The sequence below is a fragment of the Oceanobacillus senegalensis genome, from assembly GCF_900176885.1.
Classification (GTDB): Bacteria; Bacillota; Bacilli; order Bacillales; family Amphibacillaceae; genus Oceanobacillus; species Oceanobacillus senegalensis.
Map to the genome: position 1 here is coordinate 3,874,154 of NZ_LT839648.1, position 57,671 is coordinate 3,931,824.

38 protein-coding genes, 48 tRNA genes and 10 rRNA genes (1 of these 96 cut by a window edge) are annotated in these 57,671 nt (G+C 43.0%); 93 read left to right on the forward strand and 3 right to left on the reverse strand.

The annotated features are described in order from the left end of the window. Nucleotides 1-667 precede the first annotated feature (667 nt). The 15 genes from CAO17_RS18580 (at nt 668) to CAO17_RS18645 (ending at nt 13,511) form a co-directional block, all read left to right on the forward strand. Nucleotides 668-1,084: an ATP synthase subunit I gene (locus CAO17_RS18580; protein ID WP_342744220.1), complete on the forward strand. Its 417-nt coding sequence runs from the start codon at nt 668-670 to the stop codon at nt 1,082-1,084. Nucleotides 1,085-1,136: 52 nt separating this feature from the next. Beyond that, the gene (atpB, locus tag CAO17_RS18585) at nt 1,137-1,859 is read left to right on the forward strand and encodes a F0F1 ATP synthase subunit A (RefSeq protein ID WP_085994044.1); all 723 of its coding nucleotides are present in this window, start codon (nt 1,137-1,139) and stop codon (nt 1,857-1,859) included. A gap of 86 nt (nt 1,860-1,945) precedes the next feature. Further along, nucleotides 1,946-2,152: a F0F1 ATP synthase subunit C gene (atpE, locus tag CAO17_RS18590; protein ID WP_085994045.1), complete on the forward strand. Its 207-nt coding sequence runs from the start codon at nt 1,946-1,948 to the stop codon at nt 2,150-2,152. Nucleotides 2,153-2,345: 193 nt separating this feature from the next. Continuing rightward, nucleotides 2,346-2,834 (forward strand): F0F1 ATP synthase subunit B, encoded by a 489-nt coding sequence (gene atpF / locus CAO17_RS18595; RefSeq protein WP_085994575.1) that lies wholly within the window; start codon nt 2,346-2,348, stop codon nt 2,832-2,834. Further along, a complete protein-coding gene (locus tag CAO17_RS18600) occupies nt 2,831-3,376 on the forward strand; it encodes a F0F1 ATP synthase subunit delta (protein WP_085994046.1) in 546 nt (181 codons plus the stop codon). The genes atpF and CAO17_RS18600 overlap by 4 nt, the downstream gene beginning before the upstream one ends. A gap of 18 nt (nt 3,377-3,394) precedes the next feature. Beyond that, nucleotides 3,395-4,909 carry a F0F1 ATP synthase subunit alpha gene (gene atpA / locus CAO17_RS18605; RefSeq protein WP_085994047.1) on the forward strand — a complete coding sequence of 505 codons (1,515 nt, stop codon included), beginning with the start codon at nt 3,395-3,397 and terminating at the stop codon, nt 4,907-4,909. Between the two features lie 37 nt (nt 4,910-4,946). Further along, a complete protein-coding gene (locus CAO17_RS21980; RefSeq protein WP_281252950.1) occupies nt 4,947-5,072 on the forward strand; it encodes a hypothetical protein in 126 nt (41 codons plus the stop codon). Nucleotide 5,073: 1 nt separating this feature from the next. Then, entirely contained in the window at nt 5,074-5,934 is an 861-nt protein-coding gene (gene atpG / locus CAO17_RS18610) for an ATP synthase F1 subunit gamma (RefSeq protein ID WP_085994048.1), read from the forward strand. 35 nt (nt 5,935-5,969) lie between these two features. After that, a complete protein-coding gene (gene atpD, locus CAO17_RS18615; RefSeq protein ID WP_085994049.1) occupies nt 5,970-7,397 on the forward strand; it encodes a F0F1 ATP synthase subunit beta in 1,428 nt (475 codons plus the stop codon). Nucleotides 7,398-7,790: 393 nt separating this feature from the next. After that, on the forward strand, nt 7,791-8,189 hold the full coding sequence (locus tag CAO17_RS18620; RefSeq protein ID WP_085994050.1) for a F0F1 ATP synthase subunit epsilon: 399 nt from the start codon (nt 7,791-7,793) through the stop codon (nt 8,187-8,189). 817 nt (nt 8,190-9,006) lie between these two features. Continuing rightward, nucleotides 9,007-9,237 carry a DUF1146 family protein gene (locus tag CAO17_RS18625; RefSeq protein WP_085994051.1) on the forward strand — a complete coding sequence of 77 codons (231 nt, stop codon included), beginning with the start codon at nt 9,007-9,009 and terminating at the stop codon, nt 9,235-9,237. A 132-nt stretch (nt 9,238-9,369) separates the two neighbouring features. Continuing rightward, complete coding sequence (locus CAO17_RS18630) at nt 9,370-10,080, forward strand: YwmB family TATA-box binding protein (protein WP_179151986.1); 711 nt, start codon at nt 9,370-9,372, stop codon at nt 10,078-10,080. 34 nt (nt 10,081-10,114) lie between these two features. After that, nucleotides 10,115-11,446, forward strand: a complete 1,332-nt coding sequence (murA, locus tag CAO17_RS18635; RefSeq protein WP_085994053.1) for a UDP-N-acetylglucosamine 1-carboxyvinyltransferase — start codon at nt 10,115-10,117, stop codon at nt 11,444-11,446. 247 nt (nt 11,447-11,693) lie between these two features. After that, nucleotides 11,694-12,266, forward strand: a complete 573-nt coding sequence (locus tag CAO17_RS18640) for an NADPH-dependent FMN reductase (RefSeq protein ID WP_085994054.1) — start codon at nt 11,694-11,696, stop codon at nt 12,264-12,266. A 294-nt stretch (nt 12,267-12,560) separates the two neighbouring features. Then, nucleotides 12,561-13,511 carry a dipeptidase gene (locus tag CAO17_RS18645; RefSeq protein WP_085994055.1) on the forward strand — a complete coding sequence of 317 codons (951 nt, stop codon included), beginning with the start codon at nt 12,561-12,563 and terminating at the stop codon, nt 13,509-13,511. 3 nt (nt 13,512-13,514) lie between these two features. On the opposite strand, the gene CAO17_RS18650 is transcribed toward CAO17_RS18645, so the two are convergent. After that, nucleotides 13,515-13,877, reverse strand: a complete 363-nt coding sequence (locus tag CAO17_RS18650) for a DUF3899 domain-containing protein (protein ID WP_179151987.1) — start codon at nt 13,875-13,877, stop codon at nt 13,515-13,517. A 128-nt stretch (nt 13,878-14,005) separates the two neighbouring features. Here CAO17_RS18650 and CAO17_RS18655 point away from each other — a divergent pair, with 128 nt between their 5' ends. From CAO17_RS18655 to CAO17_RS18765, 24 genes are all read left to right on the forward strand, one after another. Further along, a complete protein-coding gene (locus CAO17_RS18655; protein ID WP_085994057.1) occupies nt 14,006-15,670 on the forward strand; it encodes a peptide ABC transporter substrate-binding protein in 1,665 nt (554 codons plus the stop codon). Nucleotides 15,671-15,913: 243 nt separating this feature from the next. Then, entirely contained in the window at nt 15,914-16,852 is a 939-nt protein-coding gene (gene opp3b / locus CAO17_RS18660; protein ID WP_085994058.1) for an oligopeptide ABC transporter permease, read from the forward strand. Next, complete coding sequence (gene opp3C, locus CAO17_RS18665; RefSeq protein ID WP_085994059.1) at nt 16,842-17,849, forward strand: oligopeptide ABC transporter permease; 1,008 nt, start codon at nt 16,842-16,844, stop codon at nt 17,847-17,849. Before opp3b ends, opp3C begins: the two co-directional genes overlap by 11 nt. A 24-nt stretch (nt 17,850-17,873) precedes the next feature. Next, a complete protein-coding gene (locus tag CAO17_RS18670) occupies nt 17,874-18,908 on the forward strand; it encodes an ABC transporter ATP-binding protein (protein WP_085994060.1) in 1,035 nt (344 codons plus the stop codon). Then, a complete protein-coding gene (locus tag CAO17_RS18675) occupies nt 18,889-19,845 on the forward strand; it encodes an ABC transporter ATP-binding protein (RefSeq protein WP_085994061.1) in 957 nt (318 codons plus the stop codon). The genes CAO17_RS18670 and CAO17_RS18675 overlap by 20 nt, the downstream gene beginning before the upstream one ends. 688 nt (nt 19,846-20,533) lie before the next feature. Beyond that, the gene (locus tag CAO17_RS18680) at nt 20,534-21,472 is read left to right on the forward strand and encodes a C40 family peptidase (protein ID WP_085994062.1); all 939 of its coding nucleotides are present in this window, start codon (nt 20,534-20,536) and stop codon (nt 21,470-21,472) included. Nucleotides 21,473-21,752: 280 nt separating this feature from the next. After that, the gene (gene spoIID / locus CAO17_RS18685; protein WP_245831871.1) at nt 21,753-22,946 is read left to right on the forward strand and encodes a stage II sporulation protein D; all 1,194 of its coding nucleotides are present in this window, start codon (nt 21,753-21,755) and stop codon (nt 22,944-22,946) included. Nucleotides 22,947-23,235: 289 nt separating this feature from the next. Further along, nucleotides 23,236-24,180: a stage II sporulation protein SpoIIQ gene (gene spoIIQ, locus CAO17_RS18690; protein ID WP_085994063.1), complete on the forward strand. Its 945-nt coding sequence runs from the start codon at nt 23,236-23,238 to the stop codon at nt 24,178-24,180. A 390-nt stretch (nt 24,181-24,570) separates the two neighbouring features. Then, nucleotides 24,571-25,584 carry an AimR family lysis-lysogeny pheromone receptor gene (locus CAO17_RS18695; RefSeq protein ID WP_085994064.1) on the forward strand — a complete coding sequence of 338 codons (1,014 nt, stop codon included), beginning with the start codon at nt 24,571-24,573 and terminating at the stop codon, nt 25,582-25,584. A 615-nt stretch (nt 25,585-26,199) separates the two neighbouring features. Continuing rightward, nucleotides 26,200-27,144 carry a stage II sporulation protein SpoIIQ gene (spoIIQ, locus tag CAO17_RS18700; RefSeq protein WP_085994063.1) on the forward strand — a complete coding sequence of 315 codons (945 nt, stop codon included), beginning with the start codon at nt 26,200-26,202 and terminating at the stop codon, nt 27,142-27,144. Nucleotides 27,145-27,534: 390 nt separating this feature from the next. Beyond that, nucleotides 27,535-28,548 carry an AimR family lysis-lysogeny pheromone receptor gene (locus CAO17_RS18705; RefSeq protein ID WP_085994064.1) on the forward strand — a complete coding sequence of 338 codons (1,014 nt, stop codon included), beginning with the start codon at nt 27,535-27,537 and terminating at the stop codon, nt 28,546-28,548. A 552-nt stretch (nt 28,549-29,100) separates the two neighbouring features. Beyond that, the gene (spoIIID, locus tag CAO17_RS18710) at nt 29,101-29,394 is read left to right on the forward strand and encodes a sporulation transcriptional regulator SpoIIID (RefSeq protein WP_085994065.1); all 294 of its coding nucleotides are present in this window, start codon (nt 29,101-29,103) and stop codon (nt 29,392-29,394) included. A gap of 608 nt (nt 29,395-30,002) precedes the next feature. Then, nucleotides 30,003-31,004, forward strand: a complete 1,002-nt coding sequence (gene mreB, locus CAO17_RS18715; protein ID WP_085994066.1) for a rod shape-determining protein — start codon at nt 30,003-30,005, stop codon at nt 31,002-31,004. Nucleotides 31,005-31,253: 249 nt separating this feature from the next. Next, nucleotides 31,254-32,057: a flagellar hook-basal body protein gene (locus tag CAO17_RS18720; protein WP_085994067.1), complete on the forward strand. Its 804-nt coding sequence runs from the start codon at nt 31,254-31,256 to the stop codon at nt 32,055-32,057. A 46-nt stretch (nt 32,058-32,103) separates the two neighbouring features. Next, nucleotides 32,104-32,319 (forward strand): flagellar basal body protein, encoded by a 216-nt coding sequence (locus CAO17_RS21715; RefSeq protein ID WP_245831872.1) that lies wholly within the window; start codon nt 32,104-32,106, stop codon nt 32,317-32,319. Between the two features lie 335 nt (nt 32,320-32,654). After that, nucleotides 32,655-32,951 (forward strand): flagellar basal body rod C-terminal domain-containing protein, encoded by a 297-nt coding sequence (locus tag CAO17_RS21720; protein ID WP_245831873.1) that lies wholly within the window; start codon nt 32,655-32,657, stop codon nt 32,949-32,951. 209 nt (nt 32,952-33,160) lie between these two features. Beyond that, a complete protein-coding gene (locus CAO17_RS18730; protein ID WP_085994068.1) occupies nt 33,161-33,496 on the forward strand; it encodes a DNA-directed RNA polymerase subunit beta in 336 nt (111 codons plus the stop codon). Nucleotides 33,497-34,374: 878 nt separating this feature from the next. Next, nucleotides 34,375-35,939: ribosomal RNA gene (locus tag CAO17_RS18735) — 16S ribosomal RNA — on the forward strand. Between the two features lie 269 nt (nt 35,940-36,208). Continuing rightward, nucleotides 36,209-39,129 (forward strand): 23S ribosomal RNA (locus CAO17_RS18740). Between the two features lie 130 nt (nt 39,130-39,259). Continuing rightward, a 5S ribosomal RNA gene (gene rrf / locus CAO17_RS18745) occupies nt 39,260-39,374 on the forward strand. A gap of 27 nt (nt 39,375-39,401) precedes the next feature. After that, nucleotides 39,402-39,476, forward strand: a tRNA-Asn gene (locus CAO17_RS18750). Between the two features lie 2 nt (nt 39,477-39,478). Continuing rightward, nucleotides 39,479-39,571 (forward strand) — tRNA-Ser (locus CAO17_RS18755). 5 nt (nt 39,572-39,576) lie between these two features. After that, nucleotides 39,577-39,648 (forward strand) — tRNA-Glu (locus tag CAO17_RS18760). Nucleotides 39,649-39,659: 11 nt separating this feature from the next. Then, nucleotides 39,660-39,735: transfer RNA gene (locus CAO17_RS18765), tRNA-Val, on the forward strand. Between the two features lie 44 nt (nt 39,736-39,779). Here the strand turns inward: CAO17_RS18765 and CAO17_RS21985 are convergent. Then, nucleotides 39,780-39,902 (reverse strand): hypothetical protein, encoded by a 123-nt coding sequence (locus tag CAO17_RS21985; protein WP_281252936.1) that lies wholly within the window; start codon nt 39,900-39,902, stop codon nt 39,780-39,782. A gap of 2 nt (nt 39,903-39,904) precedes the next feature. On the opposite strand from CAO17_RS21985, the gene CAO17_RS18770 reads away from it, so the two are divergent. The 7 genes from CAO17_RS18770 (at nt 39,905) to CAO17_RS18800 (ending at nt 40,958) form a co-directional block, all read left to right on the forward strand. Then, nucleotides 39,905-39,981: transfer RNA gene (locus CAO17_RS18770), tRNA-Met, on the forward strand. Between the two features lie 42 nt (nt 39,982-40,023). Next, a tRNA-Asp gene (locus tag CAO17_RS18775) sits at nt 40,024-40,100 on the forward strand. 184 nt (nt 40,101-40,284) lie between these two features. After that, nucleotides 40,285-40,360 (forward strand) — tRNA-Thr (locus CAO17_RS18780). 167 nt (nt 40,361-40,527) lie between these two features. Beyond that, nucleotides 40,528-40,603, forward strand: a tRNA-Lys gene (locus tag CAO17_RS18785). Between the two features lie 65 nt (nt 40,604-40,668). Further along, nucleotides 40,669-40,783: ribosomal RNA gene (gene rrf, locus CAO17_RS18790) — 5S ribosomal RNA — on the forward strand. A 17-nt stretch (nt 40,784-40,800) separates the two neighbouring features. After that, nucleotides 40,801-40,875 (forward strand) — tRNA-Glu (locus CAO17_RS18795). A 7-nt stretch (nt 40,876-40,882) separates the two neighbouring features. Then, nucleotides 40,883-40,958: transfer RNA gene (locus tag CAO17_RS18800), tRNA-Val, on the forward strand. 45 nt (nt 40,959-41,003) lie between these two features. Here CAO17_RS18800 and CAO17_RS21990 read toward each other — a convergent pair. After that, entirely contained in the window at nt 41,004-41,126 is a 123-nt protein-coding gene (locus CAO17_RS21990) for a hypothetical protein (protein ID WP_281252936.1), read from the reverse strand. Nucleotides 41,127-41,128: 2 nt separating this feature from the next. Between CAO17_RS21990 and CAO17_RS18805 the strand changes: the two genes are divergently transcribed. The 47 genes from CAO17_RS18805 to CAO17_RS19035 all read left to right on the forward strand — a co-directional run. Continuing rightward, nucleotides 41,129-41,205, forward strand: a tRNA-Met gene (locus tag CAO17_RS18805). A 42-nt stretch (nt 41,206-41,247) separates the two neighbouring features. Then, a tRNA-Asp gene (locus CAO17_RS18810) sits at nt 41,248-41,324 on the forward strand. A 184-nt stretch (nt 41,325-41,508) separates the two neighbouring features. Continuing rightward, a tRNA-Thr gene (locus CAO17_RS18815) sits at nt 41,509-41,584 on the forward strand. Between the two features lie 167 nt (nt 41,585-41,751). Continuing rightward, a tRNA-Lys gene (locus CAO17_RS18820) sits at nt 41,752-41,827 on the forward strand. 5 nt (nt 41,828-41,832) lie between these two features. Then, a tRNA-Leu gene (locus CAO17_RS18825) sits at nt 41,833-41,917 on the forward strand. Nucleotides 41,918-41,944: 27 nt separating this feature from the next. Beyond that, nucleotides 41,945-42,019 (forward strand) — tRNA-Gly (locus tag CAO17_RS18830). An 8-nt stretch (nt 42,020-42,027) separates the two neighbouring features. Continuing rightward, nucleotides 42,028-42,116: transfer RNA gene (locus CAO17_RS18835), tRNA-Leu, on the forward strand. 3 nt (nt 42,117-42,119) lie between these two features. After that, nucleotides 42,120-42,196 (forward strand) — tRNA-Arg (locus CAO17_RS18840). A gap of 4 nt (nt 42,197-42,200) precedes the next feature. Further along, nucleotides 42,201-42,277: transfer RNA gene (locus tag CAO17_RS18845), tRNA-Pro, on the forward strand. 15 nt (nt 42,278-42,292) lie between these two features. Further along, nucleotides 42,293-42,368 (forward strand) — tRNA-Ala (locus CAO17_RS18850). A 184-nt stretch (nt 42,369-42,552) separates the two neighbouring features. Then, nucleotides 42,553-44,117: ribosomal RNA gene (locus tag CAO17_RS18855) — 16S ribosomal RNA — on the forward strand. A 221-nt stretch (nt 44,118-44,338) separates the two neighbouring features. Further along, a 23S ribosomal RNA gene (locus CAO17_RS18860) occupies nt 44,339-47,259 on the forward strand. A gap of 113 nt (nt 47,260-47,372) precedes the next feature. Then, a 5S ribosomal RNA gene (gene rrf / locus CAO17_RS18865) occupies nt 47,373-47,487 on the forward strand. A 7-nt stretch (nt 47,488-47,494) separates the two neighbouring features. Beyond that, a tRNA-Val gene (locus tag CAO17_RS18870) sits at nt 47,495-47,570 on the forward strand. 163 nt (nt 47,571-47,733) lie between these two features. Further along, nucleotides 47,734-47,809, forward strand: a tRNA-Thr gene (locus CAO17_RS18875). A gap of 16 nt (nt 47,810-47,825) precedes the next feature. Continuing rightward, nucleotides 47,826-47,901: transfer RNA gene (locus tag CAO17_RS18880), tRNA-Lys, on the forward strand. Nucleotides 47,902-47,906: 5 nt separating this feature from the next. After that, nucleotides 47,907-47,991: transfer RNA gene (locus CAO17_RS18885), tRNA-Leu, on the forward strand. Nucleotides 47,992-48,019: 28 nt separating this feature from the next. Next, nucleotides 48,020-48,094 (forward strand) — tRNA-Gly (locus tag CAO17_RS18890). An 8-nt stretch (nt 48,095-48,102) separates the two neighbouring features. Further along, nucleotides 48,103-48,191: transfer RNA gene (locus CAO17_RS18895), tRNA-Leu, on the forward strand. 3 nt (nt 48,192-48,194) lie between these two features. Next, nucleotides 48,195-48,271 (forward strand) — tRNA-Arg (locus CAO17_RS18900). A gap of 4 nt (nt 48,272-48,275) precedes the next feature. Next, nucleotides 48,276-48,352: transfer RNA gene (locus tag CAO17_RS18905), tRNA-Pro, on the forward strand. Between the two features lie 15 nt (nt 48,353-48,367). Beyond that, nucleotides 48,368-48,443, forward strand: a tRNA-Ala gene (locus CAO17_RS18910). 184 nt (nt 48,444-48,627) lie between these two features. Then, nucleotides 48,628-50,192, forward strand: a 16S ribosomal RNA gene (locus tag CAO17_RS18915). A gap of 269 nt (nt 50,193-50,461) precedes the next feature. Further along, a 23S ribosomal RNA gene (locus CAO17_RS18920) occupies nt 50,462-53,383 on the forward strand. 113 nt (nt 53,384-53,496) lie between these two features. After that, a 5S ribosomal RNA gene (rrf, locus tag CAO17_RS18925) occupies nt 53,497-53,611 on the forward strand. The 16S, 23S and 5S rRNA genes sit together here with 48 tRNA genes alongside, the layout of an rRNA operon. 7 nt (nt 53,612-53,618) lie before the next feature. Next, a tRNA-Val gene (locus tag CAO17_RS18930) sits at nt 53,619-53,694 on the forward strand. Between the two features lie 163 nt (nt 53,695-53,857). Continuing rightward, nucleotides 53,858-53,933: transfer RNA gene (locus CAO17_RS18935), tRNA-Thr, on the forward strand. A 16-nt stretch (nt 53,934-53,949) separates the two neighbouring features. Next, nucleotides 53,950-54,025 (forward strand) — tRNA-Lys (locus CAO17_RS18940). A gap of 5 nt (nt 54,026-54,030) precedes the next feature. Then, a tRNA-Leu gene (locus CAO17_RS18945) sits at nt 54,031-54,115 on the forward strand. A 28-nt stretch (nt 54,116-54,143) separates the two neighbouring features. Next, nucleotides 54,144-54,218 (forward strand) — tRNA-Gly (locus CAO17_RS18950). An 8-nt stretch (nt 54,219-54,226) separates the two neighbouring features. Further along, nucleotides 54,227-54,315 (forward strand) — tRNA-Leu (locus tag CAO17_RS18955). A gap of 3 nt (nt 54,316-54,318) precedes the next feature. Continuing rightward, nucleotides 54,319-54,395: transfer RNA gene (locus CAO17_RS18960), tRNA-Arg, on the forward strand. Nucleotides 54,396-54,399: 4 nt separating this feature from the next. Then, nucleotides 54,400-54,476, forward strand: a tRNA-Pro gene (locus CAO17_RS18965). A 15-nt stretch (nt 54,477-54,491) separates the two neighbouring features. Beyond that, a tRNA-Ala gene (locus CAO17_RS18970) sits at nt 54,492-54,564 on the forward strand. Nucleotides 54,565-54,575: 11 nt separating this feature from the next. After that, nucleotides 54,576-54,649: transfer RNA gene (locus tag CAO17_RS18975), tRNA-Met, on the forward strand. A gap of 16 nt (nt 54,650-54,665) precedes the next feature. After that, nucleotides 54,666-54,758 (forward strand) — tRNA-Ser (locus tag CAO17_RS18980). Nucleotides 54,759-55,093: 335 nt separating this feature from the next. Next, nucleotides 55,094-55,169 (forward strand) — tRNA-Phe (locus CAO17_RS18985). 18 nt (nt 55,170-55,187) lie between these two features. Further along, nucleotides 55,188-55,273 (forward strand) — tRNA-Tyr (locus CAO17_RS18990). A gap of 15 nt (nt 55,274-55,288) precedes the next feature. Beyond that, nucleotides 55,289-55,362: transfer RNA gene (locus CAO17_RS18995), tRNA-Gly, on the forward strand. A gap of 8 nt (nt 55,363-55,370) precedes the next feature. After that, nucleotides 55,371-55,444: transfer RNA gene (locus CAO17_RS19000), tRNA-Ile, on the forward strand. A gap of 63 nt (nt 55,445-55,507) precedes the next feature. Then, nucleotides 55,508-55,581: transfer RNA gene (locus CAO17_RS19005), tRNA-Arg, on the forward strand. A gap of 15 nt (nt 55,582-55,596) precedes the next feature. Then, nucleotides 55,597-55,671 (forward strand) — tRNA-Asn (locus tag CAO17_RS19010). A 5-nt stretch (nt 55,672-55,676) separates the two neighbouring features. After that, nucleotides 55,677-55,751, forward strand: a tRNA-Gln gene (locus tag CAO17_RS19015). 6 nt (nt 55,752-55,757) lie between these two features. Further along, nucleotides 55,758-55,830 (forward strand) — tRNA-Ala (locus tag CAO17_RS19020). Nucleotides 55,831-56,042: 212 nt separating this feature from the next. Continuing rightward, nucleotides 56,043-56,465 carry a 3-hydroxyacyl-ACP dehydratase FabZ gene (gene fabZ, locus CAO17_RS19025; RefSeq protein ID WP_085994069.1) on the forward strand — a complete coding sequence of 141 codons (423 nt, stop codon included), beginning with the start codon at nt 56,043-56,045 and terminating at the stop codon, nt 56,463-56,465. A gap of 125 nt (nt 56,466-56,590) precedes the next feature. Further along, nucleotides 56,591-56,962 carry a hypothetical protein gene (locus CAO17_RS19030; RefSeq protein WP_085994070.1) on the forward strand — a complete coding sequence of 124 codons (372 nt, stop codon included), beginning with the start codon at nt 56,591-56,593 and terminating at the stop codon, nt 56,960-56,962. A gap of 318 nt (nt 56,963-57,280) precedes the next feature. After that, nucleotides 57,281-57,671: the 5' portion of a competence protein ComK gene (locus CAO17_RS19035; protein ID WP_085994071.1), read on the forward strand. The gene runs 98 nt beyond the window's last position; the window shows 391 of its 489 coding nt (coding positions 1-391); its start codon is at nt 57,281-57,283; its stop codon lies off the right edge, out of view.

Below are 57,671 nucleotides of genomic sequence, written 5' to 3' on the forward strand. Positions count from 1 at the left end.
CGAGGAGTGCTGATAAACTAGTGGGAAAGCCGATAAAACGCGAGGAGTGCCGATAAACCATGAGGAAAGCCGATAAACCATGAGGAGTGCCGATAAACTAGTGTGAAAGCCGATAAACCATGAGGATCGCCGATAACCCAAGAGGAACACTAAAAACCAAGTAGGAACAATCATACCCAAACAGCGAAACAAGCCTCAAAATTCGCCATAAATATATCATGAATAAAACGACAATTTTAAAGTGCAATATCTTCAAAATCCTGTTCACAAAATTGTCATTAATACTCCAAAAAAAGTGGGTATTTAACGACGTTATGAGTAGGAACCGTGATACAATAAAGGAGACGGAATAGTCCGGAAAGTTAACATAATTTAAGGGGATGATTAATGCATTAAATTAAAGTAATTTATCTTACTAAAAGCGATTGACAATGATGGTCAGGCTAATGTAAACTTACTTTGTGTGAGATGATAAGGTTTTCAATCATCACGATTATCAAACAATATGAACATAGTGAAAACCTATATATACATAGTTTTAAGGGTCATCTAATCATCTCGATACTTTCCTCTTAACGAAATGGGAATTTGCTAGTATAGTATTATGTTGAAGAAGCGGTTATGATGTCAAATGAGCTAGTCATTTTTTAAGCTTTTTTGGAGGGCTTTGCAGAAGAAACGGAGAGTAATCATGCAAGAATATGAAAATATGGTAAATCGACAACGTAAGTGGATGCTCTACCTTCTAGCATTATTAGTGCTAGGAGCAGGTTTTACGCCGTATACCCGTATCTTTTATGGCCTGATTTTAGGGACGGTCATAAGCTTCTACAATTTATGGCTATTACAGCAAAAGACCAATACTTTCGGCAAATCCGTAGCTGAGCAGGGGACAGCGCGTGGAGGCTTAGGTGTGATTTCAAGACTGGCCGCCGCGGCAATAGGGATTTTGCTTGCACTCCGATTCCAAGAAATCTTCCATATCATGGCTGTTGCCATCGGAATTCTATCTTCTTATTTAATTATTCTATTTGACATACTTATAGTTATTATCCAGCATAAGAAGAATCCAAATAATTCGTAGGTAGTCTATGGAATGGAAGATTTTCTAAAAAGAATGAAAAGAGGTGATAGATTTGGATCATACAGCTCCAATAGTTGAAGATGTATTTGGGATTTCTTGGTTAGATTTTAACTTGGCCAATGTCTTCATGATAGCTGTAACATCTTTAATCGTTTTTGTAATTAGTGTACTTGGTGCTAGAAGGTTACAAATGAAACCAACTGGCGCACAAAATGTCATGGAATGGGTTCTCGATTTTATTAAGGGGATAGTTAATGACACCATGGATTGGAAGACAGGTAAGCTATTTCTCCCACTAGCAATCACATTGTTTTCTTATATTTTAGTAGGAAATATGCTAGGCGTTATAACCAATGGGGTTGTCGGTACTAACCTATGGTGGAAATCACCAACAGCAGACCCTGGTATAACATTGACACTATCCATGATGGTTATTTTGCTAAGTCACTTTTATGGGATTAAATTACGTGGTACAAAAGCATATGTGAAGGATTATTTCACCCCGATGTGGCCATTATTCCCAATTAAACTGGTAGAGGAATTTTCCAACACGTTAACACTTGGTTTACGTCTTTTCGGTAATATCTATGCCGGGGAAGTACTACTTACGCTATTGGTAGGATTAACTACTTCTAGTGTTCTTGGATTCTTAGGAGGAGCAATACCTTTCCTAGCATGGCAAGGATTTAGTGTGTTTATAGGTGGTATCCAGGCATTTATCTTTACAATGCTTGCTATGGTTTATATTTCACATAAGGTTAGTGAGGAACATTAAGATGTTGACTCAACCAGTTTTAATAGTAAACTGTTAAAATTGGAATTATAAAAATTTTTATAAATTAATGAGGAGGATTTTATATTATGGGAGCTTTAGCAGCAGCAATTGCAGTAGGTTTAGCGGCACTAGGTGCTGGTGTAGGTAATGGTTTAATCGTTAGTCGTACAGTAGAAGGGATTGCTCGTCAACCTGAACTTAGAGGTCAATTACAAACTACCATGTTTATTGGGGTAGGTCTAGTAGAGGCAATGCCTATTATCGCGGTAGTTATTGCGTTAATGGTAATGTAACTGAATAGATGACTGTAACTAATTAAATGGCGAAGATAATTCTTTCGTAAAGGACCTTCGCCGTTGTTTTCATATCCATGTAATGAGGGAAAATTACATAGATACACGTTAAAAATTGATAGATTCTCGTTAATATTCACTGTTAGAAGTGAAAGGAGTGAATTCTGTGCACAATACGTTTGTTTATGCAGCAATGGGTGGTCTGCATGTTGGAGATATGTTAATGCAATTATTCTTCTTTATTGTATTACTCTTACTCCTCAGGAAATTTGCTTGGGGTCCAGTAATGAACATGATGCAAAAGCGTGAAGAATACGTTGCAAATGAAATAGAAGAAGCTGAGAAAAGCCGTAAAGAAGCGGAAGAAGCAGCGAAAAAAGCTCAAGCTGAATTGAGTCAAGTGAAGCAAGAAGCACAGAAAATGTTCGAAGATGCTAAAAATGCTGGAGAGAAGCAAGAAAAGGATATTATCGAAACAGCTCGAAAAGAAGCGGATCGTATCAAAGAACAAGCGCAAAAAGATATCCAAAACGAAAAAGAACAAGCATTGCAAGCACTACAAGAACAAGTTGCTTCCTTATCTGTTATGATTGCTTCGAAGGTAATTGAAAAAGAAATTAATGAACAAGATCAAGAGAAATTGATTGATGATTATCTTAAAGAGGTAGGAGAAGAGCGATGAGTGAAGCGGTAGTAGCTAAACGTTATGCAGAGGCTCTTTTCGAACTCGGACAAGAAAAACTTACCTTAGATAAATTTGTTGAAGAATTTAATGTGGTACAACATATTTTTCAAACAAATGAACCGCTAATCAAATTCCTAACGCATCCTGCGATTAATAATGCAAAGAAGAAGGAACTGATTGATAAGGCCTTCAAAGGATTTCAGAAAGATGTTGTTAACACAGTAAAATTGTTGGTTGAACGTCATCATACTGTAAATATTCCGTCCATTATTGATCAACTTAACCAATTGGTACATGATGCGAAGGGAATAGCAGAAGCAACTGTCTATTCTGTACGCGAATTATCAGACGACGAAAAACTAAAAATAAAAGAGTCTTTCGTAAAACGTTTAAACAAAGAAGAAATTCGGATTCGAAATATCGTTGACCCAACCCTAGTTGGTGGGATTAAAATCCGCGTAGGTAATACCATTTATGATGGTTCTATTAGTGGCAAGTTAAGACGTTTCGAACGGAATATTGGAACTGCGAACATATGATGATAGGGGTGAAATGGTATGAGCATTAAAGCTGAAGAAATCAGCTCACTAATTAAACAGCAAATTGCTAACTATGATGCTGACATCGAAGTTAGTGACGTTGGAACAGTTATTGAAGTTGGGGACGGTATCGCACGTGCGCATGGCCTTGACAATGCAATGGCTGGTGAGCTACTTGAGTTTTCCAACGGTGTCATGGGATTGGCACAAAACCTTGAAGAAAGTAACATTGGTATCGTTATTTTAGGTCCATATACAGAAATCAAAGAGGGCGATGAAGTTCGCCGCACAGGTCGAATCATGCAAGTACCAGTAGGAGACAATTTATTAGGACGAGTGGTGAACCCACTTGGACAACCAATCGATGGAAAGGGTCCAATTGAAACTTCAAAAACACGTCCAATTGAATCTCCTGCACCAGGGGTTATGGATCGTAAATCGGTTGATGAACCTCTTCAAACTGGTATTAAAGCAATTGACGCGCTTGTACCAATCGGACGTGGTCAGCGTGAGTTGATCATCGGAGACCGTCAAACTGGTAAAACAACGCTAGCTGTCGATACAATCATTAACCAAAAAGATCAGGATATGGTTTGTATTTATGTTGCTATCGGGCAAAAGGAATCAACAGTACGTGGTACGGTTGAAACATTCCGTCGTTACGGTGCATTAGATTATACCATCGTTGTTAGTGCGGGTGCATCTGATCCTGCTCCATTACAATACCTTGCTCCATATGCTGGGGTTGCAATGGGTGAGGAATTCATGCACAACGGAAAACACGTTTTAGTTGTTTATGATGACTTATCGAAACAAGCGGTTGCATATCGTGAACTTTCCTTGCTACTTCGTCGTCCACCAGGTCGTGAAGCATTCCCAGGGGATGTATTCTACTTGCACTCACGCTTACTAGAGCGTGCTGCGAAGCTTAGTGACGCAAAAGGTGGCGGTTCACTAACGGCATTACCATTTGTTGAAACACAAGCAGGGGATATTTCAGCCTATATCCCAACAAACGTTATTTCCATCACAGACGGACAAATTTTCTTACAATCTGATTTATTCTTCTCAGGTGTACGTCCAGCTATTAACGCTGGTTTATCCGTATCTCGTGTTGGTGGTTCCGCACAAATTAAAGCCATGAAGAAAGTTGCTGGTACATTGCGTCTAGACCTTGCATCATACCGTGAGCTAGAGGCATTCAGTCAGTTCGGTTCTGACCTGGATAAAGCAACACAAGCTAAGCTAAATCGTGGGGAACGTACAGTAGAAGTACTAAAACAAGGATTGCATAAACCATTAGCTGTTGAAAAACAAGTAATGATTATTTATGCCCTAACGAAAGGCTTCCTTGACGATATTCCAGTAGAGGATATTACACGCTTTGAAGCAGAAATGAATTCTTGGTTAGATTCCAATCGTGCGGAGTTATTAGCTTCTATTCGCGAAACTGGACAACTTCCAGAAGCAGAAGATATGAACGAAGCAATCGAATCATTCAAGAAAACATTCTTAACTTCTGATAATAAATAATGAAAAGTGAAAGCCCCTGTTTATAGGGGCTCAGAGCTTGATAAATGTAAGACGTGAATCTTTGAAAATAGACGAACTTCTAATAGAGAATGAAGATGCTGAACGTTATATCGTTAATCGATTTCAGACATCTATCCTCTGGTATGAAAGCGTGGTGAAATGAATTGGCATCACTAAGAGACATTAAAAAACGAATTGACTCAACGAAGAAAACAAAGCAAATTACTGGTGCAATGGAGCTTGTATCGGCTTCTAAAATGAGCAAAGCAGAGCAAAATGCAAAAGGCTATGTTCCTTATAGTGAGAAAATGCAAGCGGTCGTTGCTAACATTGCAAACGGTAGTACAGATGCATCTCATCCTATGCTAGAGACGCGAGAGGTAAAGAAAACAGGGTATCTTGTTATTACTTCAGACCGTGGGTTAGTAGGTGGATACAATAGTCACGTGTTGAAGTTATTACAAAACACAATCCAAGAACGTCATCAATCTCCTGATGAATATACAGTGGTTGTCCTTGGACGTAAAGGATATGATTATTGTAGGAAACGTAATATCCCTGTTTCAAACAGTATTATCGGAGTTGCAGACCATCCACAATTTGCTGATATTAAAGATATAGCTAAATCAACGGTACAAATGTTTACAGATGAAGAAATTGATGAGTTATACATCGTATATAACCACTATGTAAGTGCCATATCACAAGTACCAACATTGAATAAATTGTTGCCAATTGAGGATATGCATGAACATGGTAGTGTAACCGGTCAATATGAATATGAACCAAGTCAAGAAGATATTTTGAAGGTACTTTTACCATTATATGCGGAAAGCTTAATTTTCGGTGCATTACTAGATGGTAAGGCGAGTGAGCACGCTGCAAGTATGACGGCAATGCGTAATGCGACGGATAATGCTAATGATCTAATTGGTGACTTAACGTTGTCTTATAACCGTGCACGTCAAGCCCAAATCACACAAGAAATTTCAGAAATTGTCGGTGGGGCAGCAGCGCTTGAGTAGAATGTGAAGCCATCTAAAGCTAGGAGGGAATTCTTTTGAGCAAAGGACATGTGACACAGGTAATGGGTCCGGTTGTTGACGTAAAATTTGATGACGGCCAACTTCCAGAAATTTATGATGCCCTTACTGTAAACATTGGTGTAGATGATAATACAAAAAATACGGATAGTAATTCAGATACGGTACTCACATTAGAAGTTGCTCTTCAATTGGGTGACAATGTTGTTCGTACCATCGCTATGTCATCAACAGACGGTTTAAAACGTGGAGCAGAAGTAACTAGTAAAGGACAGCCTATCTCTGTTCCAGTTGGTGAAGCAACATTAGGACGCGTTTTTAACGTACTAGGTGACAAGATTGACTTAGATGACGAAATATCTTCTGATGTACGCAGAGATCCAATTCACCGTGAACCACCAAAATTTGAAAACCTATCAACAGAAACAGAAATTTTGGAAACAGGTATTAAGGTAGTAGACTTATTGGCTCCATATATTAAAGGTGGTAAGATTGGTCTATTCGGTGGTGCGGGTGTTGGTAAAACCGTACTTATCCAGGAATTAATCAACAACATCGCACAAGAACACGGTGGTATTTCCGTTTTCGCAGGTGTTGGTGAACGTACACGTGAAGGTAATGACCTTTATTATGAAATGAAAGATTCTGGCGTTATTGCAAAAACGGCCATGGTATTTGGACAAATGAACGAGCCACCTGGAGCACGTATGCGTGTTGCATTAACTGGTTTGACAATGGCTGAACATTTCCGTGATGAACAAGGGCAAGACGTGCTTCTATTCATCGATAACATTTTCCGTTTTACACAGGCTGGTTCAGAGGTATCCGCCCTACTTGGACGTATGCCATCTGCGGTTGGTTACCAACCAACACTAGCAACAGAAATGGGTGCCCTACAGGAGCGAATTACATCTACGGATAAAGGGTCCGTTACTTCCATCCAGGCTATCTATGTACCTGCCGATGACTACACTGACCCAGCACCAGCGACAACATTCGCGCACTTGGATGCAACAACTAACTTAGATCGTAAACTATCAGAGCAAGGTATCTACCCTGCGGTGGATCCACTTGAATCAACATCACGTGCACTTGACCCAGAAATCGTAGGGGAAGAGCACTATCAAGTAGCAACGGAAGTACAACAAACACTTCAACGCTATAAAGAATTACAAGATATTATTGCTATCTTAGGTATGGATGAATTAGGTGACGAAGACAAGCTAGTCGTTGCTCGTGCACGTCGTATCCAATTCTTCTTATCTCAAAACTTCCACGTAGCAGAACAGTTCACTGGACAACCAGGTTCCTATGTACCAGTAGCTGAAACTGTGAAAGGATTTAGAGAAATCCTAGATGGTAAATACGATGACCTACCGGAAGATGCATTCCGTCTCGTAGGCCGTATCGAAGAAGTAGTAGAAAAAGCCGAACAACTGCAATAAGAAAAGCGAAAGCATCCGTTTAGCGACGTACGTGCTGCGCCTGGCCATAGGTGGTTCGGTGTTGCCACGCAAGGTGGCGAATCTAACCGAACATTCCTTACCATGGATAAAGGAAACATGCCCCTTCATAGGGGTATGCCGACGTTGGGCGCAAAGCCCGAACTTAGTCGGCCTTCCTTAAGTCAGAGAGTCGATGTTGACTTATCGTACGGAGGTGAGGGAAGCCTCGCTAGTCGCTGGATGCTGTAGCTAGACAATAAGAAAAGCGAAAGCATCCGTTTAGCGTACATATGACGTGAAGGCTGCTAAAGCTAGATAGAATTTTAAGGGGAACTTGTGGGATAATGGTTTATCTTTATCCTTTCCCTTTCTCATATTTTAGGAGGGGTTACATTGAAAACACTAACTGTGAGTGTTGTTACTCCTAATGGTCCCGTTTTGGAAGACGAGGTCGAAATGGTTATTGCCCGAGCAGAAAGTGGAGAAATTGGTATCATGCCAAACCACATCCCACTCGTTGCTCCATTATCCATTGCTGCTGTTCGATTGAAAAAAGGCAGTGATGAGCAGCAATTAGCTGTAAATGGAGGTATTATGGAAGTTAGCTCGAACAAAGTTTCTATTCTTGCACAATCAGCTGAAAAGCCTGAAGATATTGATGAACAACGTGCAAGAGAAGCAAAAGAACGAGCAGAACGCCGCCTTCAATCAAAACAGGATAATGTCGACCGCGTACGGGCTGAATTAGCACTCCAACGAGCAATAAATCGTTTAGATGTTGTAAATCATTAATATTTCGATAAAAGATCTCTTATGACAATATGTTATAGGAGGTCTTTTTTTGTTAGGAAAAGACGATGAATGTAGAAAAACTGATAAGTGGGAAGGGCCGCTGATAAACTAGGATTAGCGCCGATAAATTGTATTGAATGCTGATAAATTAGGATTAGCGCCGATAAATTGTATGGAACGCTGATAAATTAGGATTACCGCCGATAAATCGTAAGGAAAGCTGATAAGCTAGGATTAGCGCCGATAAATTGTATTGAGAGCTGATAAATTAGGATTGGCGCCGATAAACTGTATGGAGAGCTGATAAAAGAGAATACCCGCCGATAAATCGTAAGGAAAGCTGATAAGCTAGGATAATCGCCGATAAATCGTATTGAATGCTGATAAATTAGGATAATCGCCGATAAATCGTAAGGAAGGCTGATAAACTAGGATTAGCGCCGATAAACTGGAGGGACCACCAATAAACCAGAATCAACCCCCGATATTTCCAATCTATAAGCTTATAACTCATTCTCTTCATAAAAAGAGAAACCCTCATACAATGGTCTATTAAGAAACCTTCCTCAACCCCCGATAACTGCCCAATTCCTCATTCATTCATCTATTTTCGATATTTCCCGGGAAATTCGGTGATATTCAGACATTATGGTATAAATTTACACAAAATACAGTTATCACTCTATCATTTTTTCCTATGTGTCGACATGTTATCATGTATAATTGATACTTTGACATTTCTTATGGTTCGTGGCAAAGTAGCATATAGACATGGAAGGGTTACGAAATATATACAGAAGAAGATAAGGTGGTTTTAATGATATCAATTGGCCAATGGGCATTAATTAGTATGTTCTCGCATTTTTTATTTATCTATATTACTTGGAAGGTATTAATTTCAATTAATATTGATCCAATTATTAGAAAAGGGAAGATAACGGAGGCAAGAATTTTATTATTCTTTATTTCCATAGTCATCGGTGCAGGAGTAAGTAGATTTTTCTTAGATATTATACAGTGGTCAAATGATATAATATACCTTTTCTAAGAAGGAATAACGTGGATGGTCAACTGTAACTCTATCATCCAATTATGAAATCTATAAATCTATGATTATATAAGTATAATGATGACTCCCCTTGTTCATACTGTGACTAGTATAGGACAGGGGGATATTATTATGTTACGAATCATCTTTATTTCACTATTATTACTATTCACGATTAATGGAACCGTACAAGGGATAGAGAACGATGAACTAGAAGAAATGGCTACATTTGTGGTAGAGCAAGATTTGGTGTTAGAAGAGTGGAAAGTTTTAGTAAAAGAAAAGAAGACTCCTTCGGCAATAAATGATATTTTGAACGAGCTTAAAAATGGTTATAAAGTCACTAGGACAGAAGATGAAAATATTATAAAATATCAATTTAGAGACACTCAGAAAAATGATGGCATAAACGTATTATATAATGTGAATTTACCTAAGAAAAATATTGGGTACCCTGAGTTAACAGTTGTAATGGAGGGACAAGACTGGAATAGGTCGATACATAGAAATTATGTAGAAAAGATGAACTCTATTACAGACAATTTATTTACAAATAGTAAACGGGTATTCTCATGGATTAATACAGAGCCGAGTGGTATAATAATTGAAGGTGAGTTTGAACGAGATTTGAGAGATTTTTTGAATATACAACAAACGGATAAACAGGTAGATACCGCTTCGAATTCTGTGCGTAATACGTATATTTATGGGTATACACCAAGGTGGAAGGAAAAAATCACGATTGAAAACAAACAAATTAACGTTCAAGTCGCAATAACCCAGATAGATAACGAACTACCAGAGTTGACGTTAGGAACACCTATCCTTATACATGAATATTAATATAGTGAAAATGGATCTGAAGGAGATTTGTAACATGGAAAAAATCATCGTAAGAGGCGGACACCAACTGAATGGCACCGTAAGGGTAGAGGGTGCCAAGAATGCGGTACTTCCGGTTATTGCTGCAAGCTTGATTGCGAGTGAAGGCAAGAGTACAATTACTGAAGTTCCTGTCCTAGCTGATGTATATACAATTAATGAAGTATTAAGAAATATGAATGTAGATGTCGAATTTGATTCTGAAAATAATACAGTAGTAATCGATGCTTCCAATGATTTGAAGACAGAGGCACCATTTGAGTATGTTCGAAAAATGCGTGCTTCTGTATTAGTGTTGGGACCATTGTTGGCCCGCTATGGTCATGCGAAAGTTGCCATGCCTGGTGGTTGTGCGATTGGTTCTCGCCCTATTGATTTACATTTAAAGGGATTTGAAGCAATGGGGGCGGATATACACGTTGGTAACGGTTTTGTTGAAGCGAAAGTAGATGGACGCCTTAAAGGGGCGAAAATTTATTTAGATATGCCAAGTGTTGGTGCAACGGAAAATATCATGATGGCTGCAGCCTTAGCTGAAGGGAAAACAGTCATTGAAAATTGTGCCAAAGAACCAGAAATAGTTGATTTGGCAAATTACCTAAATAAAATGGGCGCAAAAATTGTCGGTGCAGGAACGGAAACCATTCGTATTAAAGGTGTGAATAAATTACGCGGTGCCGATCACCCAATTATCCCGGATCGAATTGAAGCAGGTACATTTATGGTTGCTGCTGCTATTACAGGTGGTAATATTCTCATTGAAAATGCAGAAGTAGACCATTTACGATCCGTGATTGCCAAGCTGGAAGAAATGAATGTAAAAGTCTTGGAGGAATCCCGAGGAGGTATACGCGTAATTGGTCCGAAGCCGAATGAATTAAAAGCGACAGATGTAAAAACATTACCATACCCAGGATTTCCGACAGATATGCAATCACAAATCATGGCATTAATGCTTCAAGCACAGGGCACAAGCGTTATCACAGAAACTGTCTTTGAAAACCGCTTTATGCACGTGGAAGAATTTAGACGTATGGGTGCGAAAATGAAGATAGAAGGACGCAGTGTTATTATTGAAGGGCCTACTAAGTTACAGGGTGCAGAAGTTGCGGCAACCGATTTACGAGCAGCAGCAGCACTTATTTTGGCTGGTTTAACGGCAAAAGGATACACAAGAGTTACAGAACTGAAGCATCTCGATCGAGGATATGTAGACCTAACTAGTAAATTGGCTTCATTAGGTGCAGATATTGAACGTGTATCGGATAAAGATGTAATGGTTGAAATTGATCATGAGAAAAAACGAATTGTAGCTAGATTATCCTAGAATGAATATACGAAAAAAAACGCATGGATTTTTTAAGAAAAGTCCATGTGTTTTTTTTGTATTCGATGAATGGAGTATCTATGGTAGTAGCTTGGTAGATAAAATGGGCAATCGTCTATTACCAAAAAAGTAAGCTAGTTATTAAAAAATACCAAGCATATTAATTGTAATTATTTTTGGATATAGTAATATATCTACTAGGTTAATATTATTAACCAAAATTACATAAAAAAGAGAGGTTATTGATATGGCAATTAAAGTAAAAGCAATTATCGGAAGCACAAGCACTACTTCTTATAATGCTAAAGTAGTTGACTTCATGCAAAAACGTTATGCAGATAAATTAGATATTACTCCCGTGTCCATCAATGATGTAGAAAACTTTTCTGTTGATATTGAAGAGAATCCACCGGAAAATGCACAGAAATTTAAAGATGAAGTGAAAGATTCGGATGCTGTATTGTTTGCTGTAGCGGAATACAATTCATCCATCACCGGAACATTAAAAAATGCGATTGATTGGTTATCAAGAGGTGGAGATTTCACACTTAAAAATAAACCAGGGTTTATTGTAGGATCTTCTATTAGTATGCATGGTACGGTTCGTGCTCAACTACATTTAAGAGAAATTTTATCTAATCCGGCATTATCACCAATCCTTCTACCAAATAATGAAGTGTATATTGGTAGTGTACAAGATAAAATTAATGAAGACGGGGAAATTACAGATCAGGGAACAATCGAATTCCTCGATACAGTAGTGAATAACTTTGTTGAATTTTATAACAAAGTGAATACGTTAGAAACAGTAAATGCATAAGTAATGATAAGCAGGCAATAGATTGATTAGATTCAGCTATTGCCTGTTTTTATTTTGCAACATTCTCTATAAATATTTCCATTTTGCAATAAGGTATGATAAAATAATTGAAAATTACTAAAAATAAAATGTGTGCGTTAATTGCTAATCACTTCAAAACGTCTCCACAAATGAAAGGGTTTTCATGCGATGCCCTTAGAACGGATTAGATAGGATGAATGATGCATACGAATCTATTTCCGATATAAAATGGTTAGGATGAAAATAATGATAGAGATAAAGGAGAAATGAATGATGAAAATTATGGATACGCATTGTGACGCGTTATTAAAATTACAGCTACGGAAACGGGGTACTTTTTTTGGGATGGAGCCGTTGGATTATCGTACCTCTGAGGAAATTGATACAAACCTGATCCGTTTGAAAACAGGTGGGGTGAAGGTTCAATTTTTTGCCATTTTTATTGAACCAGAAGTTCCATTCGATGAGAAATGGCAGCATGCCTTGGAACAAGTGAATTTATTCTACACAGAGATAATAGATAAAAATCCTGAGGTAAAGCATATTAAAAAATGGGAAGATATCGATGACTTAAAGGATGGGGAAATAGGTGCTGTACTAACACTAGAAGGCGCGGATGCATTTGGTAATGATCTGGTTAAATTACGTCATCTTTATCGTTTAGGTGTGCTTTCCATTGGATTAACTTGGAATAATGCAAATCTTTGTGCAGATGGGGCTGGGGAACCACGTGGTGGTGGCCTCACTCTTTTAGGGAAGGAAGTCGTGAAGCTTAATAATGAGCATCGTGTCTATACAGATGTTGCTCATTCTACAGTAAAGGGTTTTTGGGATATGCTGGAGCTTGCAGATTATCCGATTGCCAGCCATTCCAATGCACGAGCGATATGTGACCACCCAAGAAACCTTTACGATGACCAGATAGAGAAAATGATTGAAAAAAATGGAATCATTCATGTTGTCTTTAATCCGCCATTTATTCGTGAAGACAGTGAAACAGCGACGATTACGGATTTAGTCCGTCACATCGAACATATTAGCTCATTGGGTGGTGTGAAAAATATCGGATTTGGTTCGGACTTTGATGGAATTTCCACGTTTGTCACCAACTTGGAAAATGCCGCACAATATCAAAACCTGATTAATGAGCTATTAACTAAGTTTTCGGAAGAGGAAGTAAGAGGATTCGCTTATCAAAACTTTCTAGATAAACGTCCGAAGTAATTACTAGGCTATGATAAAGGAAACCACCATGGATACGACAAAAAGAAATAGTCCTGATAGTAATATGGGATAGCTAATTGGAATGTGAATCGAATGAATAGGGCGGTCTGGATCCTTTTTTTCAATTTGTTGGATGACATCCTCCGTCTTATTCATTCTCCTAAAGAAGTATCGAAAGGTTTTAATAAAGGTATTAAAAAATCCCGTCTGAATGATGAATAGGATGCCTCCGACAACACTTATGATTAAGGATAGTAGAAATAACGTATCAATAAAATCTATTAAACTACGATTTCCGAGTAAAGAAGTGGAAATATACGAAATCAGTACGGTTATTCCGATGATGGTAAGACTAATGATGTACAATGCGAGCACCTCTCTATGAAATGTTACTACTAATTATAGTAAGAGTATTAAGATTAGTCTAGTATTTTTCGTTAATATATGGTAATATTTTTGTTATAAATTCAGAATATTGTAAAGGGGGAAATAATTTGAGAAAGTATCTAGTATTTTTGTTGCTGGCTGCATTTTTATTCGTATTGTCTGCATGTAATTTTGATGACGAGTCATCAACAGATTCAGGGGCTGATGATTCTCCATCAGAAACAGAATCACAAGAGGGGACAGAAGACGCAGCTAGTGGAGATGGGGTCATCACTTTTGTAGAGGATTCTGAAATTCCGACCATTGATACAGCGCAAGCACATGATGGGGTAGCATTTACGGTGCTGAACAATGTGAAGGAAGGACTATATCGAGGAGATGAAAACCATCAACCACAGTTAGCGATGGCAGAGGATCACCAGGTTAGTGAAGATGGATTAGTACATACCTTTACAATCCGTGACGCACAGTGGAGTAATGGGGATCCAGTAACAGCACATGACTTTGAGTATGCTTGGAAGCGTGTTTTTGAAGAAGTCGGTCACTACAACGTGATGTTTGAAACGGCTAGTATTCTAAATGCAACCGAAATCTTAAATGGAGAAAAAGAACCAGATGAGCTAGGTGTGAAAGCGATTGATGATAAAACATTAGAAGTAACCTTGGCAAATCCAAATGCGTTATTAAAACAATTAATGACATTCCCGGCGTTCTTCCCAGTAAATCAAGCGGTTGTGGAGGAACAAGGAGAACGTTATGGTACAGAAGCGGATTCCATTGTATTTAATGGACCATATGTACTTGCAGATTGGAAGCATGACCAAGGATGGACGTATAAGAAAAATGAAAATTATTGGGATGCGGACGCTGTCCAAACCGAACAAATTAATGTCAATGTTGTAAAAGAAACGTCTACTGCTGTAAACCTATGGGAAACAGATGAAGTGGACCGTCTCCTATTATCCTCTTCCTATGTCGACCAGTATAAAGATAATGAGGCGTTTCACATAACAGAATTACCACGAATTGTATTTATGCGCTTTAATCATAATTTAGAGCATTTCCAAAATGCCAATATCCGCAAAGCGATTGACATGGCCATTAATAAGCAAGGATTAACCGATACGATTTTAAATAATGGTTCTATCCCGCTTTATTCTTTAATACCATCGAAGTTTTCCTTCACAGAAGATGGGGAAGATTTTAGAGAGTTAAATGGGCCATTTAACCAAGGCAGTGTGGAAGAGTCGCAAGCGCTTTGGGAAGAAGGTTTATCTGAATTAGGTACCGATTCAATCGAGTTTACATTAACGGTATCGGATGATGAAGCACATCAAAAAGCGGCAGAATTCATTAAGAATCAGCTGGAAACCAATCTTGCTGGTTTAGCAGTAGACATTAAAACAGTTCCATTCTCTGCTCGTCTAGAACAAGAAAAAGCAGTGGAATATGACATGGTTATTTCTACCTGGGGACCAGACTATGGTGACCCAATGACATACATCGATATGTGGGTGACAGATGGTCCTGCAAACCGAATGGACTACTCTGATCCTGAATACGATAAGCTAGTTAATCAGGCGCAAATAGAACCAGATGCCGCTGCTAGATATGACATGCTATTAGAAGCCGAAAAACTACTTATGGAAGACATGCATATTGCACCATTGTTCCAAGATGCGGAAGCCGTGCTATTACGTCCAACTATTAAAGGACTTATTCAACATCCGTCAGCACCAGAATTTGAATATAAGTGGATAACGGTTGAATAAGTAGATGAGAAAAGAGGGTGCTTGGGGGGAGTATCCTCTTTTCTGTCTATTATTCTGTAAGATGAGCCTATTTTTAATAGGCGGTTGAAAGGTTATGCCACATTATTTGGTGCGCGTCGTGTATTTTTGTAACAGTAATGAAAGATTTACTTTATGAAGATTTTAATTCCAAGTTGAAAAAACTACATAGGTTCATAGAAATAATGAGACATTAGTCTAGCAAACAGGAAAGTTGGTGAATGGATGGCTTCCTATATATGGAAACGAGTGGGGTATATGATGATTACCTTGTTAATTATCGTTACGATTACCTTTTTACTTATGCAGTTGTTACCTGGTACTCCTTTTAGTAACCCTGAAAAATTAACCGATCAGCAGTTAGAAATGATGGAAGCAAAATATGGGTTAGATAAACCATTGGCCGTTCAATATGTTACCTATATCGGAAACCTGCTTCAAGGAGATTTAGGTCTTTCCTTTCAATACGAAGGTCGTACTGTCAATGATATTCTCTCAGAAAGGATTGGACCGTCTGCTTTAATCGGTGGACAAGCTGTTTTAATTGGAATTATTATTGGTTTATTTTTAGGGATTATATCTGCACTTAATCACAATACCATCCTTGATTATGGCTCCGTATTTCTTGCGGTATTAGGGATGTCTATACCTGCTTTTGTTTTTGCCGCGTTGTTGCAATATTTTATTGGTGTTCAGTTGGAATGGCTTCCTGCCGCACTTTGGAAAGGGTACACGTATTCCATCCTTCCTTCTGTAGCCTTATCGGTAACTGTGATTGCAACGGTAGCGCGTTTTATCCGGACCGAAATGCTGGAAGTCTTGGGCCAGGACTATGTCAACACAGCGCGGGCAAAAGGGATTGGAGAACGAAAAGTTATCACGAGACACGTTATCCGAAATGCACTTATTCCAGTTATAACCGTACTTGGTCCATTGGCTGTTGGTATCATGACAGGAACACTTGTGATTGAGAAGATTTTTGCGGTTCCAGGATTGGGAGAACAATTTACATTATCCATCCTTGTGAACGATTATAGTGTCATCATGGGTGTCACGATTTTATATAGTGCATTATTTATTTTCGTTGTCTTAGTTGTTGATATTTTATATGGCGTACTAGACCCGCGTATTTCTTTATCAGGGGGGAAGAAGAATGCAGCATAGTCGTGAAGAAATAACGAAGGATTTATTCGTCTTTGAACCCCTCGAAGAAGGAAAGGCTGAAGAGCTCCCAGAGGTAACAAAGGGATATTGGCGTGAGGCCTTTGATCGGTTATTAAAAAATAAAGGGGCCTTATTCGGACTTGTTACGATCATCGTGATGACGATACTCGCCATTGTCGGTCCCATGATGAACGATTATCACTATGATGACCAGGATTTGCTTCGTTCGAATTTGCCTCCATTGGTTCATGGGTTGGAGTGGCTTGGTTTGGATGGAACAAATGCCTCGGGTGTCAATGTTTATGAAGAAAATGGAATAAAAGAAGCGGCATGGTTTGGTACGGATGAGTTTGGCCGTGACTTATGGACAAGAATTTGGCGAGGAACACAAATATCCTTGTTCATTGCATTAATGGCTGCTTTTCTCGACCTCGTTATTGGCGTTGTTTATGGTACAGTTTCCGGTTTTTACGGTGGAAAAGTCGATGACATCATGCAACGGATTGTGGAAGTTTTAACGGGAATACCAAACTTAATCCTAATTATTTTATTCATCCTTATTTTAGAGCCCGGAATTACCTCGATTATACTTGCCATGGTCATCACTGGTTGGGTAAACATGTCAAGGATTGTTCGTGGTCAAATATTGCAGCTAAAAGGTCAGGAGTTTGTACTCGCATCCCGTGCGTTAGGGGTAACAAATAGTGGGATTATGTGGAAACACTTAATTCCGAATGTTGTTGGCCCCATTATCGTAACGTTAATGTTTACCATTCCAACTGCTATTTTCTTCGAGGCGTTTTTAAGTTTTATCGGACTTGGTTTACAACCGCCACTCGCATCATTGGGTACGTTAATTGAAGATGGATACCAGGAAATGAGGTATTTCGCTTATAAATTAATTTTCCCATCGATTGTGATTAGTGCGATTATGATTAGCTTTAATGTATTGGGTGATGGACTTCGCGATGCGCTAGATCCGAAAATGAAGAAATAAGCATGTCAAGTTAGGAGGACAACGATGACGGACACCATATTATCAGTAGAAAATCTAAATGTATCATTTCAAACCAATAATGGATTAGTAAGGGCTGTTCGTGGTGTGAATTTTGATATAAAAAAAGGAGAGACCCTTGCCATTGTGGGGGAGTCTGGATCTGGTAAATCGGTAACCGCGAAAAGCATCATGCACTTGCTTCCGAAAAAGACAACACAGATCGAGGATGGCACGATTCTCTATGAAGGGGAAAATCTCATAAACTATTCCCGAAAAGAAATGGAAACGATTCAGGGAAAGGAAATATCGATGATTTTTCAGGATCCAATGACATCCTTGAATCCGACGATGAAAATTGGAAAGCAGGTCATGGAGGGGCTTAGGAAGCACCAGGCTATCAGCAAAAAGGAAGCATTGGAAAAAACACAGGAAATCCTGGAAATGGTCGGTATTCCTAATGCAAAGGAGCGGATGAACGCTTATCCGCATGAGTTTTCCGGTGGGATGAGGCAGCGGGTGGTCATAGCCATTGCATTAGCATGTAATCCCAAGCTCTTAATTGCCGATGAGCCGACGACAGCACTGGATGTAACGATTCAGGCACAAATTTTAGATTTAATGAAAGAGCTTCAGAAAAAAACCGGTACATCGATTTTGATTATTACGCATGACTTAGGTGTCGTTGTTAATATGGCAGATCGTGTTGCTGTCATGTATGCGGGGGAAATTGTGGAGACGGGTACATTGCGGGAACTATTTTACGAAGCAAAGCATCCCTATACATGGGGGCTTTTGGAGTCCATGCCGAAAATGCATCAGGATCGTTCTGTACCGCTTGTTCCGATTTCTGGTTCACCACCGGATGTAAGCAACTTGCATGAGGGATGTCCATTTGCAGCAAGATGTCCCTATGTCATGAAGGTATGCCATCATCATAACCCTGAACGTACCTATGTCACGGATTCACATGCCGCATCATGCTGGCTGTTAGATGAAAGAGCACCTCGTGTAAAGCATTCGATAGGCGGAGGGACAACAAATGAAGCAAAAACTCGTTGAAGTAAAAAACCTAAAAAAGCATTTTAAGGTAGGAAAAAAGCAATTAAAAGCAGTGGATGATGTGACGTTTGATATTTATCAAGGAGAAACACTTGGATTAGTAGGGGAGTCCGGATGTGGGAAGTCAACGGTCGGACGTACGATTTTAAATCTATATTCGGCCACATCGGGTGAGGTCCATTACGATGGAGTGGACTTGCAAAATGGAATTTCCAAAAAGGACCGGAAGAAATATCAAAGTAAAATACAAATGATTTTCCAGGATCCTTATTCCTCGTTAGATCCCAGGATGACGGTAATGGATATCATTAAAGAGGGAATCAAGATTCATCGGCCGATGATGAGCGATGCTGAGCAAAATCAAGTAGTGTACGAGCTACTAGAGTTAGTAGGTTTAAATAAAACGCATGCGAAGCGTTTTTCCCATGAGTTTAGTGGGGGGCAACGACAACGCATCGGTATTGCGAGAGCACTGGCAGTGAATCCGGAGTTTATCATTGCTGATGAGCCAATTGCTGCACTAGATGTGTCCATCCAGGCGCAGGTTGTCAATCTATTAAAAGAATTACAGAAAGAGCGTGGCTTAACCTACTTATTTATCGCCCATGACTTATCGATGGTGAAATACATCAGTGATCGAGTAGCCGTGATGTATTTAGGGAGCATGGTCGAATTAGCGGAAAGTGAGGAATTGTATGAGGAACCATTACACCCCTATACAAAAGCACTCATGTCCGCTGTACCCATTCCAGATCCAGACATAGAATTAAAAAGGGAGCGTATTATTTTAAAAGGGGATATCCCAAGTCCCATCGATCCACCAAGTGGTTGCCGGTTCCGCACTCGCTGTCCACTCGCACAAGATATTTGTGCACAGAAAATACCGGAATGGCGTGAAGCTAGGAAACATCATTACGTCGCTTGTCATTTTGCGTGAGCGGTGCTTACTTGTTGATTAGCTTGGTACGGTAAGGGACGGTTTTGTAGTGCATACTTGCTAGGCGAAGGCCGTTTCCTGCCTGATGTACCAATCGGTCTATCCCTGTCTATGAAAATAGGTCAAACGTACGGATTTTCAAACAAACGTTTGACCTATTTTGGAGTTTAGGAGGAAGAATGTTTTCCTATATATGTATGCTTTTTGTGTCGCAGTAGAAGGGGGATGTGACGTAACTCGGTTAAGCTTGCCGATGCACGCTGATTTCAACTACGGGCGGTAGCGGACCATAGGGCACGGCTTCAGTTCAGACACGTGCTATTCCCACAGGACAAGGAAGGCTTCGAGAGCGTTACATCTTCGTTAGTAAATTGAAATTCACATTCAAGGAGTCGACTGTTCTCTCTTCCAATCAACCATGATTATGGCTGAAATAATAATAATAGGAGATTATGCTCAAAAATAGCGGAGGAAATACACGGAGACTCCTGCGGGATGAAAAGCCTAGGTGAGACCACGTAGTGCGACAGCACGGAGGGGGCTCAGCAGCTCCCGCGGAAAGCGTAGTGTATTTCCGTAGCGATATTTACGCACCTTTTTTCGTATTAGGTTACTGCGCATTCTATCTATTTTGCGACATAAACAACAATCTCTTAGAAAACAGCCAGGAGGAAAGAGAGGTTTTATCATGTATAAACGGGATGATGATTTATTACCAGAGGAGATGTGGGTAACGAACGTACAAGTTGCAACTGTATGGACGAATCCTCAGTCTGCAAGAGAAATGGATCGTGATGGAACGGAAAACCCAACCAATATGGAAAAGTGGGTTACCGAATTAACGGACAAGGAAAAAGTAGCATTATGTGATGAAAATAGAATACAGTCCCAATTATTGTATGGAGAGCCTGTTTTGGTAACAGAAATCCGGGATGGCTTTGCGCATGTCATCATTCCAAGTCAACCGTCCAAAAAAGATGGGCGGGGCTATCCGGGATGGGTTCCTGCCAAACAATTAGCCCAAGTGAATAAGGTAGAATGGGTTAAGCCATTAACTGCAGCTGTACAGACGAAGCATGCTTGGTTGGAAACGAGCGAGGGAGAAAAAGAGATGATGCTCAGTTACCTAACTATGCTACCAGTAGAAGCTGTTGGTGATAACCGTGTGGAAGTACAGACGCCAAGTGGAAAGAAATACCTTCCGAAAGATGCCGTGCATGTGTTTTCTACAGAGGAGGGAGTAGATCCTGGAGATGGAGAAGCTGTTGTGAAGGCAGCTGAAGGTCATTTGGGCCTTTCCTATTTTTGGGGAGGTATGAGCGCATTTGGCTATGATTGCTCAGGTCTTTCTTATGCAGCACATAAAGCAAATGGCTATCGAATCCCACGTGATGCTGGAGATCAAGCGAAGGCTGGGAAACCTATTCCATTGGACGCTATCCGACCTGGTGACTTATTATTTTTTGCTTATGAAAAAGGAAAAGGACGCATCCACCATGTTGGGATAAGTACAGGTGACGGGAAGATGATTCATGCTCCACAAACGGGAAAAGGGGTTGAAATCATCTCTTTAAAAGGGACCAAATATGAGGATGAACTTTGCGTAGCTAGAAGGTATTGGGAATAGTATCATGATTAGCATCCATCCATTTACTGGGAAGTAAATTGGGTGGATTTTTATTGTAGGTTAAGGGGGAAGGAATATACCCGACGGATTGAGGATTCACTTTATGACGTTTCGCTGTCGATTGGGACGACCTGCTAGAATGGTCCGTGAGAACTGTTTCCATCGACCATCCAAACAACCAAAAATTTTTGGTTCTATTGAAAGGGTTCGGTGTATAGGTTTATTAGTAGGGATACTAGATTAATATGAAATATGGCAGTGATGGAAAAGGAGGAAAGCTGTGAAAGGCAAAAGATATCCGTACAAATCAGTAAAGCGATGGAAGAAAAAGAATGCATCGATAATGAAGCAATTGAAGAAGAAGAAACAGTCATCATATCGAACGACTTCATACAAGGCAAAGGCAACCAATTTTAAGAAAGTTACTCCACTAAAATCAAAGAAGCAATCAACGTATCATCCTACATCACGAGCATGGAGGCTTCCTACTACATTTACCTTAATTACTTTACTTATGATTATTCTAGTCATCCCGGCATTAGTTGTGATTCCATTTGGAGAAAGCAAACAGGAAGCAGCAACCGTTACAAAAAAGGTAGAGGAGGCCACTGTTGAGGTAGAAGAATCCCCATTTGCAGTGGAGGTTATGCGCTCAGCCACGGAGACAGTAGAGGACATTCCATTAGAAGAATATATCGTAGGTGTCGTAGCGGCGGAGATGCCAGCAGAGTTTGAGTTAGAGGCCTTAAAGGCACAGGCACTTGCTGCAAGAACCTATACGGTTAATCATTTGCTTCACGGGGATAAGATAGCCGAATATGATGTGACAGATACGGTTTCCCATCAAGTATATAGAAGTGAGGAAGAACTAATTAAACAATGGGGGAGCGACTATTCGGAGAAAATAAATAAAATCAAGGAAGCGGTAAATGCAACAAGGGGAGAAATTTTAACGTATAATGAAACGCCGATAACGGCAGCGTTTTTTTCCACAAGTAATGGTTATACGGAAAACTCCGAGGATTATTGGGAAAATGAATTACCTTACTTAAGAAGTGTGAAAAGTCCTTGGGATAAAGAATCTCCGAAATTTTTAAATCAACAAACCTTTACGGTAGCCCAGGTAGAAAAGGCATTGGGCATTGATCTACCGAATGAAAAGCCTGTATATATGGAGGAATCTAGAACGGAAAGTGGACGTGTGAAAGAGCTAACCATAGCAGAGAATACCTTTTCTGGAAGGGATATACGAGAGAAATTAGGATTAAGTTCCAGTGACTTTACCATCAAGCAGAATAATGGGCACTTTGTGTTTACGACAGAAGGTTATGGCCATGGCGTTGGAATGAGTCAATATGGAGCACATTACATGGCGCAGAATGGAAAAACGTATAAGGATATTATTAACCATTATTATCAAGGTGTTGAAATAAGTACCGTAGATGATGCGACTCCAACCCTCGTTGCAAAATAAGCAGCGGGGTTTTCTTTTGTTTATTAAGATATCAACTTTAAGGAAAACAGATCATTCCCTGATAGTGGAAAGCATAACTATACAAAGTGAATCTTCAATCAGCGGGGGGGGGGGGTTTTATTTCATCCCCTGTAAATAGATACTATAAAAAGAACTGCACCTACCAAGCACCATAAATGCTTACGTTTCCCTATATTTTTAAAAAAATGCATGAAATTTTAATATTTTTTTTCGTTGATGTATATATTTTCCTTTTTCTGATAACAATGGTTCCTGAGGTGATGTTCTAATGAGTGAAGAAAACAAAAAAGCTCCAAAAAATAAATGGAGTCGAATCTTCCGGAAAAAATGGTTTTTCCCAGCAGTATATTTAACGATGGCTGCCGTGTTATTAGCTGTTGTTATGTGGTATCAGAATATGGAAAGTGAAGTTCCAAGTGCTGATGAAGAAGTACAGGACGAGCAGTTAACCAATGACTTGGCGCCAACACCAAATGATGAAGAGGCACAGCCCGTAGTAGATCAACAAGAAATGATTCAATTCCCTGTATCTGATCAAGATCAAGCAGAAATCGTAACTAAATTTTATGATTACAACGCATCAGAAGAAGATCAATTAGAAGCTTTAGTATTCTATAATAATAGATACTATCAAAGCACAGGAATTGATGTAGCATCTACATCAGAAGAAGAGGAATCATTTGATGTACTAGCATCATTAAGTGGTACGGTTACAGAAGTAAAAGAAGACCCGCTATTAGGTAACGTTGTTGTTCTGTCACATGGAAATGAAGTGGCAACGTATTATGCAAGTCTTGGTGAAGTAGCAGTATCCGCTGGTGATAAAGTGAAGCAAGGGGACACATTAGGAACAGCTGGGAATAATATTTTCGGAAAAGAAAATGGTACCCATGTCCATTTTGAATTAAGAAAAGATGGGAAAGAAGTTAATCCGGAGAACTTTTTCAAACAACCAGTAAGTGCTTTAGAAGAGGTTGCTGAAGAAGAAGTTAGTGAAGAGTCTAAGGAAAATGAAGACGCGGCAGTAAATGAAGAATCCGCGGAAGAAGAATCTACTGAAGAGTCTTCCAAAGAGGGAGCTACAGAAGAGGAAGAAGAAGCTTCCGATGAGAACGCAGGACAAAACGGTGATTCAGAAGACGCTCCAGAAGACGGTGAATCTGGTGACGATGCAACAGAAGATGAGACAGAAGAATCATCTAACAATGCCTAAATATCATGTCTAGGCACGATAAAAAATACTCTAGCAATGAATGCTAGGGTATTTTTTTATGTCGAAGAAAGAGGACTAGGATTCTACCATTTTCGTGTTGATTTTTTCAGTTGAGTACTTACAAATGTATTTACACTGTCTTTACATCTCTCCTTCATATACCATCTATTACTATCCACAACACTCTAGGTTAAATGCCTTATAAATCTAGTGTTTTCGAGGGTTTGACTCGGATAATGTCGAACGATTATTCTCCTTTTTTGTCATAATTATGGTAAGATTAAATTGTTGATTTTTTATAAAGAACATATTAAGGAATAATGACATATAGGAAAAAAGATAGAGAGATAATAGAGTAAGAAATTCATCATGTAGGAAAGGGGAATGGATATGAGAGTGTCAACGAATTTTATTTCAAATATAGATGAACTAACCATGGAACAACTTCAGTCTATGTTAAGACTGGAGCATGATATTAACACAGTTAGGCAGCTTATTCGAAAATATTGTATAGAAGCCAATTCCTCGGATTTGCGGAAAAAAGGTATGGAATATTTATATATGCATGGTTATTTTGATGATTTAGAGGAATTAATCAATAAAAATATACAATCATCTGACCCATCTATGAAGCAGTGGGCAGAGGTTTACCAAATTCTACTGAATATAAAGCATGGCCGTTATGCAAAATGTGAAGCGGTCGAAGCAGTGAAAAGTGTGGAAACGAAAGAACCGGAACTGCTTTGCTTACTAGAATTTGCCATGATATATAAGGAGTACAGCTTATGCCAATATAAGGAACTTGGGAATTTTATTAGCATGTATGACCAATATATGTCAGAGATTGATGACTTTTATCTACAAGAAAGTTTTAAGATACGCTATATCCAATTATCACTTATGTACACGTTAATGAGAAACGAAATCATTGTCGCCCGAAGACTCGCGTATAAATTATTGAATCAGGTGATGAATCCATACATTCTTTTAGATACGCATATAAAACTTGGTTTATCTTATACATTTGATTCGTATTTTAAAGCGATATACCACATGCATGAAGCGTTGAAGATTGCGAAAGAATATGATTTTCCATCCGAAATGAATGTGATTGAAAAACAATATATCCCCTTCTTATCAGCTCACTTTGGAAAAGCAGACCAAATTACAACGACAGATAAAACGGAACAAGCCCATCTTGAATTAGCGAAAGGAAACAAAGAGGATGCCATTGAGATATTAACAGATGTAGCTGAGCATACACCATTTAGCAAATATTATTTAGGAAAGGCACTAAAGGATAAGTCTCTATTGATTCAATCCTATAAACAATTTGTACATAAGCGGAATGATTATTTTTTCAGCCGGTTACCGCTTAATGAGTTACGAAGGATTTATTTTTAATTATTTCTCTTATTGATGCACGTTAATAATATAGCCATCGTAAATATAGGAGATGGAATGGCATAAAGGGAATCCAGTTAGTTGCCCTAAAGTGTACGTCGTGTATTTCCGTAGTGGTAATTAATAAACAGTGGAGATAAAAAGGATGTTGGCAGAATGTCAGCATCCATTTTTATATATATAAATAGGAAATAAACGTAGACATTTTCAAAGAAATGGGATGGATTTTGTCCTAAAAATGGAATAGTATTCATAAATATAGATTAAGCGTAATATACTCATTACAAATCAGTCATTCAGCAACATCTGAGGTGAGAGCTCATGTGGCTGGTAGGATTCGTATCATTATGAAAGCTATCCATACATTTTTATCCGAAAAAGTTACAGAAAATTCTAGTAATTATTGTTTTAATATAATGACTTAAATTTAATAGATACAGAGAAATCATGATAGATCCAAGTTAATCATCTATGAATAAACAAGCCGCATCAATATGAACACCTNCTTACGTTTCCCTATATTTTTAAAAAAATGCATGAAATTTTAATATTTTTTTTCGTTGATGTATATATTTTCCTTTTTCTGATAACAATGGTTCCTGAGGTGATGTTCTAATGAGTGAAGAAAACAAAAAAGCTCCAAAAAATAAATGGAGTCGAATCTTCCGGAAAAAATGGTTTTTCCCAGCAGTATATTTAACGATGGCTGCCGTGTTATTAGCTGTTGTTATGTGGTATCAGAATATGGAAAGTGAAGTTCCAAGTGCTGATGAAGAAGTACAGGACGAGCAGTTAACCAATGACTTGGCGCCAACACCAAATGATGAAGAGGCACAGCCCGTAGTAGATCAACAAGAAATGATTCAATTCCCTGTATCTGATCAAGATCAAGCAGAAATCGTAACTAAATTTTATGATTACAACGCATCAGAAGAAGATCAATTAGAAGCTTTAGTATTCTATAATAATAGATACTATCAAAGCACAGGAATTGATGTAGCATCTACATCAGAAGAAGAGGAATCATTTGATGTACTAGCATCATTAAGTGGTACGGTTACAGAAGTAAAAGAAGACCCGCTATTAGGTAACGTTGTTGTTCTGTCACATGGAAATGAAGTGGCAACGTATTATGCAAGTCTTGGTGAAGTAGCAGTATCCGCTGGTGATAAAGTGAAGCAAGGGGACACATTAGGAACAGCTGGGAATAATATTTTCGGAAAAGAAAATGGTACCCATGTCCATTTTGAATTAAGAAAAGATGGGAAAGAAGTTAATCCGGAGAACTTTTTCAAACAACCAGTAAGTGCTTTAGAAGAGGTTGCTGAAGAAGAAGTTAGTGAAGAGTCTAAGGAAAATGAAGACGCGGCAGTAAATGAAGAATCCGCGGAAGAAGAATCTACTGAAGAGTCTTCCAAAGAGGGAGCTACAGAAGAGGAAGAAGAAGCTTCCGATGAGAACGCAGGACAAAACGGTGATTCAGAAGACGCTCCAGAAGACGGTGAATCTGGTGACGATGCAACAGAAGATGAGACAGAAGAATCATCTAACAATGCCTAAATATCATGTCTAGGCACGATAAAAAATACTCTAGCAATGAATGCTAGGGTATTTTTTTATGTCGAAGAAAGAGGACTAGGATTCTACCATTTTCGTGTTGATTTTTTCAGTTGAGTACTTACAAATGTATTTACACTGTCTTTACATCTCTCCTTCATATACCATCTATTACTATCCACAACACTCTAGGTTAAATGCCTTATAAATCTAGTGTTTTCGAGGGTTTGACTCGGATAATGTCGAACGATTATTCTCCTTTTTTGTCATAATTATGGTAAGATTAAATTGTTGATTTTTTATAAAGAACATATTAAGGAATAATGACATATAGGAAAAAAGATAGAGAGATAATAGAGTAAGAAATTCATCATGTAGGAAAGGGGAATGGATATGAGAGTGTCAACGAATTTTATTTCAAATATAGATGAACTAACCATGGAACAACTTCAGTCTATGTTAAGACTGGAGCATGATATTAACACAGTTAGGCAGCTTATTCGAAAATATTGTATAGAAGCCAATTCCTCGGATTTGCGGAAAAAAGGTATGGAATATTTATATATGCATGGTTATTTTGATGATTTAGAGGAATTAATCAATAAAAATATACAATCATCTGACCCATCTATGAAGCAGTGGGCAGAGGTTTACCAAATTCTACTGAATATAAAGCATGGCCGTTATGCAAAATGTGAAGCGGTCGAAGCAGTGAAAAGTGTGGAAACGAAAGAACCGGAACTGCTTTGCTTACTAGAATTTGCCATGATATATAAGGAGTACAGCTTATGCCAATATAAGGAACTTGGGAATTTTATTAGCATGTATGACCAATATATGTCAGAGATTGATGACTTTTATCTACAAGAAAGTTTTAAGATACGCTATATCCAATTATCACTTATGTACACGTTAATGAGAAACGAAATCATTGTCGCCCGAAGACTCGCGTATAAATTATTGAATCAGGTGATGAATCCATACATTCTTTTAGATACGCATATAAAACTTGGTTTATCTTATACATTTGATTCGTATTTTAAAGCGATATACCACATGCATGAAGCGTTGAAGATTGCGAAAGAATATGATTTTCCATCCGAAATGAATGTGATTGAAAAACAATATATCCCCTTCTTATCAGCTCACTTTGGAAAAGCAGACCAAATTACAACGACAGATAAAACGGAACAAGCCCATCTTGAATTAGCGAAAGGAAACAAAGAGGATGCCATTGAGATATTAACAGATGTAGCTGAGCATACACCATTTAGCAAATATTATTTAGGAAAGGCACTAAAGGATAAGTCTCTATTGATTCAATCCTATAAACAATTTGTACATAAGCGGAATGATTATTTTTTCAGCCGGTTACCGCTTAATGAGTTACGAAGGATTTATTTTTAATTATTTCTCTTATTGATGCACGTTAATAATATAGCCATCGTAAATATAGGAGATGGAATGGCATAAAGGGAATCCAGTTAGTTGCCCTAAAGTGTACGTCGTGTATTTCCGTAGTGGTAATTAATAAACAGTGGAGATAAAAAGGATGTTGGCAGAATGTCAGCATCCATTTTTATATATATAAATAGGAAATAAACGTAGACATTTTCAAAGAAATGGGATGGATTTTGTCCTAAAAATGGAATAGTATTCATAAATATAGATTAAGCGTAATATACTCATTACAAATCAGTCATTCAGCAACATCTGAGGTGAGAGCTCATGTGGCTGGTAGGATTCGTATCATTATGAAAGCTATCCATACATTTTTATCCGAAAAAGTTACAGAAAATTCTAGTAATTATTGTTTTAATATAATGACTTAAATTTAATAGATACAGAGAAATCATGATAGATCCAAGTTAATCATCTATGAATAAACAAGCCGCATCAATATGAACACCTTGTCTCATTATGCACCTCGGAAGTTATCAACTTAGGGAGGCGAACGGTGTGCACGATTACATCAAGGAAAGAACTGTGAGGATAGGTCAACATATTGTGGAGACAAAGAAGACTGTCCGCACTATAGCTAAGGAATTTGGAGTATCAAAAAGTACCGTCCATAAGGATTTAACGGAGCGTTTACCAGAAATAAATCCCGAATTAGCCAATCAAGTAAAAGAGGTTTTGGAATATCACAAATCGATTCGACACCTTCGTGGGGGGGAGGCAACAAGAAAAAAGTACAAAATTAACACGACGAATGAGGAGTCCAATGAAGAACCTGCAAAACCAGTTGGATAAGGAAGTGATATAGTGATGGTAAATAAAGTCAGCCAAGTTGGTAAGAGGCTGGCTTTTTTACGTGGATAACTCTTAATCCTTATCGTAAAATACTATAAAAAATCCAGTACTCTATGAAGGTAACGAACTTATATTCAAAGAAAATGAGATATACCTCTAATGATAGCATAAATTTTTCTATAATTAGATATACAAAATGTCAAATGTTATACACGAATAACCAACAAATTTCTTTTCAATAATACAGTTAAATGATGATTTTTGTGGTAAAATATCTTATTAGAGGTTGTTCAAAAAGTCCGGTAAAAATGACACATCGAATCAGGGGACCTTCGATTATATACCGTTACGCCCTGTGACGAATATCGAAGTCACCACATCCTGTGGAAGCTCGTTGGCTTGCTTTTCCGCTCCTCGTGTACCTTTTTAATGTACACGACGTACACTTTTCCTGTGTGCGTTGTCATATAGAGAAGCGTTTCTTATGCTAAAAAGCTATGCCCCTTGAACTTCTCAGTCCTTTTTATCCTCCTTTTTGAACACGTACTATTAGTAGCATTATGTTTTCGGACTGATGCAAGATGATAAGCTTAGGAGGATCTAGATACATGTTTTCTAGGGATATTGGAATTGACCTTGGAACGGCAAATGTTTTAATTCATGTAAAGAGTAAAGGAATTGTATTGGATGAGCCATCCGTAGTGGCGATGGATCGCAATACAGGGAAGGTCCTTGAAGTTGGTGAAGCGGCACGACGTATGGTTGGACGGACACCAGGAAACATTGAAGCGATTCGCCCATTAAAAGATGGCGTTATTGCTGATTTTGATGTGACAGAAGCAATGCTTAAGCATTTTATAAATAAAATTAATGTCAAAGGATTTCTTTCTAAACCGAGAATGTTGATTTGCTGCCCAACGAATATTACAAAAGTGGAGCAAAAGGCGATTAAAGAAGCAGCAGAGAAATCTGGTGGGAAGAAAGTATACTTAGAGGAAGAGCCAAAAGTGGCAGCAATCGGAGCTGGCATGGAGATTTTTCAACCAAGTGGAAACATGGTTGTTGATATCGGTGGAGGTACTACAGATGTCGCTGTATTATCGATGGGCGGAATCGTTACTTCTGAATCGATTAAAATGGCCGGTGATAAATTTGATGGGGAAATTCTTCAATATATTAAGAAGAAATACAAACTACTAATCGGTGAACGTACAGCCGAGGACATCAAGATGCAGGTTGCAACCGTGTTTGAAGGATCTCGGAAAGAGGAAATGGACATTCGTGGTCGTGACATGGTATCTGGGCTTCCACGTACTATTTCTGTTCATTCTGTTGAAATAGAAGAAGCATTACGCGAATCCGTGTACCTTATTGTACAAGCAGCGAAATCTGTTTTGGAACGTACACCGCCTGAGTTGTCGGCGGATATTATTGACCGCGGTATTATTTTGACTGGTGGTGGAGCATTGATTCATGGTATTGACCAGCTACTTGCAGAAGAATTAAAGGTTCCTGTTTTTATAGCGGAAGAGCCAATGAGCTGCGTAGCAAAAGGCACCGGGATCATGCTTGAAAATATCGATAAAATTGAAAAAAGGAAAGCTATATAATGGGAGGAGTTCAAAAAGGACTGGTCAGCTCCCGTGAGTCGACTATTCATAGTGTCATGTTACCGGACTTTTTGAACAACCTTTATTTTATCGAAGGTTAAGGGGCAGACCCCCCCACTAATTGAAGGTTCACTTTATGAGGATATCTAGCATATGGCAGGTCCTTCATCCTGCTGCATGCTAGAGGTTTTCGGCAATCCGAACAAAAATATCGCCCCACACGAAACGATTACCCCGGAGGAAAGAAAAATGTTAAGAGGATTTTATACAGCCGCAAGTGGAATGCTTGCTCAACAGCGAACACAGGAAACGTTAGCGAATAATATTGCCAATATGAATACACCTGGATATAAGGCAGATCAAGCGACATTGCGTGCATTTCCAGAGATGTTAGTGCAAAAAATGGAATCCAAAAATGTCCCAACAACGAATGGAACGAGTCTACCTACTAAACATTCCATCGGTTCGTTACATACAGGCGTCTATGTTCAAGAAACGGTTCCAAACTTTACTCAGGGAGATATTCGGGAAACTGGAATGCAAACGGACTTAGCCATCGTTCAAGGAAATGTACCTGATGACAGTGGTGCTTTATTTTTCACGGTTCAAAATGAAGCTGGTGAGGAGCGTTATACGAGAAATGGGAATTTCACAGTAGATGGAGAAGGATTTCTTGTTACGAATCAGGGATATTATGTCTTGGATATGGCTGGAGACCTGATACAAACGAATGGTATGGATATGACAGTTAGCCCTGATGGCATGATCGAAACGGCGGGACAAGTCGTGGAACTAGGTATGGCGTATGCCGAAGAAGCGAATGACTTCGTGAAAGAAGGCAACGGTTTATTTAATGGAGAAGCAGGTGCTATCCCGGCCGGGGTAACATTTACGGTGAAACAAGGGGCTTTGGAAGGTTCCAATGTTAATGTTTTACAAACGATGACAGATATGATGACAGCTTATCGTCTTTTTGAAACGAATCAGCGCGTATTACGTGCATATGATGAGAGTATGGGGAAAGCAGTTAATGAAGTTGGAAAAATAGGATAATAGATGAATATTAGAAATTGGCAGGGAAAAAGAGGGGGAAATACAATTGTCACGCACCATGATACAGGCGGCTGTTACCATGAATCAGCTGCAAAACAAATTAGATGTTATCAGTCATAATATGGCCAATAGCCAAACAACTGGATATAAGACAAGACAAGCTACATTTTCCTCCCTGTTGTTTCAACAGATGGATAACTTGAAACAACCCGAAAATGATGTACAAAGATTGACACCAGAGGGGATTCGAATCGGTTTCTAAGCTCGGTTCCATTCATGTAAATTTGGATCAAGGGGCAATTGTGTCTTCTGAACGTTCTTTGGATACGGCTTTATTAAATAAGAATACACTTTTTCAGATTGAAGTAACGGAGAATGAGGTGTCAGAGATAAGGTACACGAGGGATGGTGCCTTTTATTTGAGTCCGGTGAATAATCAGGATGTGATGCTAACAACGAGTGGGGGGGCATCCCGTGTTAAATGAAGGTGGGGACCCGGTTGTCTTTATGGATGGGTTTGATGAAATCAATATTCAGGAAAATGACCGGGTAATTGTGAAACGGGGTGGCTTGTCTTGAGTAGTTGGTAGGATTGATGTGGTAGAAGTGGTCCATCCTAACTTACTAGAAGCGGCGGGGGAAAATATCTTCCGACTGCCAGATTTAGATGAATTAGGCTATACCTTTGATGACGTTATCCAAAATCCTGAACAAATCAAGGTTCTACAAGGGAAAGCATTGGAACAATCGAATGTCAATCTAGCAGAACAAATGTCAGAGCTGATCCTTACTCAACGATCTTATCAGTTTAATTCCCGTACGATTTCCATGGGGGACTTGTCAATCAATTGCGTTCATAAAAAATTAAAATGGAGTGATATATGGGGAAGGTAGCGAATATACTGTAACAGAATAATACAAAATTCCCATTATTACCAGACGGAAATATAAAAAATTCTAGATATACTGTACAATCTTATGATAAACTTTTATATACTAGTATATTCAAAGTAGGATATTGAAGGGCAATAGTCTCTCTTTCTAATTTTGAATACCCGTTAAGAAAGAATAGATGATTGTCAGGGAGTAAGGAGTTACTAGCCATGTCAACAAACCAATTAGAAAAAGTTGCTGAAAATCCGACCCGTGAGGTGGAGAAGGAAAAGGATTCTCAAATTCAAGAATCTGAAGCAACGAAAAAAACATCTAGAAAAGCACATAAAAAGAAGCTAAAGGAAGAGAAGCGGAAGAACAAACGACCAAGGCGACGCGTCTTTCCTATTTGGCTGAGAATTATTATGGTAATCATTCTCGCAGCGATGGCTCTAGTTGCAGGACTGATGATTGGTTATGGAGTAGTGGGTGACGGAAACCCGATCGATATTCTAAAAGAAGAAACCTGGCAACATATTATAAATATTGTAACGAAAGTAGAGTAACTAAAGGCGCACCACTCGAGTTGAAGTGGCGCGCTTTTTTATTGGGTTAAGAGAGCAGGGAAATCCCCACTTCAAAAATGGAGGAAAAACAAATCCTTTAGGTGGGGCGCACCCTAAAAGCCGATTCATTCATCTCTTTTTATTTCCACTATCCTAGATCTTACCCTTTTGATAAAATGCCAAATTCAATGGATTTATTTGTTCGATGATATTTTTCGAAGGGGATGTAAAGAATATGATGCTGGCCCATTTATCTTCATAATAAACCATAATTACATTGTCATCGTTTACGATTAACTTTCTTTCACCTGCTAAAAGAAGAAAATCTAAATACGTTGACTTGTTTTCCTTTTATCATAAGTTTAACTTCCATTGACCGAACCTTGTCATTAGAAACGCTTCGTTTAAATTACCTTGTTACGTGTTTTTAGAAGCACGATAAGGGTTTTGGAAAAAAGATATAAAATAAGTCTTCCATCAATGGCGCATTTCCGGATTAATAGATGAACACGAATTACGTGGGTATCATTCTGCCTTTATTAATTTTTATTAAAAAACTATTGCAATTGTATTTCATCCATGCTATATTATTATTCGTCGCTAAGAACAAAACGAAGCGATAGAAAAATTCACGCTTTCTTAAGTGGAAAAAAGTTGTTGACTTTTTCTTCGAAAGTGTGGTATTATATTTCTTGTCGATTCAAGACGAATTTCATTTGAGAGTTTGATTTTATAAAAAGTTGTTGACATCGACAGGATATTGTGTTATATTAAAACTTGTCGCTGAAAACGACAATTGATCTTTGAAAACTGAACAAAACAATCATTATGTCAAGCAATACATGCTAGTTAAGTTAAGAGCAAGAAAGCTCATCTATTTTTTGGAGAGTTTGATCTTGGCTCAGGACGAACGCTGGCGGCGTGCCTAATACATGCAAGTCGAGCGCGGGAAGCTAACGGATCCCCTTCGGGGGTGACGTTAGTGGAACGAGCGGCGGACGGGTGAGTAACACGTGGGCAACCTGCCTGTAAGATTGGGATAACTTGCGGAAACGTGAGCTAATACCGGATAATACTTTTCATCGCATGATGGAGAGTTTGAAAGACGGCTTCGGCTGTCACTTACAGATGGGCCCGCGGCGCATTAGTTAGTTGGTGAGGTAAAGGCTCACCAAGGCGACGATGCGTAGCCGACCTGAGAGGGTGATCGGCCACACTGGGACTGAGACACGGCCCAGACTCCTACGGGAGGCAGCAGTAGGGAATCTTCCGCAATGGACGAAAGTCTGACGGAGCAACGCCGCGTGAGTGAAGAAGGTTTTCGGATCGTAAAACTCTGTTGTTAGGGAAGAACAAGTATGATAGTAACTGATCATACCTTGACGGTACCTAACCAGAAAGCCACGGCTAACTACGTGCCAGCAGCCGCGGTAATACGTAGGTGGCAAGCGTTGTCCGGATTTATTGGGCGTAAAGCGCTCGCAGGCGGTCTTTTAAGTCTGATGTGAAATCTTGCGGCTTAACCGTGAGCGGTCATTGGAAACTGGAGGACTTGAGTACAGAAGAGGAGAGTGGAATTCCACGTGTAGCGGTGAAATGCGTAGAGATGTGGAGGAACACCAGTGGCGAAGGCGACTCTCTGGTCTGTAACTGACGCTGAGGAGCGAAAGCGTGGGTAGCGAACAGGATTAGATACCCTGGTAGTCCACGCCGTAAACGATGAGTGCTAGGTGTTAGAGGGTTTCCGCCCTTTAGTGCTGAAGTTAACGCATTAAGCACTCCGCCTGGGGAGTACGGCCGCAAGGCTGAAACTCAAAAGAATTGACGGGGACCCGCACAAGCGGTGGAGCATGTGGTTTAATTCGAAGCAACGCGAAGAACCTTACCAGGTCTTGACATCCTCTGACACTCCTAGAGATAGGATTTTCCCTTCGGGGACAGAGTGACAGGTGGTGCATGGTTGTCGTCAGCTCGTGTCGTGAGATGTTGGGTTAAGTCCCGCAACGAGCGCAACCCTTGATCTTAGTTGCCAGCATTCAGTTGGGCACTCTAAGGTGACTGCCGGTGACAAACCGGAGGAAGGTGGGGATGACGTCAAATCATCATGCCCCTTATGACCTGGGCTACACACGTGCTACAATGGATGGTACAAAGGGAAGCGAAACCGTGAGGTCAAGCAAATCCCATAAAACCATTCTCAGTTCGGATTGTAGGCTGCAACTCGCCTACATGAAGCCGGAATCGCTAGTAATCGCGGATCAGCATGCCGCGGTGAATACGTTCCCGGGTCTTGTACACACCGCCCGTCACACCACGAGAGTTGGTAACACCCGAAGTCGGTGAGGTAACCTTTTGGAGCCAGCCGCCGAAGGTGGGACCAATGATTGGGGTGAAGTCGTAACAAGGTAGCCGTATCGGAAGGTGCGGCTGGATCACCTCCTTTCTAAGGAAATGAAAAGCGTAAGCGACTGATTGCAGGAGCTGAAGCTAAATTATTACGGAACACCTTTCACAAGGTGAATATAAGGCATAATGAATTGTTTGGTTCAGTTTTGAGGGATTAATTCCTTCATTAATATATGTACCTTGAAAACTAGATAAGAATGACAAGACATCAATCAAAAGGCTGAAGCGACTGATTATAGGAGCTGAAGCTAGATTATTTTTAGTAAAGCAAGGCTATTAATTTAGCACGCTTATTCATTGTAAATTAGTTAAGTGAATAAGGGCGCACGGTGGATGCCTTGGCACTAGGAGCTGATGAAGGACGGGACTAACACCGATATGCTTCGGGGAGCTGTAAGTAAGCTTTGATCCGGAGATTTCCGAATGGGGAAACCCACTGTTCGTAATGGAACAGGACTTGTGTCTGAATACATAGGGCACAAGAGGCATACCTGGGGAACTGAAACATCTCAGTACCCAGAGGAAGAGAAAGCAAATGCGATTTCCCAAGTAGCGGCGAGCGAAACGGAAACAGCCCAAACCAGAGAGCTTGCTCTCTGGGGTTGTAGGACACTCCACATGGAGTTACAAAGGAATTCTTTAGACGAATCCATCTGGAAAGATGAGCCAAAGAGGGTAACAGCCCTGTAGTCAAAAGAGAATTCTCTCCGGAGTGTATCCTGAGTACGGCGGAACACGTGGAATTCCGTCGGAATCCGGGAGGACCATCTCCCAAGGCTAAATACTCCCTAGTGACCGATAGTGAACCAGTACCGTGAGGGAAAGGTGAAAAGTACCCCGGAAGGGGAGTGAAAGAGTACCTGAAACCGTGTGCCTACAAGTAGTCGAAGCGCATTTACGCGTGACGGCGTACCTTTTGTAGAATGGACCGGCGAGTTACGATCGTATGCAAGGTTAAGTGGAAGACACGAAGCCGCAGCGAAAGCGAGTCTAAACAGGGCGAATGAGTATGCGGTCGTAGACCCGAAACCGTGTGATCTACCCATGTCCAGGGTGAAGGTCAGGTAACACTGACAGGAGGCCCGAACCCACGTATGTTGAAAAATGCGGGGATGAGGTGTGGGTAGGGGTGAAATGCCAATCGAACACGGAGATAGCTGGTTCTCTCCGAAATAGCTTTAGGGCTAGCCTCAAGGAAAGAGTACTGGAGGTAGAGCACTGATTGGACTAGGGGCCCTCATCGGGTTACCGAATTCAGTCAAACTCCGAATGCCAGCTACTTAGACTTGGGAGTCAGACTATGGGTGATAAGGTTCATAGTCGAAAGGGAAACAGCCCAGACCACCAGCTAAGGTCCCAAAGTATACGTTAAGTGGAAAAGGATGTGGAGTTGCTTAGACAACCAGGATGTTGGCTTAGAAGCAGCCATCATTTAAAGAGTGCGTAATAGCTCACTGGTCGAGTGACTCTGCGCCGAAAATGTACCGGGGCTAAACGTATCACCGAAGCTGTGGATTGTCTTTTAGACAATGGTAGGAGAGCGTTCTAAGTGCTGTGAAGTCAGACCGTGAGGACTGGTGGAGCGCTTAGAAGTGAGAATGCCGGTATGAGTAGCGAAAAAAGAGTGAGAATCTCTTTCACCGAATGCCTAAGGTTTCCTGAGGAAGGCTCGTCCTCTCAGGGTTAGTCGGGACCTAAGCCGAGGCCGAAAGGCGTAGGCGATGGACAACAGGCAGATATTCCTGTACCACCTCGTGATCGTTATGAGTGATGGGGGGACGCAGTAGGATAAGGAATGCGCACCGATGGACGTGTGCGCCCAAGCAGTGAGAAAGTCAGATAGGCAAATCCGTCTGGCCATTTCAAGCTGTGATGGGGAGGCAACTATAGCCGAAGTTCCGGATTTCACACTGCCGAGAAAAGCCTCTAGCCAGATCACAGGTGCCCGTACCGCAAACCGACACAGGTAGGCGAGGAGAGAATCCTAAGGTGAGCGGGAGAACTCTCGTTAAGGAACTCGGCAAAATGACCCCGTAACTTAGGGAGAAGGGGTGCTCTATAGAGATAGAGCCGCAGTGAATAGGCCCAAGCGACTGTTTAGCAAAAACACAGGTCTCTGCGAAGCCGAAAGGCGAAGTATAGGGGCTGACACCTGCCCGGTGCTGGAAGGTTAAGGGGAAGAGTTAGGACCTTTGGTCCGAAGCTTAGAACCGAAGCCCCAGTAAACGGCGGCCGTAACTATAACGGTCCTAAGGTAGCGAAATTCCTTGTCGGGTAAGTTCCGACCCGCACGAAAGGTGCAACGACTTGGGCACTGTCTCAACGAGAGACCCGGTGAAATTATACTATGCGTGAAGATGCGCATTACCCGCGACAGGACGGAAAGACCCCGTGGAGCTTTACTGTAGCCTGATATTGAATGTCTGTGCAGCTTGTACAGGATAGGTGGGAGCCTCAGAAGCGTGAGCGCCAGCTTACGTGGAGGCATCCGTGGGATACCACCCTGGCTGTATGGACCTTCTAACCCAGGACCGTGATCCGGTTCGGAGACAGTGTCAGGCGGGCAGTTTGACTGGGGCGGTCGCCTCCCAAAAGGTAACGGAGGCGCCCAAAGGTTCCCTCAGAATGGTTGGAAATCATTCGCAGAGTGTAAAGGCAGAAGGGAGCTTGACTGCGAGACCTACAAGTCGAGCAGGGACGAAAGTCGGGCTTAGTGATCCGGTGGTTCCGCATGGAAGGGCCATCGCTCAACGGATAAAAGCTACCCCGGGGATAACAGGCTTATCTCCCCCAAGAGTTCACATCGACGGGGAGGTTTGGCACCTCGATGTCGGCTCATCGCATCCTGGGGCTGTAGTCGGTCCCAAGGGTTGGGCTGTTCGCCCATTAAAGCGGTACGCGAGCTGGGTTCAGAACGTCGTGAGACAGTTCGGTCCCTATCCGTCGTGGGCGCCCGGAAGTTTGAGAGGAGCTGTCCTTAGTACGAGAGGACCGGGATGGACATACCGCTGGTGTACCAGTTGTTCCGCCAGGAGCATAGCTGGGTAGCTACGTATGGTAAGGATAAGTGCTGAAAGCATCTAAGCATGAAGCCCCCCTCAAGATGAGACTTCCCATCACTTCTAAGTGAGTAAGATCCCTCAGGGACTATGAGGTAGATAGGTTCGAGGTGGAAGCGTGGTGACACGTGGAGCTGACGAATACTAATCGATCGAGGACTTAACTAACTTCTTAAAAGATGTCAATGATTCACTCTTATTTAGTTTTTGAGGTATAAAGTTAAAAAACTCTTGACTTTAACTCTATAAATAATTATAATAATGATTGTCGCTGATTTTGTAAATTAGTTAAATCTTGTCTGGTAGTAATGGCGGAGAGGTCACACCTGTTCCCATGCCGAACACAGTAGTTAAGCTCTCCAGCGCCGATGGTAGTTGGGGTTAACCTCTGCGAGAGTAGGACGCCGCCAGGCAATATTATTCACATTTTATTAGATTATTCCACAGTAGCTCAGTGGTAGAGCAATCGGCTGTTAACCGATCGGTCGTAGGTTCGAATCCTACCTGTGGAGCCAATGGAGAGCTGTCCGAGCTGGCCGAAGGAGCACGATTGGAAATCGTGTATACCGCTACCGCGGTATCGAGGGTTCGAATCCCTCGCTCTCCGCCATTATAGGCCCGTTGGTCAAGTGGTTAAGACACCGCCCTTTCACGGCGGTAACACGGGTTCGAATCCCGTACGGGTCATCACTAACGTTGGAGGATTAGCTCAGCTGGGAGAGCACCTGCCTTACAAGCAGGGGGTCACAGGTTCAAGTCCTGTATCCTCCACCATATATCTCACATCGCGGGGTGGAGCAAGCCGCTCACATCGTCGATTATGCTACTAGGTGCAGGCTTGCGAGGAGTGCAACTTCACCGAATAACCTTGCAACACGACGAGCAATCCCCATAGTTAATTGCAATAAAAAAATAGAATTAACAAATTTAGTATTTTTCATACCGCGGGGTGGAGCAGTCTGGTAGCTCGTCGGGCTCATAACCCGAAGGTCGTAGGTTCAAATCCTGCCCCCGCAACCAATTAATCTAACTTCTTTTTAAAGTGCAACCAAATCTAATATTGGTCCGGTAGTTCAGTTGGTTAGAATGCCTGCCTGTCACGCAGGAGGTCGCGGGTTCGAGTCCCGTCCGGACCGCCATCTAATAATATTATCTAAAATATAATATGCGGCCTAGCTCAATTGGTAGAGCAAGCCGTTTACTTCATCGAAATTCTACTAGGTGCAGGCTTGCGAGGAGTGCAACTTCACTGATTGAACTTGCAACACGACAAGTGTAAACAAAGTAGTGCGCCATTTAATAATATTATCTAAAACATAATACGCCGGCCTAGCTCAATTGGTAGAGCAACTGACTTGTAATCAGTAGGTTGGGGGTTCAAGTCCTCTGGCCGGCACCATTTCTATAAAATGTAGGAGCCATTAGCTCAGGCGGTAGAGCAACGAGCAATACATCTACCGAATAATCTACGAGTAACCCCGAAGCACTATACATCTTTGGATATGCTAGTAGATGCAGGGGGCACGTAATGCCTTTTCTCTTTAAAAGAGATGAGTAAAATATTAGGAGCCATTAGCTCAGGCGGTAGAGCATCTGACTTTTAATCAGAGGGTCGAAGGTTCGAGTCCTTCATGGCTCACCATTTATGCGGGTGNATCTTATAAATGTCTTAAGTAATTCTTATCTAGTTTTGAAGGTATAAACATGTCTAGTGGCGATGGCGGAGAGGCCACACCTGTTCCCATGCCGAACACAGTAGTTAAGCTCTCCAGCGCCGATGGTAGTTGGGGTTAACCCCTGCAAGAGTAGGACGCTGCTAGGCAAACCTTTTATCCCATAGGCCCGTTGGTCAAGTGGTTAAGACACCGCCCTTTCACGGCGGTAACACGGGTTCGAATCCCGTACGGGTCACCACTATTTCGGAGGATTAGCTCAGCTGGGAGAGCACCTGCCTTACAAGCAGGGGGTCACAGGTTCAAGTCCTGTATCCTCCACCATATATTTTTACATCGCGGGGTGGAGCAAGCCGCTCACATCGTCGATTATGCTACTAGGTGCAGGCTTGCGAGGAGTGCAACTTCACCGAATAACCTTGCAACACGACGAGCAATCCCCATAGTTAATTGCAATAAAAAAATAGAATTAACAAATTTAGTATTTTTCATACCGCGGGGTGGAGCAGTCTGGTAGCTCGTCGGGCTCATAACCCGAAGGTCGTAGGTTCAAATCCTGCCCCCGCAACCAATTAATCTAACTTCTTTTTAAAGTGCAACCAAATCTAATATTGGTCCGGTAGTTCAGTTGGTTAGAATGCCTGCCTGTCACGCAGGAGGTCGCGGGTTCGAGTCCCGTCCGGACCGCCATCTAATAATATTATCTAAAATATAATATGCGGCCTAGCTCAATTGGTAGAGCAAGCCGTTTACTTCATCGAAATTCTACTAGGTGCAGGCTTGCGAGGAGTGCAACTTCACTGATTGAACTTGCAACACGACAAGTGTAAACAAAGTAGTGCGCCATTTAATAATATTATCTAAAACATAATACGCCGGCCTAGCTCAATTGGTAGAGCAACTGACTTGTAATCAGTAGGTTGGGGGTTCAAGTCCTCTGGCCGGCACCATTTCTATAAAATGTAGGAGCCATTAGCTCAGGCGGTAGAGCAACGAGCAATACATCTACCGAATAATCTACGAGTAACCCCGAAGCACTATACATCTTTGGATATGCTAGTAGATGCAGGGGGCACGTAATGCCTTTTCTCTTTAAAAGAGATGAGTAAAATATTAGGAGCCATTAGCTCAGGCGGTAGAGCATCTGACTTTTAATCAGAGGGTCGAAGGTTCGAGTCCTTCATGGCTCACCATTTATGCGGGTGTGGCGGAATTGGCAGACGCGCTAGACTTAGGATCTAGTATCTTCGGATGTGGGGGTTCGACTCCCTTCACCCGCACCATTTAAATGTAACATCAATATATGTTATGCGGAAGTAGTTCAGTGGTAGAACACCACCTTGCCAAGGTGGGGGTCGCGGGTTCGAATCCCGTCTTCCGCTCCAGACTATGTGCCGGGGTGGCGGAACTGGCAGACGCACAGGACTTAAAATCCTGCGGTAGGTAACTACCGTACCGGTTCGATTCCGGTCCTCGGCACCATAAGCGCCCGTAGCTCAATTGGATAGAGCGTCTGACTACGGATCAGAAGGTTAGGGGTTCGACTCCTCTCGGGCGCGCCATTATCGGGAAGTAGCTCAGCTTGGTAGAGCACATGGTTTGGGACCATGGGGTCGCAGGTTCAAATCCTGTCTTCCCGACCATTATAGATGAATGATGGGGCCTTAGCTCAGCTGGGAGAGCGCCTGCTTTGCACGCAGGAGGTCAGCGGTTCGATCCCGCTAGGCTCCACCAGGATATCGATTGACAGAAGTTAATTAGTATGTTAAATTAATAAAGTCGCTGTTACAAAGCGAACCAAATTTGCTCTTTGAAAACTGAACAAAACAACCAGTATGTTAAGATATTAAAAGGAACTCGTTTTTCTTTTAACTATAGCTAAGACATAGAATTAATTGGTGTTAATTCTATACAAACTTTTTTGGAGAGTTTGATCTTGGCTCAGGACGAACGCTGGCGGCGTGCCTAATACATGCAAGTCGAGCGCGGGAAGCTAACTGATCCCCTTCGGGGGTGACGTTAGTGGAACGAGCGGCGGACGGGTGAGTAACACGTGGGCAACCTGCCTGTAAGATTGGGATAACTTGCGGAAACGTGAGCTAATACCGGATAATACTTTTCATCGCATGATGGAGAGTTTGAAAGACGGCTTCGGCTGTCACTTACAGATGGGCCCGCGGCGCATTAGTTAGTTGGTGAGGTAAAGGCTCACCAAGGCGACGATGCGTAGCCGACCTGAGAGGGTGATCGGCCACACTGGGACTGAGACACGGCCCAGACTCCTACGGGAGGCAGCAGTAGGGAATCTTCCGCAATGGACGAAAGTCTGACGGAGCAACGCCGCGTGAGTGAAGAAGGTTTTCGGATCGTAAAACTCTGTTGTTAGGGAAGAACAAGTATGATAGTAACTGATCATACCTTGACGGTACCTAACCAGAAAGCCACGGCTAACTACGTGCCAGCAGCCGCGGTAATACGTAGGTGGCAAGCGTTGTCCGGATTTATTGGGCGTAAAGCGCTCGCAGGCGGTCTTTTAAGTCTGATGTGAAATCTTGCGGCTTAACCGTGAGCGGTCATTGGAAACTGGAGGACTTGAGTACAGAAGAGGAGAGTGGAATTCCACGTGTAGCGGTGAAATGCGTAGAGATGTGGAGGAACACCAGTGGCGAAGGCGACTCTCTGGTCTGTAACTGACGCTGAGGAGCGAAAGCGTGGGTAGCGAACAGGATTAGATACCCTGGTAGTCCACGCCGTAAACGATGAGTGCTAGGTGTTAGAGGGTTTCCGCCCTTTAGTGCTGAAGTTAACGCATTAAGCACTCCGCCTGGGGAGTACGGCCGCAAGGCTGAAACTCAAAAGAATTGACGGGGACCCGCACAAGCGGTGGAGCATGTGGTTTAATTCGAAGCAACGCGAAGAACCTTACCAGGTCTTGACATCCTCTGACACTCCTAGAGATAGGATTTTCCCTTCGGGGACAGAGTGACAGGTGGTGCATGGTTGTCGTCAGCTCGTGTCGTGAGATGTTGGGTTAAGTCCCGCAACGAGCGCAACCCTTGATCTTAGTTGCCAGCATTCAGTTGGGCACTCTAAGGTGACTGCCGGTGACAAACCGGAGGAAGGTGGGGATGACGTCAAATCATCATGCCCCTTATGACCTGGGCTACACACGTGCTACAATGGATGGTACAAAGGGAAGCGAAACCGTGAGGTCAAGCAAATCCCATAAAACCATTCTCAGTTCGGATTGTAGGCTGCAACTCGCCTACATGAAGCCGGAATCGCTAGTAATCGCGGATCAGCATGCCGCGGTGAATACGTTCCCGGGTCTTGTACACACCGCCCGTCACACCACGAGAGTTGGTAACACCCGAAGTCGGTGAGGTAACCTTTTGGAGCCAGCCGCCGAAGGTGGGACCAATGATTGGGGTGAAGTCGTAACAAGGTAGCCGTATCGGAAGGTGCGGCTGGATCACCTCCTTTCTAAGGATTATTACGGAACATCCTATTTAGGATGAAACATACTGAGTTGTTTGGTTCAGTTTTGAGAGAGTGAATCTCTTAATTTTTGTACCTTGAAAACTAAATAAGAGTAATCAACGACATCAAAAATAAAAGGATGCAGCGACTGATTATGGGAGCTGAATCTAGATTAAAACGTAAAGCAAGGCTATTAATTTAGTACGCTTATTCATTGTAAACTTAGTTAAGTGAATAAGGGCGCACGGTGGATGCCTTGGCACTAGGAGCTGATGAAGGACGGGACTAACACCGATATGCTTCGGGGAGCTGTAAGTAAGCTTTGATCCGGAGATTTCCGAATGGGGAAACCCACTGTTCGTAATGGAACAGGACTTGTGTCTGAATACATAGGGCACAAGAGGCATACCTGGGGAACTGAAACATCTCAGTACCCAGAGGAAGAGAAAGCAAATGCGATTTCCCAAGTAGCGGCGAGCGAAACGGAAACAGCCCAAACCAGAGAGCTTGCTCTCTGGGGTTGTAGGACACTCCACATGGAGTTACAAAGGAATTCTTTAGACGAATCCATCTGGAAAGATGAGCCAAAGAGGGTAACAGCCCTGTAGTCAAAAGAGAATTCTCTCCGGAGTGTATCCTGAGTACGGCGGAACACGTGGAATTCCGTCGGAATCCGGGAGGACCATCTCCCAAGGCTAAATACTCCCTAGTGACCGATAGTGAACCAGTACCGTGAGGGAAAGGTGAAAAGTACCCCGGAAGGGGAGTGAAAGAGTACCTGAAACCGTGTGCCTACAAGTAGTCGAAGCGCATTTACGCGTGACGGCGTACCTTTTGTAGAATGGACCGGCGAGTTACGATCGTATGCAAGGTTAAGTGGAAGACACGAAGCCGCAGCGAAAGCGAGTCTAAACAGGGCGAATGAGTATGCGGTCGTAGACCCGAAACCGTGTGATCTACCCATGTCCAGGGTGAAGGTCAGGTAACACTGACAGGAGGCCCGAACCCACGTATGTTGAAAAATGCGGGGATGAGGTGTGGGTAGGGGTGAAATGCCAATCGAACACGGAGATAGCTGGTTCTCTCCGAAATAGCTTTAGGGCTAGCCTCAAAGATTTGAGTACTGGAGGTAGAGCACTGATTGGACTAGGGGCCCTCATCGGGTTACCGAATTCAGTCAAACTCCGAATGCCAGCTACTTAGACTTGGGAGTCAGACTATGGGTGATAAGGTTCATAGTCGAAAGGGAAACAGCCCAGACCACCAGCTAAGGTCCCAAAGTATACGTTAAGTGGAAAAGGATGTGGAGTTGCTTAGACAACCAGGATGTTGGCTTAGAAGCAGCCATCATTTAAAGAGTGCGTAATAGCTCACTGGTCGAGTGACTCTGCGCCGAAAATGTACCGGGGCTAAACGTATCACCGAAGCTGTGGATTGTCTTTTAGACAATGGTAGGAGAGCGTTCTAAGTGCTGTGAAGTCAGACCGTGAGGACTGGTGGAGCGCTTAGAAGTGAGAATGCCGGTATGAGTAGCGAAAAAAGAGTGAGAATCTCTTTCACCGAATGCCTAAGGTTTCCTGAGGAAGGCTCGTCCTCTCAGGGTTAGTCGGGACCTAAGCCGAGGCCGAAAGGCGTAGGCGATGGACAACAGGCAGATATTCCTGTACCACCTCGTGATCGTTATGAGTGATGGGGGGACGCAGTAGGATAAGGAATGCGCACCGATGGACGTGTGCGCCCAAGCAGTGAGAAAGTCAGATAGGCAAATCCGTCTGGCCATTTCAAGCTGTGATGGGGAGGCAACTATAGCCGAAGTTCCGGATTTCACACTGCCGAGAAAAGCCTCTAGCCAGATCACAGGTGCCCGTACCGCAAACCGACACAGGTAGGCGAGGAGAGAATCCTAAGGTGAGCGGGAGAACTCTCGTTAAGGAACTCGGCAAAATGACCCCGTAACTTAGGGAGAAGGGGTGCTCTATAGAGATAGAGCCGCAGTGAATAGGCCCAAGCGACTGTTTAGCAAAAACACAGGTCTCTGCGAAGCCGAAAGGCGAAGTATAGGGGCTGACACCTGCCCGGTGCTGGAAGGTTAAGGGGAAGAGTTAGGACCTTTGGTCCGAAGCTTAGAACCGAAGCCCCAGTAAACGGCGGCCGTAACTATAACGGTCCTAAGGTAGCGAAATTCCTTGTCGGGTAAGTTCCGACCCGCACGAAAGGTGCAACGACTTGGGCACTGTCTCAACGAGAGACCCGGTGAAATTATACTATGCGTGAAGATGCGCATTACCCGCGACAGGACGGAAAGACCCCGTGGAGCTTTACTGTAGCCTGATATTGAATGTCTGTGCAGCTTGTACAGGATAGGTGGGAGCCTCAGAAGCGTGAGCGCCAGCTTACGTGGAGGCATCCGTGGGATACCACCCTGGCTGTATGGACCTTCTAACCCAGGACCGTGATCCGGTTCGGAGACAGTGTCAGGCGGGCAGTTTGACTGGGGCGGTCGCCTCCCAAAAGGTAACGGAGGCGCCCAAAGGTTCCCTCAGAATGGTTGGAAATCATTCGCAGAGTGTAAAGGCAGAAGGGAGCTTGACTGCGAGACCTACAAGTCGAGCAGGGACGAAAGTCGGGCTTAGTGATCCGGTGGTTCCGCATGGAAGGGCCATCGCTCAACGGATAAAAGCTACCCCGGGGATAACAGGCTTATCTCCCCCAAGAGTTCACATCGACGGGGAGGTTTGGCACCTCGATGTCGGCTCATCGCATCCTGGGGCTGTAGTCGGTCCCAAGGGTTGGGCTGTTCGCCCATTAAAGCGGTACGCGAGCTGGGTTCAGAACGTCGTGAGACAGTTCGGTCCCTATCCGTCGTGGGCGCCGGAAGTTTGAGAGGAGCTGTCCTTAGTACGAGAGGACCGGGATGGACATACCGCTGGTGTACCAGTTGTTCCGCCAGGAGCATAGCTGGGTAGCTACGTATGGTAAGGATAAGTGCTGAAAGCATCTAAGCATGAAGCCCCCCTCAAGATGAGACTTCCCATCACTTCTAAGTGAGTAAGATCCCTCAGGGACTATGAGGTAGATAGGTTCGAGGTGGAAGCGTGGTGACACGTGGAGCTGACGAATACTAATCGATCGAGGACTTAACTAACTTCTTAAAGGATGTCAGTGATTACCTCTTATTTAGTTTTTAGGGTATAAAAAACCCTTGCACTTTTTGTCAAAAATGCATATAATATAACTTGTTCTTATGAATAAGTATTATCTGGTAGCGATGGCGGAGAGGTCACACCTGTTCCCATGCCGAACACAGTAGTTAAGCTCTCCAGCGCCGATGGTAGTTGGGGTTAACCCCTGCGAGAGTAGGACGCCGCCAGGTTTCATCCGGAGGATTAGCTCAGTTGGGAGAGCACCTGCCTTACAAGCAGGGGGTCACAGGTTCAAGTCCTGTATCCTCCACCATATATAATCCGGTCTAACTCAATTGGTAGAGCAAGCCGTTTATTTCATCAAAACCTACTATGTGCAGGCTTGTGAGAAGTGCAACTTAACCGAATGAACTTACAACACGACGAGCATAAAAAAAGTAGTGCACCATCTAATAATATTATCTAAAACATAATACGCCGGCCTAGCTCAATTGGTAGAGCAACTGACTTGTAATCAGTAGGTTGGGGGTTCAAGTCCTCTGGCCGGCACCATTTCTATAAAATATATGAGCCATTAGCTCAGTCGGCAGAGCATCTGACTTTTAATCAGAGGGTCGAAGGTTCGAATCCTTCATGGCTCACCATTTATGCGGGTGTGGCGGAATTGGCAGACGCGCTAGACTTAGGATCTAGTATCTTCGGATGTGGGGGTTCGACTCCCTTCACCCGCACCATTATAATATACTATAAAAACATTGTCATGCGGAAGTAGTTCAGTGGTAGAACACCACCTTGCCAAGGTGGGGGTCGCGGGTTCGAATCCCGTCTTCCGCTCCAGACTATGTGCCGGGGTGGCGGAACTGGCAGACGCACAGGACTTAAAATCCTGCGGTAGGTAACTACCGTACCGGTTCGATTCCGGTCCTCGGCACCATAAGCGCCCGTAGCTCAATTGGATAGAGCGTCTGACTACGGATCAGAAGGTTAGGGGTTCGACTCCTCTCGGGCGCGCCATTATCGGGAAGTAGCTCAGCTTGGTAGAGCACATGGTTTGGGACCATGGGGTCGCAGGTTCAAATCCTGTCTTCCCGACCATTATAGATGAATGATGGGGCCTTAGCTCAGCTGGGAGAGCGCCTGCTTTGCACGCAGGAGGTCAGCGGTTCGATCCCGCTAGGCTCCACCAGGATATCGATTGACAGAAGTTAATTAGTATGTTAAATTAATAAAGTCGCTGTTACAAAGCGAACCAAATTTGCTCTTTGAAAACTGAACAAAACAACCAGTATGTTAAGATATTAAAAGGAACTCGTTTTTCTTTTAACTATAGCTAAGACATAGAATTAATTGGTGTTAATTCTATACAAACTTTTTTGGAGAGTTTGATCTTGGCTCAGGACGAACGCTGGCGGCGTGCCTAATACATGCAAGTCGAGCGCGGGAAGCTAACTGATCCCCTTCGGGGGTGACGTTAGTGGAACGAGCGGCGGACGGGTGAGTAACACGTGGGCAACCTGCCTGTAAGATTGGGATAACTTGCGGAAACGTGAGCTAATACCGGATAATACTTTTCATCGCATGATGGAGAGTTTGAAAGACGGCTTCGGCTGTCACTTACAGATGGGCCCGCGGCGCATTAGTTAGTTGGTGAGGTAAAGGCTCACCAAGGCGACGATGCGTAGCCGACCTGAGAGGGTGATCGGCCACACTGGGACTGAGACACGGCCCAGACTCCTACGGGAGGCAGCAGTAGGGAATCTTCCGCAATGGACGAAAGTCTGACGGAGCAACGCCGCGTGAGTGAAGAAGGTTTTCGGATCGTAAAACTCTGTTGTTAGGGAAGAACAAGTATGATAGTAACTGATCATACCTTGACGGTACCTAACCAGAAAGCCACGGCTAACTACGTGCCAGCAGCCGCGGTAATACGTAGGTGGCAAGCGTTGTCCGGATTTATTGGGCGTAAAGCGCTCGCAGGCGGTCTTTTAAGTCTGATGTGAAATCTTGCGGCTTAACCGTGAGCGGTCATTGGAAACTGGAGGACTTGAGTACAGAAGAGGAGAGTGGAATTCCACGTGTAGCGGTGAAATGCGTAGAGATGTGGAGGAACACCAGTGGCGAAGGCGACTCTCTGGTCTGTAACTGACGCTGAGGAGCGAAAGCGTGGGTAGCGAACAGGATTAGATACCCTGGTAGTCCACGCCGTAAACGATGAGTGCTAGGTGTTAGAGGGTTTCCGCCCTTTAGTGCTGAAGTTAACGCATTAAGCACTCCGCCTGGGGAGTACGGCCGCAAGGCTGAAACTCAAAAGAATTGACGGGGACCCGCACAAGCGGTGGAGCATGTGGTTTAATTCGAAGCAACGCGAAGAACCTTACCAGGTCTTGACATCCTCTGACACTCCTAGAGATAGGATTTTCCCTTCGGGGACAGAGTGACAGGTGGTGCATGGTTGTCGTCAGCTCGTGTCGTGAGATGTTGGGTTAAGTCCCGCAACGAGCGCAACCCTTGATCTTAGTTGCCAGCATTCAGTTGGGCACTCTAAGGTGACTGCCGGTGACAAACCGGAGGAAGGTGGGGATGACGTCAAATCATCATGCCCCTTATGACCTGGGCTACACACGTGCTACAATGGATGGTACAAAGGGAAGCGAAACCGTGAGGTCAAGCAAATCCCATAAAACCATTCTCAGTTCGGATTGTAGGCTGCAACTCGCCTACATGAAGCCGGAATCGCTAGTAATCGCGGATCAGCATGCCGCGGTGAATACGTTCCCGGGTCTTGTACACACCGCCCGTCACACCACGAGAGTTGGTAACACCCGAAGTCGGTGAGGTAACCTTTTGGAGCCAGCCGCCGAAGGTGGGACCAATGATTGGGGTGAAGTCGTAACAAGGTAGCCGTATCGGAAGGTGCGGCTGGATCACCTCCTTTCTAAGGAAATGAAAAGCGTAAGCGACTGATTGCAGGAGCTGAAGCTAAATTATTACGGAACACCTTTCACAAGGTGAATATAAGGCATAATGAATTGTTTGGTTCAGTTTTGAGGGATTAATTCCTTCATTAATATATGTACCTTGAAAACTAGATAAGAATGACAAGACATCAATCAAAAGGCTGAAGCGACTGATTATAGGAGCTGAAGCTAGATTATTTTTAGTAAAGCAAGGCTATTAATTTAGCACGCTTATTCATTGTAAATTAGTTAAGTGAATAAGGGCGCACGGTGGATGCCTTGGCACTAGGAGCTGATGAAGGACGGGACTAACACCGATATGCTTCGGGGAGCTGTAAGTAAGCTTTGATCCGGAGATTTCCGAATGGGGAAACCCACTGTTCGTAATGGAACAGGACTTGTGTCTGAATACATAGGGCACAAGAGGCATACCTGGGGAACTGAAACATCTCAGTACCCAGAGGAAGAGAAAGCAAATGCGATTTCCCAAGTAGCGGCGAGCGAAACGGAAACAGCCCAAACCAGAGAGCTTGCTCTCTGGGGTTGTAGGACACTCCACATGGAGTTACAAAGGAATTCTTTAGACGAATCCATCTGGAAAGATGAGCCAAAGAGGGTAACAGCCCTGTAGTCAAAAAGAGAATTCTCTCCGGAGTGTATCCTGAGTACGGCGGAACACGTGGAATTCCGTCGGAATCCGGGAGGACCATCTCCCAAGGCTAAATACTCCCTAGTGACCGATAGTGAACCAGTACCGTGAGGGAAAGGTGAAAAGTACCCCGGAAGGGGAGTGAAAGAGTACCTGAAACCGTGTGCCTACAAGTAGTCGAAGCGCATTTACGCGTGACGGCGTACCTTTTGTAGAATGGACCGGCGAGTTACGATCGTATGCAAGGTTAAGTGGAAGACACGAAGCCGCAGCGAAAGCGAGTCTAAACAGGGCGAATGAGTATGCGGTCGTAGACCCGAAACCGTGTGATCTACCCATGTCCAGGGTGAAGGTCAGGTAACACTGACAGGAGGCCCGAACCCACGTATGTTGAAAAATGCGGGGATGAGGTGTGGGTAGGGGTGAAATGCCAATCGAACACGGAGATAGCTGGTTCTCTCCGAAATAGCTTTAGGGCTAGCCTCAAAGATTTGAGTACTGGAGGTAGAGCACTGATTGGACTAGGGGCCCTCATCGGGTTACCGAATTCAGTCAAACTCCGAATGCCAGCTACTTAGACTTGGGAGTCAGACTATGGGTGATAAGGTTCATAGTCGAAAGGGAAACAGCCCAGACCACCAGCTAAGGTCCCAAAGTATACGTTAAGTGGAAAAGGATGTGGAGTTGCTTAGACAACCAGGATGTTGGCTTAGAAGCAGCCATCATTTAAAGAGTGCGTAATAGCTCACTGGTCGAGTGACTCTGCGCCGAAAATGTACCGGGGCTAAACGTATCACCGAAGCTGTGGATTGTCTTTTAGACAATGGTAGGAGAGCGTTCTAAGTGCTGTGAAGTCAGACCGTGAGGACTGGTGGAGCGCTTAGAAGTGAGAATGCCGGTATGAGTAGCGAAAAAAGAGTGAGAATCTCTTTCACCGAATGCCTAAGGTTTCCTGAGGAAGGCTCGTCCTCTCAGGGTTAGTCGGGACCTAAGCCGAGGCCGAAAGGCGTAGGCGATGGACAACAGGCAGATATTCCTGTACCACCTCGTGATCGTTATGAGTGATGGGGGGACGCAGTAGGATAAGGAATGCGCACCGATGGACGTGTGCGCCCAAGCAGTGAGAAAGTCAGATAGGCAAATCCGTCTGGCCATTTCAAGCTGTGATGGGGAGGCAACTATAGCCGAAGTTCCGGATTTCACACTGCCGAGAAAAGCCTCTAGCCAGATCACAGGTGCCCGTACCGCAAACCGACACAGGTAGGCGAGGAGAGAATCCTAAGGTGAGCGGGAGAACTCTCGTTAAGGAACTCGGCAAAATGACCCCGTAACTTAGGGAGAAGGGGTGCTCTATAGAGATAGAGCCGCAGTGAATAGGCCCAAGCGACTGTTTAGCAAAAACACAGGTCTCTGCGAAGCCGAAAGGCGAAGTATAGGGGCTGACACCTGCCCGGTGCTGGAAGGTTAAGGGGAAGAGTTAGGACCTTTGGTCCGAAGCTTAGAACCGAAGCCCCAGTAAACGGCGGCCGTAACTATAACGGTCCTAAGGTAGCGAAATTCCTTGTCGGGTAAGTTCCGACCCGCACGAAAGGTGCAACGACTTGGGCACTGTCTCAACGAGAGACCCGGTGAAATTATACTATGCGTGAAGATGCGCATTACCCGCGACAGGACGGAAAGACCCCGTGGAGCTTTACTGTAGCCTGATATTGAATGTCTGTGCAGCTTGTACAGGATAGGTGGGAGCCTCAGAAGCGTGAGCGCCAGCTTACGTGGAGGCATCCGTGGGATACCACCCTGGCTGTATGGACCTTCTAACCCAGGACCGTGATCCGGTTCGGAGACAGTGTCAGGCGGGCAGTTTGACTGGGGCGGTCGCCTCCCAAAAGGTAACGGAGGCGCCCAAAGGTTCCCTCAGAATGGTTGGAAATCATTCGCAGAGTGTAAAGGCAGAAGGGAGCTTGACTGCGAGACCTACAAGTCGAGCAGGGACGAAAGTCGGGCTTAGTGATCCGGTGGTTCCGCATGGAAGGGCCATCGCTCAACGGATAAAAGCTACCCCGGGGATAACAGGCTTATCTCCCCCAAGAGTTCACATCGACGGGGAGGTTTGGCACCTCGATGTCGGCTCATCGCATCCTGGGGCTGTAGTCGGTCCCAAGGGTTGGGCTGTTCGCCCATTAAAGCGGTACGCGAGCTGGGTTCAGAACGTCGTGAGACAGTTCGGTCCCTATCCGTCGTGGGCGCCGGAAGTTTGAGAGGAGCTGTCCTTAGTACGAGAGGACCGGGATGGACATACCGCTGGTGTACCAGTTGTTCCGCCAGGAGCATAGCTGGGTAGCTACGTATGGTAAGGATAAGTGCTGAAAGCATCTAAGCATGAAGCCCCCCTCAAGATGAGACTTCCCATCACTTCTAAGTGAGTAAGATCCCTCAGGGACTATGAGGTAGATAGGTTCGAGGTGGAAGCGTGGTGACACGTGGAGCTGACGAATACTAATCGATCGAGGACTTAACTAACTTCTTAAAGGATGTCAGTGATTACCTCTTATTTAGTTTTTAGGGTATAAAAAACCCTTGCACTTTTTGTCAAAAATGCATATAATATAACTTGTTCTTATGAATAAGTATTATCTGGTAGCGATGGCGGAGAGGTCACACCTGTTCCCATGCCGAACACAGTAGTTAAGCTCTCCAGCGCCGATGGTAGTTGGGGTTAACCCCTGCGAGAGTAGGACGCCGCCAGGTTTCATCCGGAGGATTAGCTCAGTTGGGAGAGCACCTGCCTTACAAGCAGGGGGTCACAGGTTCAAGTCCTGTATCCTCCACCATATATAATCCGGTCTAACTCAATTGGTAGAGCAAGCCGTTTATTTCATCAAAACCTACTATGTGCAGGCTTGTGAGAAGTGCAACTTAACCGAATGAACTTACAACACGACGAGCATAAAAAAAGTAGTGCACCATCTAATAATATTATCTAAAACATAATACGCCGGCCTAGCTCAATTGGTAGAGCAACTGACTTGTAATCAGTAGGTTGGGGGTTCAAGTCCTCTGGCCGGCACCATTTCTATAAAATATATGAGCCATTAGCTCAGTCGGCAGAGCATCTGACTTTTAATCAGAGGGTCGAAGGTTCGAATCCTTCATGGCTCACCATTTATGCGGGTGTGGCGGAATTGGCAGACGCGCTAGACTTAGGATCTAGTATCTTCGGATGTGGGGGTTCGACTCCCTTCACCCGCACCATTATAATATACTATAAAAACATTGTCATGCGGAAGTAGTTCAGTGGTAGAACACCACCTTGCCAAGGTGGGGGTCGCGGGTTCGAATCCCGTCTTCCGCTCCAGACTATGTGCCGGGGTGGCGGAACTGGCAGACGCACAGGACTTAAAATCCTGCGGTAGGTAACTACCGTACCGGTTCGATTCCGGTCCTCGGCACCATAAGCGCCCGTAGCTCAATTGGATAGAGCGTCTGACTACGGATCAGAAGGTTAGGGGTTCGACTCCTCTCGGGCGCGCCATTAACGGGAAGTAGCTCAGCTTGGTAGAGCACATGGTTTGGGACCATGGGGTCGCAGGTTCAAATCCTGTCTTCCCGACCATTATAAATCTATTATGGGGCCTTAGCTCAGCTGGGAGAGCGCCTGCTTTGCACGCAGGAGGTCAGCGGTTCGATCCCGCTAGGCTCCACTTTTAATTTTGGCGGTGTAGCTCAGCTGGCGAGAGCGTACGGTTCATACCCGTGAGGTCGTGGGTTCGATCCCCTCCACCGCTATACTTTAAAATAATACGGAGGTATACCCAAGTCTGGCTGAAGGGGTCGGTCTTGAAAACCGAGAGGCGGGTCAAACCGCGCGGGGGTTCGAATCCCTCTACCTCCTCCATACATAAAACTTAATAATTAGTAATATTATGGCTCGGTAGCTGGCCGTCAACATCATTGACTAAGCATCTATGTGCAGGCCTGCGAGGAATGCTGCTACACCGAAAAGGCTAGCAACATGACGAGCACAAATTCCAAAAAAGCAATGGCGAATACTAACAATTTATAAATAATATTACGGCTCGGTAGCTCAGTCGGTAGAGCAACAAGCAACACTTCTACCGAATAATCTACGAGTAACCCCGAAGCACGAATCATCTTTGAATAAACTAGCAGATGCAGGGGTCACAAACGAAAAGTGAGCTTTTTATATTAGATAATTTCATTTATAATTACGGCTCGGTAGCTCAGTCGGTAGAGCAACGGACTGAAAATCCGTGTGTCGGCGGTTCGATTCCGTCCCGAGCCACCACTTTTAAAACAATTAAGTGGAGGGATAGCGAAGTTGGCCAAACGCGGCGGACTGTAAATCCGCTCCCATCGGGTTCGTAGGTTCGAGTCCTACTCCCTCCACCATTTTATATCATAAATGCGGGTGTAGTTTAGTGGTAAAACCTCAGCCTTCCAAGCTGATGTCGAGGGTTCGATTCCCTTCACCCGCTCCATTATATATGGGCCTGTAGCTCAGCTGGTTAGAGCGCACGCCTGATAAGCGTGAGGTCGGTGGTTCGAGTCCACTCAGGCCCATTCATGTATATTTTTTTCCTTTTCAGGGTAAAATAACATAGTAGAAATCATACCATTACTTTTGCGCCCTTAGCTCAGCAGGATAGAGCAACAGCCTTCTAAGCTGTGGGTCAGAGGTTCGAATCCTCTAGGGCGCGTTTTCATCCTATTATTCCACAGTAGCTCAGTGGTAGAGCAATCGGCTGTTAACCGATCGGTCGTAGGTTCGAATCCTACCTGTGGAGCCATATATTGGGCTATAGCCAAGCGGTAAGGCATCGGGTTTTGATCCCGTGTATCCTAGGTTCGAATCCTAGTAGCCCAGCCATATATCGGGGCCTTAGCTCAGCTGGGAGAGCGCCTGCTTTGCACGCAGGAGGTCAGCGGTTCGATCCCGCTAGGCTCCATAACTGGAAAAATAACAATCAGCTAATATGTTGATTGTTATTTTTTTGTACTTTTTCCATCGCCCCATTTGTTTCCCTTTATGCTTTCATGTTTGGCTTCTATGCATCAGGAAAACCTAGCCCAAGCAACTACCCAGCCACGAGACCAACACACCTATTTTCTGGTATACTATTCCCAAGAGTACATTTACATAAAAAGGAGTAAGATAGTCATGATGGATATTGAACAAATTAAGGATATTATTCCACATCGTTATCCGTTTTTATTGGTAGATAAAGTTACGGAAATGGAAAAAGGCCAACGAGTGGTGGGCTTGAAAAATGTTACCGCCAATGAACCTTTTTTTCAAGGTCATTTTCCGGAATATGCGGTGATGCCTGGCGTGTTAATTATTGAGGCGCTTGCACAGGTTGGGGCGATTGCCGTCTTAGGAATGGAAGATAATAAAGGGAAGCTTGGATTCCTAGCTGGTGTAGATAAATGCCGATTTAAACGTCAAGTTCGTCCGGGAGATCAGCTTCGTCTAGAAGTAGAAATTACTCGGATGAAAGGACCTATAGGAAAAGGGAAAGGCATTGCGACGGTTGATGGTGAGGTTGCATGTGAAGCGGAGATAACCTTTGCTATTCAATAACCTGTTTTTCGCCTCTCCTTTACATTGAATGTTCGTTTCACTGAACAAATTTTAAATAAGTAGAATGACATCCTCCTAAATTGGACATCCTAAGTACGAAACGTAAACTAAAGGAGGATACTTTTATGAATAAAAGCTACTTATTTAAATTGGGTGCTCCGATTTTGGCATTATCTCTCGTTGCCGCGTGTGGTAACGATGAGGAACCAGACCCGGTTGAGGACGATGCACCAGTAGAAGAAGAAGCACCAATGGACGAAAATGGTCCAATGGATGATGACGGTGTAACCAATGAAGAAGAAGGAAATGGAAACAACAATGGGGAAAACGGTGTGGATCAAGAAGACCCATTAACAGGTGAGGAAGAAGCACCGTTAAACCAAGAGGATGACAACGGTAACCAAAACCCAGCCGAAGAAAACGGTGGAAATAATGGTAATGGCGATGGTATTGGTAACGGTGATGAAAACCGGGATGATGAGGAAAATAACTCATAAGATAGAAATAGGCAGAACGCTTTCTAATTAGAAGGCTGTTCTGCCTTTATATTTGTCCATTCCCTTGATTTAGGTGGAGATGAATTGCCTTTCGCCTCGTATGAACTCTAAATGAGATTGGGCCTGTGTTTGCAACATGGTCATGGATAATGCTGTCATATCCACAAAATTACCTCCATTATTCTCCCTAGCCTAGCCCATCTTCGGCCTCTCACAGAAAGTGTTCAAAAATAGTTAACCATTCCCTTCCACTTTATAGTAAAATAGTATCAGATAGTACATTTATACTATAAAACTGAATAGGGAAGAGGTAGTCAGATGAAGCATTATTACAACGTAACCAAAAAAACAAAATTAATCCGAAGAAATGAATCCGCTTACTATCGATCCGTTATTATGGAAGAAAGTGTTCATGAGCCTAAAGAAATATATTCTTATCAAAAGCCGGAAGATATTATCAATTATAATTGCAAACGGTTTGGTTCCACATTAAAAGGAAGGATAGAGGTTGTTAAGGATGTTCTGAATACCACTAGCAAAGTCCCTATTCCAATTATTCCTCATCAGGGTATCTACATCGTTCCAACTGCTTCGATAAAAAATAAGGACTGCGTATGGATTGCCTACCACCACATCAAAGACTACACACAAATTCACGACAAAACACAAGTAAGGTTTTACGATGGTACAAGTACGGTCGTTAATACAA

Excerpts from the sequence above, each read along its gene's own strand:
- murA (WP_085994053.1), top strand. The coding sequence starts at position 10,115 with ATGGAAAAAATCATCGTAAGAGGCGGACACCAACTGAATGGCACCGTA.
- CAO17_RS18705 (WP_085994064.1), top strand. The coding sequence starts at position 27,535 with ATGAGAGTGTCAACGAATTTTATTTCAAATATAGATGAACTAACCATG.
- CAO17_RS18600 (WP_085994046.1), top strand. The coding sequence starts at position 2,831 with ATGAGTGAAGCGGTAGTAGCTAAACGTTATGCAGAGGCTCTTTTCGAA.
- CAO17_RS19030 (WP_085994070.1), top strand. The coding sequence starts at position 56,591 with ATGAATAAAAGCTACTTATTTAAATTGGGTGCTCCGATTTTGGCATTA.
- mreB (WP_085994066.1), top strand. The coding sequence starts at position 30,003 with ATGTTTTCTAGGGATATTGGAATTGACCTTGGAACGGCAAATGTTTTA.
- CAO17_RS18670 (WP_085994060.1), top strand. The coding sequence starts at position 17,874 with ATGACGGACACCATATTATCAGTAGAAAATCTAAATGTATCATTTCAA.
- opp3b (WP_085994058.1), top strand. The coding sequence starts at position 15,914 with ATGGCTTCCTATATATGGAAACGAGTGGGGTATATGATGATTACCTTG.
- spoIIQ (WP_085994063.1), top strand. The coding sequence starts at position 26,200 with ATGAGTGAAGAAAACAAAAAAGCTCCAAAAAATAAATGGAGTCGAATC.
- CAO17_RS18675 (WP_085994061.1), top strand. The coding sequence starts at position 18,889 with ATGAAGCAAAAACTCGTTGAAGTAAAAAACCTAAAAAAGCATTTTAAG.
- CAO17_RS18645 (WP_085994055.1), top strand. The coding sequence starts at position 12,561 with ATGAAAATTATGGATACGCATTGTGACGCGTTATTAAAATTACAGCTA.
- CAO17_RS18625 (WP_085994051.1), top strand. The coding sequence starts at position 9,007 with ATGATATCAATTGGCCAATGGGCATTAATTAGTATGTTCTCGCATTTT.
- CAO17_RS18730 (WP_085994068.1), top strand. The coding sequence starts at position 33,161 with ATGTCAACAAACCAATTAGAAAAAGTTGCTGAAAATCCGACCCGTGAG.
- CAO17_RS18720 (WP_085994067.1), top strand. The coding sequence starts at position 31,254 with ATGTTAAGAGGATTTTATACAGCCGCAAGTGGAATGCTTGCTCAACAG.
- CAO17_RS21985 (WP_281252936.1), bottom strand. The coding sequence starts at position 39,902 with ATGAAAAATACTAAATTTGTTAATTCTATTTTTTTATTGCAATTAACT.
- spoIIQ (WP_085994063.1), top strand. The coding sequence starts at position 23,236 with ATGAGTGAAGAAAACAAAAAAGCTCCAAAAAATAAATGGAGTCGAATC.
- CAO17_RS18680 (WP_085994062.1), top strand. The coding sequence starts at position 20,534 with ATGTATAAACGGGATGATGATTTATTACCAGAGGAGATGTGGGTAACG.
- CAO17_RS18695 (WP_085994064.1), top strand. The coding sequence starts at position 24,571 with ATGAGAGTGTCAACGAATTTTATTTCAAATATAGATGAACTAACCATG.
- CAO17_RS18640 (WP_085994054.1), top strand. The coding sequence starts at position 11,694 with ATGGCAATTAAAGTAAAAGCAATTATCGGAAGCACAAGCACTACTTCT.
- CAO17_RS18630 (WP_179151986.1), top strand. The coding sequence starts at position 9,370 with ATGTTACGAATCATCTTTATTTCACTATTATTACTATTCACGATTAAT.
- atpE (WP_085994045.1), top strand. The coding sequence starts at position 1,946 with ATGGGAGCTTTAGCAGCAGCAATTGCAGTAGGTTTAGCGGCACTAGGT.
- fabZ (WP_085994069.1), top strand. The coding sequence starts at position 56,043 with ATGATGGATATTGAACAAATTAAGGATATTATTCCACATCGTTATCCG.
- opp3C (WP_085994059.1), top strand. The coding sequence starts at position 16,842 with ATGCAGCATAGTCGTGAAGAAATAACGAAGGATTTATTCGTCTTTGAA.
- CAO17_RS21990 (WP_281252936.1), bottom strand. The coding sequence starts at position 41,126 with ATGAAAAATACTAAATTTGTTAATTCTATTTTTTTATTGCAATTAACT.
- atpF (WP_085994575.1), top strand. The coding sequence starts at position 2,346 with ATGGGTGGTCTGCATGTTGGAGATATGTTAATGCAATTATTCTTCTTT.
- atpA (WP_085994047.1), top strand. The coding sequence starts at position 3,395 with ATGAGCATTAAAGCTGAAGAAATCAGCTCACTAATTAAACAGCAAATT.